Here is a 55,297-nt window from a genome sequence, read left to right as displayed (position 1 = left end):
ATCGCGGCAGAGTCGGCCGCCAGGCCGGGCCACGCCTTCGCGCTGTCGGCGGCGCCCGAGGTGGCTGCCGCGCTGAGCGGGCCCGTGTCGGCCGCGCGCGCGGCCCAGGAGGAACGCTGGGGCCGGCCGCTCGTCGTCGTGGAGCGGCCCGAGGGGGCGGAGGGCTACCGGGTGGTGGATATGCCCTGACCCCGGCGGCCTCGCTCTGGATATCGGATTCGGACCAGATCCACTCGTTTGAACGGTACTCGGAGCGGTTCCATTCAGGCTGTATCCGCTCTAGTCTCCGGTCATGGCTGAAGAAACCCGGATCATTCCCTTTCCCAAGGGGCGGGAAACCAAGCGCGCCTGTCCGCATTGCGGCAAGCCGGCGGTCCCGGACTACAGGCCTTTCTGCTCGCGCCGCTGCCAGCAGGTCGATCTGGGGCACTGGCTGAACGGCAGCTATCGCATTCCCACCGACGAGGCCCCCGCGGATGGCGATACCGGACGCGATGACGAGACTTAGGGCGATCGACCGTGTTCCGCACTGGGCCGTCCAAACCTGCCATTTCGTACTGGTCGTGATCGCCCTGCTGGTCTTTTTGCCCGGCGCGCGCGCCGCGGTCGACGACAGTCTGTTCCGGTCGCTGGTCACCGTGCAGCCGGTTTGGCCGGGCCACGCCCAGGCCGGCGAGTCGGGGCCGCCTTCCGCCTCGGAGCCGGAGGGCACCGCCGTGGCGATCGCCGCCGGCGGCTATCTGGTCACAGCTCTGCACGTGGTGGAGCGGGCCAGCGAGATCTCGATCCGCACCGCCGACGGCCTGGTGATGCCGGCGGCGCTGGTGGCGCGGGACGGGGCCACGGATCTTGCCCTGCTGAAGATCGAGGCCGACCTTCCCGTTCTGCCGCGCGGCCCCGAGCCAGGTCTGGGGGAACCGGTCTGCGCGCTCGGCAACCCCTATGGCACCGGCCTCTCGGTGAGTTGCGGCGTCGTCTCGGGCCTCAATCGCACCGGCATGGGGTTCAACGCGATCGAGGACTTCATTCAGACCGATGCGGCGATCAACCCGGGTATGTCGGGTGGCGCGCTGGTCGATGGCGACGGCCGCCTGGTCGGCGTCGTGCTGGCAATCTTCACCGGCCAGTCGGACAGCGATATCGGGATCAACTTTGCGGCTTCCCTGCCACTTGTAATCCGGGTCGTTGACGATCTCCTCGCCCGAGGCTCGGTCGCATGGAGCCGCCCCGGCTTCGGCGTGATCCCGCTGACGCGGGAGGAACGCCAAACCATCTCCGGCGCGCGGGTGCGCGGGGTCCTGCCGGACGGTCCCGCGGCGGCGGCCGGCCTGCGGCGAGGCGATATCGTCACCCGGATCGGCCAGCGGCGAATCCGCAAGGCGAGCGACGTGACCGCGGCCATACAGTTGGCCAAGCCGGGCTCGAGCCTGACGCTGGCGGTTACCCGGGACAACCGCAGCCTGACCCTGAGCCTGACTCTTCCCTTGCCGGGGTCCTAGAATGGGAGCCCGGGGCCGCGCCCGGCATTGCCTGAGCGTGCCGGCGGATGTAGCGTCTCGCCGAGGCCGATTCGATGGCCGCCGACTCGGTAGCGCTACTCGGTAGCGCGCCAGTCCGGGGCGGGTTCGAGGGCCGAAGTCCTATCGGGCCCTCGCCGGCGGGCGTTATGGCTTTATCAACGGGCGTTTGCTGTCATGTAATGAACGGCGCGCCGAAAGACACGCATTAAGGGCACGATAACGATTACCCCCGGAGTTGGGCGCTATGGAACCATATTTCTTCCTGCCGGGCCGAAGCCCCCTCTTGGTCTCGATGCCGCACATCGGAACCCACGTGCCGACGGCCGTTTCGACAGCCATGACGGACGAGGCGCGGGCGCTGCCGGACACCGACTGGTATCTGGACCGCTTATACAACTTTCTCAATGACTTGGGCGCATCTGTGCTGCAGGCCAACTACTCGCGCTACGTGATCGACCTGAACCGCGACCCGGACAGCAAGCCGCTCTATCCCGAGGCGAGCAATACCGAGCTCTGCCCGACCACGACCTTCGCCCAGGACAACATCTACAAATACCTCTTGATGGTCGAAGACCACGAAGTCTCGAAGCGGCTGATAGAGGTCTGGCGGCCATACCATCAGAAATTGAAGGCGGAGCTCGAGACCATCAAGTCGCGCCACGGCATCGCGGTGCTGTGGGACGCCCATTCGATCCGCAGCGAGGTTCCCCGTTTCTTCGACGGCAAGCTGCCGGACTTCAACATCGGGACGGTCGACGGCACGTCGGCGGCGCGCGACCTGATCGTGCAGCTCAAGCTGGTCGCCAAGCAGGCCGAGGGCTTCAGCTCCGTCGTCGATGGCCGCTTCAAGGGCGGCTACATCACGCGGACCTACGGCGACCCGGAAAACGGCGTCCACGCCGTTCAACTCGAGCTGAGCCAGAGCACCTACATGAACGAGGATCCGCCCTACGGCATGAACATGGACAAGTGTGCCCAGGTTCGCCCGGTGCTCCGTCAGATGCTCGACACGGCGCTCGACTGGGCGCTGGCGAAACTCAGGCCCTAGACAGCGCCTCCCACCGTGGTGACCCCGCCCTTGACCGCCTGGTGGAGGGGATTGAAGCCGATGCGATACGCGAGCTCGGCGGGTTGATCGATATCCCAGATCGCCAGATCGGCGGCTTTGCCCGTCTCCAGCGTCCCGTGTGATTCGCTCAAACCGAGGGCCCGCGCGGCGTGACGGGTGACGCCGGACAGGGCCTCTTCCGCGGTCAGGCGGAACAACGTGCAGGCCATGTTCAGCATCAGGAGCAGGGAGCAGACGGGCGCGCTTCCCGGGTTGGAATCGGTCGCCACGGCCATCGGCACCTCGAAGTCTCGGAGAGCCTGGACCGGCGGCTGCTTGGTCTCCCGCAGGCAGTAGAAAGCGCCGGGCAAGAGGACGGCGACCGTCCCGGCCTCGGCCATGGCGCGCACGCCTTCGAGGCTGGTGTATTCGAGATGATCCGCCGAGAGCGCCCCATGGTGGGCAGCCAGGGCGGCTCCGCCGAGATCGGAGAGCTGGTCCGCATGGAGCTTGACCGGCAGTCCCGCCGCCGCGGCGGCGTCGAACACCGCGGCCGTCTGCTGGCGGCTGAAACCGATACCTTCGCAGAAGGCGTCGACCGCATCAGCCAATCCGGACGTCGCGACCTTCGGAATCATGGCGACCACTTCGGCGATGTAGGCGTCGGGCCGGCCGGCGAACTCCGGCGGCAAGGCGTGGGCGCCCAGGAAGCTGGTGCGGACGGTCACGGGCCTGGCTTCGCCCAGCCGGCGCGCGACCTCGAGTTGCTTCAGTTCGTCTTCAAGGGTGAGCCCGTAGCCGGACTTGATCTCCACCGTCGTGACGCCTTCGGCGATCAAAGCTTGGAGGCGGCGGTCCGCAGTCAGGAAGAGCGCCTCGGGGCTGGACTCGCGGGTCGCGGTCACGGTCGAGAGGATGCCGCCGCCGGCGCGCGCCAGCTCTTCGTAACTGGCCCCCTGCTGGCGGAGCTCGAACTCCTTCGCCCGATCGCCGCCGTAAACCAGATGCGTATGGCAATCGATCAGCCCCGGCGTGACCCAGCGGCCATCAAGCGCCGTGACCTCCCGGGCGAGACGGCCCGGCTCGTCCGGCAGTTTGGCCATGGGGCCGACCCAGGCGATGCGCCCCTCCATGCAGGCGATCGCCGCGTTCTCGATGGCGCCGTAACCGGCGGGGCCGCGCATGGTGGCCAAACGGCCGTCGGTCCAGATCCGGTCCCACACCATGATGATTCCCGCCTTGCTGGGTCCTGCCTCACGCCGGAAGCCTAGATCGGATCATGTTTAGACGGAAGCAGGTCCTGCTTCCGTCTAAACATGTGAATCCGATCCACATCATTCAGTTAGAGCAGATCGGGGTGCATGGGAATCGCCCTCGGTGCATTCACGGGTTTGAAGCCTGCATGCCCGGGCAGTTCGCCCTTTCTCGCGGCGCGGTCCTGTGGAAACATCAGCGCCGTCGCCTCCTGTTCTGGGAAAACATGAGCCAGAGGGCCTACCACGCCGACTTGGCGCTGCTGCCGGAAGGCTGGCGCCGCGACGTTCGCCTGACCGTCGACAGTGACGGATTCTTCCTCGGCGTTGCGCCGGCCGACACCCCGGGGGAGGCGAGCAGGCTCGCCGGGCCGGTCGTGCCGGGTATGCCGAACCTGCACAGCCATGCGTTCCAGCGCGCCATGGCCGGCCTGACGGAACGCGCCGGGCCGGGCGAGGACAGCTTCTGGACCTGGCGCGACGTCATGTATCGCTTCGTCGAGCGGCTGGGGCCGGAACACGTCGGTGCCATCGCCGCGCAGCTCTATGTCGAGATGCTGAAGGCCGGCTACACCGCGGTCGGCGAGTTCCACTATCTGCATCACCGGCCCGACGGCGGGCCCTACGACAATCTGGCGGAGCTGTCGCACCGAGTCCTGGCAGCCGCCCGGCAGACTGGGATCGGCCTCACGCACCTGCCCGTGCTCTACGGTTACGGCGGCTTCGGCGGCGCTGCCGCCGGTCGGGGTCAACGGCGATTTCTCAACGATCCCCAACGTTTCCTGGCTCTTGTTGAGGAGGTTAGAGAGACCGCGGGCTCCGACCCGCAGATTGCCGTCGGCATCGCCCCGCACTCCCTGCGGGCGGTCACCCCCGAAACGCTTCGCGCCGTCCTGGCGGGCCTGGGTGCCGAGGCGGCCCGGGTGCCGGTCCACATCCACGTCGCCGAGCAGACCAGGGAAGTCGAGGAATGCCTCGCCTGGTCGGGGCGCCGCCCGGTCGCTTGGCTGCTGGACGAATGTCCGGTCGGCTCGAGCTGGTGCCTGGTCCACGCGACCCATATCGATGAGGCGGAGGTCGAGGCCCTGGCCCGCTGCGGCGCCGTCGCCGGCCTTTGCCCGACCACCGAGGCCAACCTGGCCGACGGCCTGTTTCCCGCCGGGGCCTTCCTGGACGCGGGAGGCCGCTTCGGGATCGGTTCGGACAGCCACGTCTCGGTCAGTCCTCTGGAAGAGCTGCGCTGGCTCGAGTACGGCCAGCGTCTGACCCATCGGCGCCGCAATCTGCTGGCGGCGGAGCCGGGCAGCTCTCTCGGCCGGCGGCTCTACGAGGGTGCCCTGGCGGGCGGGGCGCAGGCGCTCGGGCGGCCGATCGGCCGCCTTCAGGAAGGCAGCCGGGCCGACCTGCTGGTGCTCGATCCCGATTGCCCGAGCCTGGTCGGCCACGGTCCAAAGACCTTGCTGGATGCGCTGGTCTTCGCGGGCAACCATAACCCGGTCAAGGACGTGATGGTGGGCGGACGCTGGGTCGTCCGCGACGGGCGCCACGATGCCGAGGACGCCGTTCTCGCCGCCTACCGCCGGGCCACGGATCAGCTTGGGGGTGCCTAGGGCGCAATGCAGGAAATCCACTTCACCTACCTGAACGGACCCGACATCGACGGCCTCGCCATGACCGACGACGAGATCCTCGGCGCGGTGGAGGGCGGGCTGGCTGCCCAGGGAAAGGGCGAGACGGTGATCGAGCCGCGGGTCCACCTGCAGCCCGACCCGGCCTTCCGCGGCCACTTCAACGTTCTGCGCGGCTATGTCGCGCCGCTGAACGTGGCCGGGGTCAAGATCGTCGGCGACTACATCGACAACTACAAACGCGGTCTGCCCTCGGAGATGGCGTTCCTCAATCTCTTCGACCCGCGCTGCGGCATGCCGGTGGCCCTGCTCGACGCCTCGGCGATCACCGACATGCGCACAGGCGCCATGACAGCGCTCGGCGCCAAGTACCTGGCGCGGCGAAACTCCAAGGTGCTGGGACACATCGGCGCCCGGGGCTCGTCCTACTGGAACGTGCGCCTGCTCGACCATCTCTTCGACTTCGAGGAGATCCGGGTCCACTCGCGCCGGCCGGAGAGCCGCGAGGCCTTCGCTGCACGGCTGAGCGAAGATCTCGGCAAGACCGTGCGCGCGGTGGACACCTGGGAAGCCTGCCTGAAGGACGCCGACATCCAGGTCGAGGCCTCGCGCCTGGAGAAGCCGGAACCGCACTTCAAGACTGCCTGGGTGAAGCCGGGCAACCTGGTCGTGCCCTACGGCACGATCAGCGCGGTCGAGCTCTCGCTGACCGATGTGATGAACAAGATCCTGGTCGACGACAAGGGTCAGATCCACGCCGGGCGCTTCGGCTCGCTGCGCGCCCACGCCGACGCCGGCAAGCTGGACGACGACAAGCTGCACGGCGAGCTCTGCCAGGTCGTCGCCGGCGGTCTGCCGGGCCGCGAGAGCGAGGAGGAGACGATCCTGTTCTGGCACCGCGGCCTGTCACTCTCGGACATCGCGCTGGGCGCCGCCATGCTGGAGAAGGCGGCCCGTCTGGGGGTCGGCCAGAAGCTGCGCTTCGCGTAGCGTGAACCTGCTCTAAGCTTGCTGGGTCTTGGGTCGCAGCTCGGCGCGCCGGGACTCGAAAGGCGCGCCCAGGCGGGGCCGGGTGTCGAACTTGAACTTGGCGTAGGGTCCTTCCTGGTCGACGAAGTGGAGGAAGACCTGGATCTGCCACTCGTCGGCCAGGGGCTCGCGCCAGTGTCTCCGCTCGGCGCCTCGGTAGACCAGGATGTCGCCCCTCTGCAGCGCGACCGCCACGTCTTCTTCCCGCTTGTTCTGGATGAAGATGGGCCAGGGCTCGCCGCCGCTGTGGTCGATGGTGAGCGTTGCGCTGATCTCGCAGGACGGCCGGTCGAGGTGCGGCGCCAGGACCGCGTCCTTGATGTAGAAGCGGGTGTAGGAATAGGTCGGGAAGAGCGGCCTGCCGACGCCCCGCGAGAGCGGCTCGACGAAACTGTCCAGCAGGCTTTCCGAGATCGGCAGCCCGTAGGCCGCGTAGCCGCGCTCGACCTGGCCGTCGTTGTAGGCCAGGTAGTTGTTCTGCACCAGGATGTGGTAGTTGAGGCTGAGGAAGCGGCAGAGATCCGGCGGCACGAAGCCCCGGAACACCTCGTAGCCTTCCTCGGCGAAACGTCCCACGATACGACCTTTCTTGGCGATTTCGCCCGGCACCTTGCCCCAAGCCGGCCGGCCATGCAATCGGCGCCGGTCAGACCGGGCGCTGGCCCTCCATCACGTCGGGCAGCGGCTCCAGGTTCATGTTCCAGGACGCTGTGATGCGCGGCCTCGGGCCCGTAAAGAGCTTGACGTAGTGCACGGTCTGGCCAGGAAAGATCAGCATGGTGCCGGGTCGGAATTCGGGGCAGAGCGCGTTGGTCACGCGGCCCTCCTCGAAGGGGCAGCAGGCCTGGAGGCGCGGGTCGACGAAGGCGAACTGGCCGCTCTCCGGGTTGTCCGCGTCGGCGCCGCCGTCGTCGAGGCAGTAGACCAGGCTCGCCATGGCGCGCCGGTGGCTGTGCGGGCTGATCGCGGACCATTTCCGGTAGACGTTGGCCCAGCAGGCGTCGGTCGCGACCTTTTCGGTCTTGAGCACCAGGCGGAACAGCGCCTGGGCCCGGGCGTTGAGCAGATCGAACTCGGGCAGACCCCAGAGGTCCGGCCGCCGGATCTTGGAGCACTTCAACTGCGCCCCGACCGAGGGCCGCAAGTGCTTGGCGGCGTCCTCTTCCTGCAAGACCCGCTTAATGATCGGACCGTGGTGCGGGACCAGGTCGTCGAACTGTGTCTGGACGATCGCGGCCTCGATGGCATGGATTGGCTGGCGCTCGGGCCAGAGCGGCAAGTCGAGGGTGATCATGACTTTCCCTTAAGGAACCTAGCCGTCGTAGATATGCGAGACGGGCGCGAGAAGCAAATCGGCGGGGCGGCGGTCACGATCCCAGCGCCGTCCGGATCTCGCCCGAAAGGCGGCCCGAGTCGAGCGCCTCTTGGGCCAGCCGCTCGACCTCTCGCCCGTGGGGGCGGTCCTCGTCCAGCGGCGGGACGAACTTGCGCACCACGGCGAGAGCGGCGGCCGTGCCGCGGCCGAGCGCCTCGGGCTTCGCCAGCTCTGCGGCCTGGGCGGCGACGATCAGCTCACAGGCGGCGACCAGGACCAGGCGGTCGAGGGATTCGGCCAGCTTGCGCGCGGCCAGCGGAGCGTTGGTCAGGTCGTCCTCCACCCCGTCGGCGGCCCAGCGCAGGTCGGCCGGCGCGGGCTGGGCCTTGTGGCGGATCTCCTGGAGCAGGGCCTCGGCGACCTTGAGCAGGGGCGCGAAGCCTGAGCTGGTCGGACCGTGCACCGAGAGGTTCGCCGGCAGCCCGGAAAGACGCTCGATCAGCAGCCGGCAGGTTCGGCTGACCGAGAGCGAAGCGACCTGGGCGACGGCCTGGGAAAGCGTCTCCAGGGCGAGCGCCAGGGCCGGGGTATGGAAGTTGCCGGTCGAGATGATCGCGTCGTCGTCGGCGAGGACCAGGGGGTTGTCGCACGTGCCGTTGAGCTCTGCGGCGACGGCCGGGAGGGCAAAGTCGAGCGCGGCTTTCAGGCTGCCGTGCACCTGGGCGACGCAGCGCAGGCTGATCGGATCCTGCAGGCGCCTGGCGGCGCCGGTCTGGGTGAGCGCGCCGCCGGCCAGGAGCTTCATCAGCTGTTCCGCCGCCCAGGCCTGGCCCGGCGCCGGCCGCGCCGCTGCGGCGCGCGGGTCGAGCGGGCTCAGGTTGGCCCGGAAGCCCTCCATGGAGAGCGCCGCCGAGACCTGCAGGATCTCCAGCAGGTCGTTCGTCCGGGAGATCGCCAGAGCCGCCTGGCCGGTCGTGAAGGCCGAGGCGTTGCAGATCGCCAGCCCGTCCTTGGGGCCGAGCGAGAGCGCCTCGACCCCGGCCTGCGCCAGGGCCTCGGGGGCGGGCAGGGTGCGGCCCTCGACCTCGATCTCGGCCTCCGCGTCGCCGATCAGGGCGAGGCCCAGGTGGGCGAGGACGCAGAGATCGCCGGCGCCAATCGAGCCGATCGAGGGGATCGCGGGATGGAGGCCGCGGTTGAGAAAGAGGGCGAGCTGCTCGGCCACTTCTGGGGCGGCGCCGGAGCCGCCGGCCAGCAGGCCGTTGAGCCGGGCCAGCATGACCGCCCGGACCACGGGGGCGGGCAGGCGGGGCCCGACAGCGTTGGCCCTGCCCCTGACGGTCTGGACCGAGAAGGCGGCAAGCGCCTCGCGCGGCAGGCGATGCGTCACTCGCGACCCCAGGCCGGTGGTCAGGCCGTAGACCGGCTCGTTGCGCGCGAGATGGCCCTCGACGACCGCCCGGGCTGCGGCCATGCGGTTCAGCGCCTCGGGCGCCAGGCCCACGGGGCGACCCGCCTCGGCGACGGCCGCGAGGGAGCTGGGCGCGAGGTCGCGCCCGGTCAGCACCAGGGGCTCGTGGACCACGGCCTCGGGGCTCACACCCAGGGACAGTGGCTGTTAGAGGAGCCGAAGGTCTGGCCCTCCGCGAAGCGCGAGAAGGTGAAGGGCTCCAGCTCCGAGACCTTGTTGTCGCCGGCCAGGAGCCTGGCGACCAGCTTGCCGACGCCGGCCAGCTTGAAGCCGTGGTTCGAGTCCGCGATCACGTAGGCGTTCGGCAGCACCCAGTCGAAGACCGGCACATTGTCGGGCGTGAAGGCGCCGATGCCGCCGTTGCGCCGGTCCCGGAACTTCCGGCGATGGCCTTTGAAACGCGCCATCAGGTGGCCCATGGCCGACGTCATGTAGTCCGGGAACCAGGGGTCGGCCTGGTAGGCGTCGTTGGCGTGACCATAGGGCTCGATCGTCGCGTCGGGCCCGATCTGGATCGGGATCGTGCCGCCCTGAATGCCCGGACGGTCCATGCGCTCCGCGCCGTTCTTCCAGTAGACGTAGAGGTGGTCGTCCATCTCCTTGCCGGTCTGCTCGTTGATCACCGGCGTGTTCATCAGCTCGACGTGGAGCACCGGCGGGTCCTTGTCGTCGGACGTCCGGTAGGGCTGGTCGAAATAGACCTCGCCCTCCAGCAGGCGCCAGTAGGTCCACATGTCCTTCTCGACCGTCTCGCCGTCGGGGTAGGCGCAGTCCAGTTTCATCGGCCGGCCGAGCATCTCCCAGTGCTTGCCGATCCAGGCGCCGACGCAGATCACCGCCACGTCGCAGGTGATCTCGCCCGCGCTGGTCCGTACCTTGCTGATCTGGCCGTTGGTCACCTCATAGCCCTCGACCTCGATGCCCGAGAGCACCCGGACGCCCTGCTCGGCGCATTTCTCGGCCATCCCCGCGACGGCCTGGCGTGTGCCGGCGTAGCCCGAAGGCTGCTCGAAGTGGCAAACGCCGATCTCGCTCACGTTGAAGTCGGGCCAGATCGACTTGAGAAAGCTCCTGGCGTCCTGTCCGACATAGAGCTCCGAGTGGTAGCCGACGGCGTTCTGGTTGGCCACGATGCGCTCGTAGTCAGCCTGCTGGTTCTCTTCTCCCGCGGAGATGTAGCCGACTTGTTGAAAGCCGAGCCGGATCGGGTCGGACATCCAGACGTCCGCGGAATGCCGCATCAGGGCGTGCATCGGTTCCGTCATGTAGAAGTTGCGCACACAGCCGCAGGCGATCCCCGTGGCGCCGGCACCGGGGGCGGTCTTGTCGACCACCACGATATCGCCCCCGGAGCCCTTGCCCCGGTCCTTGAGTTCCATGGCGAGGTGCCAGGCCGTGGAGAGGCCGTGAACGCCGGCGCCGATCACGAGATAGGTCGTCTGTTGCGGAAGCACGCCCATGTCCTCTGTCTCCCCGTCGAGATCTTCGCGTCACGCTATAACAGATGCGCGGCCCGGCGTCAGGGTCGCTCCGCCCGCTTTCAGGCCACCCGTTCAGTCTCGGGCGCTTCGCTGTCGTTGGCGGTGCGCAGCTTGGCGAAGGGAACGGTGTGGTAGTAGGGATGGAGCGGCGGTTCCTTGGCCCGCAGGAAATGGCGGCGGAACACTTCGCCGTAACCCCGGTAGAGGTAGCCGCCGTTGCGCGCCAGGATGCCGTCCCGCTCGGCACGGTAGCGCGCCGGCAACGCGTACCAGGCCAGTGTCGGCGCTGCGTGATGCAGGGCGTGCAAGTTATTGTTCAGAAACAGAAGAGACCAGAAGGGGCCGGCCTCGACGACCACGGTGCGCTGGGCCTCGTCGTCGTGGGCCCGGTGTTCCAGGAACGACCGCAGCATAGTGACGGACGTGCCGGGATAGGCGAAGAACAGCAGATATTCGCCCAGGGGGATGCCGCAGACGCCGATGACCCAGGCCAGAACCAGGGCGACCGAGACGCCGTGGCGCAGCCAGATGTCCACATCGTCGGCGCGGCCTCGTGCCAGCTGCGCCAGACCGCGCCCGGCGACCCTGAGAGCCGCCACCGGCGGACCCAGCAAGAGCCGGCCGAGAAGGGAATTCATGCTCCAGAGCAGGGCGCGGCCCAAGGGTCCGCGCTGCGCCCAATCGGTCGGCGCGAGGTAATAGGACTCCGGATCCATTGCCGGCTCGGTCAGATAGGCGTTGCGGTGATGCTGAAGATGGTCGCGGCGATAGAGCCGGTAGGGCATCCAGAGCCAGAGGCTGGGAAAGACCAGCAGCTCGTTCAGCCATGGCCAGGGTGTCGGGTGGCCATGGACGGTCTCGTGCTGGAGTGAGCCGTGGAGGCAGGTCAGCAAGCCTCCGAGCGGCAGGACGACCCACCAGGGCAGGTCGTGGTAGAACCAAGTCACGGCAGCAAAGGATCCATAGGTGCCGATCAGAAGGCACAGGGTCGGCCACTCGATCCTCTGGTTCTTATCGAAGGCTCCTTCGCTAACTTGCTGACTTTTCATTTCTTATCGCTCCACGCTACCCGACAAGGCTAGCCCAAGAATTCACATCTGACCACGTGGGAATGCGCACAAAATGAAGCAATTGATCACCAAATATACGGTATGTTGACAATCCACATCATATGCTCACAATAGAGAACAGTTGATTGCCGCAAACTGGGGCGGGAACTTGGACAGGAGAGAAACGGTCGAGGTCTTCCGGCGCCGGCTCGCCGAGGTGATCGAGCGCTCGGGGCAGACGCGCTCCGCCTTCGCCGCGAGGATCGGACTGGACCGCTCGACGTTGTCGCAGCTTCTGGCGGCGTCGAACTTGCGCCTGCCCCGGGCCGAGACCATCGCCGCCATTGCGGCGGCCGAGAAGGTCAGCGTCGACTGGCTCCTGGGCCTCAGCCAGGAGGGCCAGGTGGGGACCGACGTGGTCAACCAGGACCTCGAGATCGAGACCGGTGCCGGTTCGCCGGCCGACGAGCGCCTGCGGCGCTGGCACAGCGAGGCGGTGGGCTACAAGATTCGCTACGTGCCGACCACCCTGCCTGACCTCTTGAAGTCCGAGGAGGTGATCGAGTTCGAGTTCATCGGCAAGGGCAGCCGCGTGCCTCAGGCGAGGCTGCAGGAGGCAGAGGAGCGCCTCGCCTACAGCCGGCGTCCGGAGACCGACATGGAGGTATGCAGCTCCTTCCAGTCGATCGAGGGCTTCGCCAGGGGGGAGGGCATCTGGCGCGCCCTGCCGCTGGAGACCCGCCGGTCACAGATCGAGCTCATGGTGGAGCTGCTGCGCGAGCTCTACCCGACGTTCCGCTGGTTCCTCTTCGACGCACTCCGGGAGTACTGTGTGCCGATGACCATCTTTGGTCCGAAGCGCGCGGCGGTCTACGTCGGCAACATGTACTTCGTCTACAACTCCACGGAACACATTCGCGAGCTGACCGAGCATTTCGACAATCTGATCCGCGCGGCCGCGGTGCAGCCGCCGGATGTCGGCGCCTACCTGGAGAGCCTGCTGCCGCAGTGCGAGGCTTCGGCCGTCGCCGGCGCGCCATGAGGCTCGCCAGCCTGCCGATGTATGATCTGGAAGCCCTGCGCCCGGTCACCGACGCTTGGTGGTCGGCGCTGGCAGCCGCCTTTCGTGAGGCGGGGATTTCCGACGTCCCGGAGGCCTTGGTCCGCGGTTCCGCGCTGCACGACCATTGGACCGACCCGCGCCTGCTGTTCAGCCAGACCTGCGGCTATCCCTTGCTCCACGGTCTGAAAGGCGCGGTCACCCTAGTGGCGACGCCAGTTTACCAGGCCCCGGGATGTGAGGGGCCGAACTACCGCAGCCTAATCCTGGTGCGCGAAGGCGAGACGGCGGTGTCATTGGCGGACATGGCGGGACGGATCTGCGGCTACAACGGGCGCGACTCCCAATCGGGCTACAACGCGCTCAGGCATATGGTGGCGCCGCTTGCCCGGGGCGGGCCGTTCTTCGGCGGGACCTTGGAAACCGGTGGCCACCCGGCCTCGCTCGAGGCGCTCCAGAGCGGCCGGGTCGATCTGGTCGCTGTCGATTGCGTGACCCACGCGCTCGCCGCGCGCCACGAGCCGAGCGCGGTCGCCGGCTTGCGGGTTCTGACGGTAAGCGATGCGGCGCCGGCCCTTCCCTTCGTGACCCGGGCCGGCGAGGAAGCGGGGGTGGTCGAGCGCCTGCAGGCGGCCCTGCGGGCGGCCGCGGCGGATCCGGTGCTCGAGGAACTGCGGCGGGCGCTGCTGATCGACGACGTGGTGGTGGTGCCGGAAGAGGCCTATGGCGTGATTCGCCGCATGGAGGAGGAAGCCCGCTCCCTCGGCTATCCCCAACTCGTCTGAGCGACAGCCGAAACCGGGAAAGGGCCGAAACCAGGTTTCGACCCTTTCACCTCGACCCCGGTAAAGCCTGGAGAGGGACAGGCTACGCGGAGTTCTCCCCTTAACTCAAAACTAGCAGTCCCTGCAGTGTCCCGGGAAACTCAACGACTGAAAAACGCCCAGGCCACTCCGCTAATCACGCACTATAAATTGCACAATAATTTCACAATGTCAATATAGAAATATTTATACTACATTTATCAACAATAATACTCAAATCCCCGCTTGTCGACTTCAAAATTGTGAAGGCGTTCAATCGCGTGAATCTGCTCTACCCCTAGGATGTAGAGCGGATTCGGGATCAGGGGTGTTGTGGCGGGGCCGCGCTCAGGCGGTCGGGAAGGCCTCGCGGGCAAGCTGGCTGAGCACGTGCTCGAGATCCTCCGGACCGAGGTACTCGTACTCCTTGACCAGGCTTTCGATGACCTGGTTCGTGTCGTTGGGCTGCCACTTGCCGTCTTTTGTGCCGTTCACCCGTCGGTGGACCTTCACGGCAGCGCGGAACGCGCGATAGAGACCGGGCGGAAGGCCGGCCTGTTCGTAGAGCTCGGAGAAGGGTACGCGGTCGGGGTCGCGGATCTTCCGCCGCGCCTCATCCACGCCGATCCCGGCCCGGTTTGCGACGGCAATCTCGAAGAGGTCCATCTGTCCCAGACAGAGGGAGCGCAGCAAGAGGCTCGCCGTGAGGCCGTCGTGGTCGGCGAGATAGGTCACCACGCCCTTCAGGTTCTCACCGCTAGGATCTTGCTTGGCGGCCTCGATCAGAGTGCCCTCGCGACCGTGCTGCGTAATCCGGTCGGCCAGTTCCTGCGGCAGGCTGTGCCGAACGATCAGCAGGTCTCGGAGCAGGCAGGAAAGCGCGTAGACCGACTCCGCTACGCCGTCCATTGGCGACAGCATCGGATCGACCGACCCCTGGCCGTTCGGGCCCACGTTGCGGTGCGCTGTCCCGCCAGCGCCCTTGGGCTCGTCAATTCTGACCGTGTCGAGTGCCACGGTTTCGACGTCGCGGGCGAGAGTTTGTGCGAGTCCAGGCGGCAGGTAGGGCACGTTCTTCAGGTGGCGGACGAAGGATCTACGCAACAGCGGTGCCACGTCGAAGGGGTCGCGCGGCATGCCTGTTGGCTGCCGCTCCATCCCGGCGTCGGCTTCGCCGGGACTCCGCTTGGGCGTTGCGTGATGTCTCTGTCCGACGTCAGCCATTCGTTGTTTTTACGCCTGCTTGTTCACTTCTACGCGCCGGCCCGTCTCGCAGGGAGAACGCAGGGACTATGGGGCCAGCGCGCAGCATGGATGGCGAATCTGGGCGGTTGACCGTTAACATTCAGTGAAGGGTGCAAGTGTTATCGCATTGAATATAATAACAAAATATAAAATTTGCGTAAGCTTGGACTGGAAAGATCCTTGAAATTAAACGGATTTCTTGGGCAATTTTGAGTAAAATTCACGAAAGATGTTTTTCTTTTTTACGAGTTTTTTACATTTTATTTAATTTCTTTCCGTCATATTCCCGTGTTGATTTTATTTCAGCGCGTTTTGGGGGCTATAGGACCGCAGATTCTCAAGATTAACGGCTTCTTGGGTATTCGGTTCTATGAGTTCGAAATAGCGCAAAGTGATCAGTTAACGGGCAAGGAGCCAATGCGCAAAACGCTAGGTCGAGGCACCGAACAGATCAAGCTCCTCGAACGCTACGGGGCGCAACTGGGTGCGATAGTCGAGCGGCGGCGAGCCGAGTTGGCGCTGACGGCGGCCAAGCAGGAGGCTGAGCGTTCCGCGGGGCTTGCTCGCGACGCGATGACGGAGGCCCAGGCCGCCAACCGTGCGAAAACCGAGTTTTTGGCCAACATGAGCCACGAGCTGCGCACCCCGCTGAACGCGATCATCGGGTTCTCAGAGATGATGATCAAGGGGCTGCTGGCGCCGGACCGGACCGACAAGCACCTGGAGTACGCCCACGGCATCAACGAGGCCGGGCAGCACCTCCTGGAGCTCATCAGCGACATCCTCGACCTTGCCAAGGTCGAGGCCGGGCGCCTGGAGCTCGAGGAGCAGGTGGTCGACTTCAGCAAGATCATCAGTTCCTGCCTGCTTCTGGTCAAGGAGCGGGCCGCGGAGGCCGAGCTCTCGCTGCGCTGCGAGATCCCAAAGACTCTCCCGTGGCTGTTCGTCGATGAACGCAAGATCAAGCAGGTTCTGATCAACCTGCTGTCCAATGCGATCAAGTTCACGCCCAAGGGCGGAACGATTACCCTCAAGGTCGGGCCGGCCGAGGACGGCGGCTTCATGTTCACGCTGACCGATACGGGTATCGGTATCGCCGACAAGGATGTCTGGAAGGCCCTGGCGCCCTTCACCCAGGTCGACCGCGATATCGACTGCGCCTACGAGGGGACGGGTCTCGGCCTGCCGCTGTCCAAGGCGCTGATCGAGCTCCACGACGGCAAGCTGTCGATCCAGAGCAAGGTCGGTACGGGAACCCGCGTGACCGTTCGCCTGCCTCTGGCGCGGATCCGCAAGCCAGCCCAGAAGGGCATCGCCGGTGCGGCGGCGGCTGCCATACAGAAACCAGAAACGCTTCGTGAGATCGGGGTGCAAAGATGACGGGTTCGGAAATCAGAATAGGCCGTGTGGTCAGCGTGACGGGGTCCCAGGTCGTCGTCTTGCTGGAGAAGCCTCAGGAAACCAGCGGCCCGTCCGGCGTGGTGTCACTCCAGATGGGGCAGCTGATAAAGATGCTGACGCCGTCGTCGACCGTCTTCGGCATGGTGACGGGAATGAGCATTCCGCTGCCGTCGCCGAACGAGGGGGATTCGGAAATGAAGATCGTCGAGCTGGAAATGCTCGGCGAGTCGTCGCTCAAGCGTGGCAGCCCCTTCAAGCGCGGCGTTTCCGCCTATCCCGGCCTGGGCGACCCGGTCTATCAGACCACGCTGGAGGATCTCCGGCAGGTCTATGCCCGTCCGGCCGTCTCGACGGTCAGGATCGGGACGATCCACCAGGACCACTCGATTCCGGCGTATGTCGCCATCGACGATCTCCTAGGCAAGCACTTCGCCGTGCTCGGCACGACCGGCTCCGGCAAGTCCTGTGCGGTCACGCTGATCCTGCAGTCGATCCTTAGCAAGCACGAGAACGGACACATCGTCCTGCTCGATCCGCACAACGAGTATTCCCAAGCCTTCGGCGAGTCCGCCCAGGTTCTCTCGCCGGGCAATCTCCGTCTGCCCTATTGGCTGCTGAACTTTGAAGAGATCCTCGAGGTCCTGCTCGAGGGCGGGCCGGAGACCTCGGCTACTCAGCATGCGGCCGAGATCTCGGTCCTGAGCGAGCTCATCCCGGCGGCCAAGCGGAAGTACATGGGCCAGGACGAGGAGAGCAAGTTCGTCACCGTGGACACGCCGGTGCCCTATCAGATCGGCGATTTGGTCGGGTTGATCGACGAGGCCATGGGCCGGCTCGACAATCCGGAGAACTCGGTCCCATACATGCGGATCAAGTCGCGCCTCAACTCGCTCCGGATGGATTCGCGCTTCGCCTTCATGTTCGGCGGCCTCACGGTCCGCGACAACATGACCGAGATCCTGTCGCGCATCTTCCGAATTCCCGTGGCCGGCAAGCCGATCACCATCATGGACCTCTCCGGCGTGCCGTCGGAGATCCTCAACGTCGTGGTTTCCGTGCTCTGCCGCATGACCTTCGACTTCGCGCTGTGGAGCGACCGCGCCGTGCCGGTGACCCTGATTTGCGAGGAAGCTCACCGCTACGCTCCGCGCGACACCAGGCTCGGTTTCGAGCCGACCAAGAAGGCGCTGGCCAGGATCGCCAAGGAGGGCCGGAAGTACGGCGTCTCGCTCGGCATGGTCACGCAGCGTCCCTCGGAGCTGGCGCCGGGCATCCTGTCCCAGTGCAACACGATCTTCGCGCTGCGCATGAGCAATCAGAACGACCAGGACTTCGTGCGCAGCACGCTCTCGGAGTCGGCGGTCGGACTGCTGGACTTCCTGCCCTCGCTTAGGAACGGCGAGGCGATCGGCGTCGGCGAAGGCGTCTCGATCCCGATGCGGCTCGCCTTCGACCGCATTCCCGACGAGCGCCGTCCGATGAGCGGCACGGCCTCCTTCTCGTCGGCCTGGAAGGCCGAGGCCGACAGTCCGGAGTTCCTCGACGAAGTGGTCAAGCGCTGGCGCTATCAGCGCAAGTGATCCTCCCGGCTCCGTCCCGGTCCCGGAAATCAGGGCCGGGCGAGGGGCGAGTGCCCGGGTGATTGCTAACCACACCCGTTAACACATCACCTCCGGAAATCCCATATAATCCCTTGAACCAGCGAAGCTCGGCCTGGCGCCTTGGTTAAGGCGTCGCCTCGGGCCAAAGCAGGGCGGTCAGATGGTTCATCAGGGCTCGGAACGAGCCCAACCGGGATCGGAGTGCGAACGATCAGGAACAACTGGGAAATGCGTCTGCGCGCGGCGTTGGACCGGCTGTCCGGATGGCTCGGTTTGCGGCCCGCTCCTGCGCCCGAGCCTCAGCGGCCCCACCCTTGGGAAGCCTCCTATCCCGATGGGCTCGTTTGGGACATCGACATCACGCCGCGGCCGCTCCCCGAACTGGTCGCCCAGGCGGTCGCGCGCTATGGCGACAAGCCATGCCTGGAGTTCCTGGGCAAGCGCTACAACTACAAGGATTTCGGCAGCCTGGTCGATCGGGCCGCCAAGGGCTTCCAGGAACTGGGCGTCACCAAGGGAACCCGCGTCGGCCTGTTCCTCCCCAACTCGCCCTACTACGTGATCTGCTATCACGCGATCCTCAAGGCGGGTGGGACCGTCGTCAATTTCAACCCGCTCTACGCCGAACGGGAGATAGCCCGGCAGATTAACGATTCCGGCGCCCGCATCCTGGTCACCATGAACCTGAAGCCGCTCTATCGAAAGGTGGAGGGCCGGCTCGAGGACAGCTGCCTCGAGAAGATCGTCGCCTGCCGGATGACCAGCATCCTGCCGTTCCCGGAAAGGGCGCTCTTCGCGCTGATGAAGCGCGGCGAGGTGAGCGCCGTCCCGAAGGACGAGCACCACATCCATTTCGAGAAGCTGGTCGGCAACGACGGTCTCTGCACGCCGGTGGCGATCAATCCCGAGACCGACATCGCTGTACTGCAGTTCACCGGGGGGACGACCGGCGTCCCCATGGGCGCCAAGCTGACCCACGCCAACCTCTTCGCCAATCTTATCCAGACCCGGACCTGGGCGACCGGTGTTCAGCGGGGCGAGGAGCGGATGCTCGCCGTGCTGCCCCTGTTCCACGTCTTCGGCATGACCGCGGTCATGAACGTGGGTCTCGAGGTCGGTGCAGAGATCATTCTGCTGCCGCGCTTCAAGGTCAGCGAAGTGCTGAAGACGATCGACAAGCTGCGGCCGACTGTGTTCATGGGCGTGCCGACCATGTATTCGGCGATCAACGGCCAGAAGGACCTGGAGAGATACGACCTCTCCAGCCTCCAGTACTGCCTCTCGGGCGGCGCTGCGCTGGCCTATCCGATCAAGAAGAAATTCGAGACCCTGACCGGCTGTGTGCTGGTCGAAGGCTATGGCCTGACCGAGGCGGGGCCCGTCTGCACGATCAACCCCTTCGCCGGATTGAACAAGCCGAACTCCATCGGCCTGCCGATCCCCGGTACCACGGTCAAGATCGCGTCGCTGAAGGACCCCGACCGCTTCCTGGGAATCGGCGAGCACGGCGAGATCTGCATCCTCGGCCCCCAGGTGATGGCCGGCTTCGAGAATCAGCCGGAGGCCGACGCGAAGGCGCTGCGCGGCGGGGTCCTCCATACCGGCGACGTCGGCTACATCGACGCGGACGGCTACGTCTTCCTGATCGATCGCATTAAGGACCTGATCATAACCGGCGGTTTCAACGTTTATCCGCGCATGGTCGAGGAGGCTGTGATGCTCCACTCCGCGGTCGAGGAGGTGGTCGTCTGCGGCGTGCCGGACCGCCATCGCGGCGAGATCGTCAAGGCCTACATCAAGCGCCGTCCGGGCGCCGCGCTGACCGCGGCCGAGCTGCGCCAGTTCCTGGCCGACAAGCTGGCCAGCTTCGCCATGCCGCGGCGGGTCGAGTTCCGCGACGAGCTGCCCCGGACGCTGCTCGGCAAGCCCTCGCGCCGCAAGCTGGTAGAGGAGGAATTGGCCAAGCGCGCGGAAGAAGCCGCCGCCGAAAGCTAAGGCAGGCTAACATTCGCGGCGCGGTCTCCATCTCGTGCCCACTTGCACCGGGGCCGCCCTCCCGTCACATAGAACAGTGTCGTAGTAAGACAGAGAGGGAGGCGAGGCCATGCGCTTGGAAGGGCTTTTATCGTTCGTTCTGCTTTCCTTTGTCACCACCGTCTACCTCGGTGCACAGGCCGCAGCGGAGCCGGCGACAAAGGTCGTCACAACCTCCGAGATCGAGTGGGAGCAGCTCAATCCCCTGCGCGGCGACAAAAGTCCGAAAGCCGGGACGCTCTGGGGCAACCGCACAGGTCCCGGGCCGGCGGGCTTTCTGCTCAAGCCGGCGGACGGCTTCAAGTCGCCGCCCCATATCCACAATGTCGCTTACCGCGGCGTGGTGATCAGCGGACTCATTCACAACGATGACCCGGACGCCGAGGAAATGTACATGGCGGCGGGGTCATTCTGGACCCAGCCGGCCGGAGGCGTGCACATAACAGCGGCCAAGGGTGCCGACACACTGGCCTACATCGAGGTCGAGGACGGCTTCGGCGTCCTACCCGCGAAGGAAGCCTTCGACGACGGTGAGAGGCCGATCAACGTGGATGCGTCGAACCTCGTCTGGTTGGATGCAAAGCACACCCACTGGATCGGCCGGTCCGAAATGGCGAGGTCTCAAGATGGACCGCAGGTGGCCTTCCTCTGGGGAAATCCGCGCGACGGGCAGCTGAACGGGACGCTGGTCAGGCTGCCGGCCGGTTTTGCCGGAGAGCTGCAAACCCAGGGTTCGAGCTTCCGCGCCGTGGTGATCCAAGGTCGACCCACGCATGGGTCGTCGACCGAGAGCGGCGTCACCGCCCTGGAGGCGGGCAGCTATTTCGGCTCGGAGGGGAAGGCGAGGCATCGGATTTCCTGCGAAGCCCCGGAGGCGTGCATCCTCTACCTGCGCACGGACGGAGCGTTCAAAGTCCTTCCTTCGTGACAGTACCGCGCGCGGATCTGGCCGACCCCTTCGGCTGGGCCCGCTTACGCGCCCTTGCCCCGCAGGTGCTCCGAAACGGCGACCCGGGCCGGCGAGAAGGCCCGGCGCATCTCCTCGACCGCCTTGAGCGGCTCGGTGTCGCCGCACATGAAGACGTCGAGGGCCGCGTAGGCACGCTCGGGCCAGGTGTGGATGCTGATGTGCGACTCCGCGAGCACGGCGACCCCGGACACGCCCTGGTTCGGGGTGAAGTGATGCAGGTGCACGTGGAGAAGCGTCGCGCCCGCCTGTTCAGCGCATCGTCGCAAGGTCTGGTCGATGTGGGCGAGATCGTCGAGCCGATGCGCGCCCATCAAGTCGATGATCAGGTGCGTACCGGCGTAGGCCACGCCGTCCCGCTCTTTGAAATAGTCCTTGCGATCGGCCGGCGCCGTTTCGGTGCCGTCCTCTAGTGCCTCGTTCTCCGTTTGGGCGGTGCTTGAACCTCGATCCAAGTCCATCCCCAATTGGAAGAGGTGAGCGTCCGACATGCGTCGTCCTCCCCAACCAGCAGATGACCCGGTGCTTTTTCCGGAAGGCCCAGGGTATGGATGCTTACCTATGATTTTGCAAGTTAAACTTCAGAAACCGGACGGTTCTGACGGAGCCCGCGGGGCCCGCCGGCCGGCCGCTCCTGGCCCGGTCGATGACGCTACTGGAGCGGCCCTTGAAGTTTCCCTGAACCAGTGACCAGGGTTCTTGGCGGCCTCAATCCTCGGCCGACGCGCCGCCTTCGGCGATGCGGCGTTCGACGAAGTCGTCGAGTGCCTCGCGGATGCCCGGGTCCATCGGCGGTTCCTGGTAATCGGCCAGCACCTCCTTGTAGATCCTGTGCGCCCGCCAGGTCGCGTCGATCGAACCGGCCTCGGACCAGGTCTCGAAGTTGCGCCAGTCCGAGAGGATCGGGTCGTAGAACGCCGTCTCGTAGCGTTCCAGGGTGTGGGCGGTGCCGAAGTAGTGGCCACCGGGCCCGACGTCGCGGATCGCTTCCAAGCCCAGGGTGGCGTCGTCGATCTCCAGCGGCAGCAGGAACTCGGACATCTCCTGCAGCATCTCGGCGTCGATGATGACCTTCTCGAAGGAGGCGCAGAGCCCGCCCTCGAGCCAGCCGAGCGCGTGCTTGACCATGTTGGTGTGGCCGAGCGCCGTGGCCCATATCGAGTTCATCGACTCGTAGGCCGACTGCACGTCGGGGTGGTTCGAGGCGTTGACGTTGGAGGAGCGGTAGGGCACGCGGTAGCGCCGGGCCAGCTGGCCGCCGACCAGGACCGCTTTGCTGTACTCGGGCGTGCCGAAGGCCGGTGCGCCGGTCTTCATGTCGACGTTCGAGGTGAAGCCGCCATAGATGACCGGGCAGCCGGGATTGACGATCTGGCAGAAGGCGATGCCCGCGAGCGCCTCGGCGTTCTGCTGGGCGAGGGCACCCGCCAGGGTGACCGGCGCCATGGCGCCGGCCAAGGTGAAGGGCGTAACCACGATGGCCTGGTTGGTCCGCGCCATTTCGATCATGCCCCAGAGCATGGGCACGTCGTACTGCAGCGGCGAGTTGGCGTTGATGATGGTGAAGAGGCTGGTCTGCTGCGTCAGCTCTTTCTCGGACAGCCCGCGCACCAGGCGCAGCATCTCGATCACGTCCAGGATGCGCCGGCGCCCCAGCGAGTAGCCGAACATCGCCTTGTCAGAGAGCTTCAGCGCCGTCGAAATGGCCCGGAGGTGGCGCAGGTCGGGCGGGATGTCCGTCGGTTCAACCGGATGGCCGGCGATCAGGTGACAGATGTTGAGGCTTTGGCCGAGGCGCAGCAGGTTGCAGTAGTCCTCGAAATTGCCCTGGCGCCGGCCGCCCTCCAGGTCGGACGCGTTGGGTGGGCTACCGACCATGCAGTAGTTGATCACGTCGCCGCCGATGGTCAGCGAATGGGCCGGGTTACGGGCATGCAGGGTGAAGACCGGCGGCGCGCTTTTGATGCTCTCCTCGATCAGGTCCGGATCGAAGCGCACCCGGGGATCACCCTCGGTGACCTCGGCCCCGGCCCGCTTCAAGATCTCCCGGGCCTCGGGGAGCAGGAAGTTCATGCCCATATCGCGCAGGATCTCGAGCGAGGCCCGGTGTAGCGCTTCGATCTGGTCCGCGGAGGCAATCTCCATCGGCGGGTAAGGGTTGCGGACCTGCCGGAACGGCAGCTGCTTGAGGCCGCCCGAAGGGGCCCGTTCCCGGCGCAGCGCGCCGCGCCCGCGTTCACGTCTCTGTCGTGCCATGGCCGATCCCTCGATTTGTCCTCGATTCCACCCTGGGCCAAGTGCCGGCCAACCTAGCGGCGGCACTCCTGCCGCTTTTGCCCCGGCGCGACCACTAGCGCCACGAAATCGCCCGAGCGCTGGGGCGGGGCCACCTTGACCCCGGTGCTCGGCGGGACCTACAAGGCCGCCATGAGCACGCACGCCAGGCTTTCGCTGCGAATAAGCGGCTGAACCTTTGGCCCGGACTAGCCGCCTGGCCTTCCCGCGTGCTCGTTTCCTTGCCGAATGACGGTCGTTCCAGCTTTGAGGATTGAGCGCGCGCCCTTTGGCGTGTAGCTCAAGGGTGAGAGCAGTCGCCTTAAAAGTGGGAGATCCAGGGTTCGAGTCCCGGCGTCCCAAGATCCCAATTCCCACCGGGAAAACGGCCTTATGACCCTGCTGCCCGACTCCGCGTTCCTCCACCGATCGGCGCCTTGGCGCGCCGAGAGCCGGGCCTTGATCGCCCTGGCCGTGCCGCTGGTGATGACCGGCCTGGCGGCCATGGCGATCACCACGACCGACGTTGTCATGATGGGCTGGCTGGGCCCCGAGGCCTTGGCCGCCGGCTCGCTGGGCGGGCACTTCTACAGCTCGACCTTCTTTTTCGGCATGGGCGTCGTAACCGCCGTGGCGCCCCTGGTCGCGCAGGCCTTGGGCGGCCGCCGTTACCGCCTGGTGCGCCGCTCCGTCCGGCAGGGCTTCTGGGCCGGGGCCGTGCTTTCCGTGCCGCTCTGCTTCGCCATCTGGCATACCGAGACGATCCTCACCCTGCTCGGCCAGAACCCCGAGACCGCGGCGGCCGCCGGCAGCTACCTGCGGGCCCACGTGTGGGGTTTTCCGTCGGCGCTCGGCTTTCTCGTCCTCGCCGAGTTCCTCGCCGCGCATTCGCGGCCCCGGGCCGTGATGGCCGTCTCGGTCTGCGCCGTCGGCATCAACGCGGTGCTCAACTACGGCTTCATGTTCGGCAATTTCGGCTTCCCGCGGCTCGAGCTGGTCGGCGCCGGGGTCAGCAGCGCGATCGTGGACACCCTGATGTTCCTCGCCCTGTTGAGCTTCGTGTACATCGACCGGCGCTTCCGGCGCTACCGCATCCTCGGGCGGATATGGCGAGCGGACTGGCCGCTGTTCCGCGAAGTCTTCCGCATCGGCCTGCCGATCGCCTTCACCGTCTTGGCCGAGACCGGCCTGTTCCTGGCCTCCTCGCTGCTGATCGGCCTGCTGGGGACCGAGCAGCTCGCCGGGCATGCGATCGCCATTCAGCTGGTCGCGCTGGCCTTCATGGTGCCCTACGGGGTCGGGCAGGCGGCCACGGTCCGGGTCGGGCTGGCCTTCGGCTCCGGCGACTGGCCGGGCGTCGAACGGGCCGGCTGGACCGCGCTCTCCTGGGGTTGCGGCTTCGCCGTTCTGCCGGCCGGCCTCTTCTGGTTCGCCGCGCCGGAGCTGGTCGACCTGTTTCTCGACCTCGAGCAGGCCAGAACCGGTCAGGTCGCGGCCTACGCCGCGACCTTCCTGACGGTCGCCGTTGTGTTCCAGTTCGCCGATGCGGCGCAGGTGGTCGCCATGGGCTCCCTGCGGGGCTTGAAGGATACCCGCGTGCCTCTCGGCATCGCGGTGCTCGGCTACTGGGTTTTCGGCATCTCGGTCGCCGTCCTGCTTGGTTTCGCGCTGGAGTTCGGCGGCTCGGGGATCTGGCTGGGTCTCGCCATCGGGCTGACCACGACGGCCGTCCTCTTGATCTGGCGCTTCCGTGTTTTGACGGGGCGGCTCGGACGGCCGCTCGAGCGGCGCTCGGTTGCATGGAAGCGCGCCGGGCTCCAATCCAACGAGTGAAGCCCAGATCAGGTTCTTGGATCTGATTCGCGGTCCGGATCGATTGAGTCCGGCGCCGGGCGCTCGGGGCTAGTGGCTGACGATCAAGGGCGCGAAGCGGACCGGGAGAACCTCCTGAGTCTCGACCTTGCCGGTGGGGCTCTTCTCGACCAGGAGCAGCTGCTGCTGATCCTCCAGGCCCGCGGGTATCACCATGCGCCCGCCGGGCTTGAGCTGTTGCAGCAAGCTGGGCGGCATCAATTCAGGGGCGGCGGCTACGATGATCCGGTCGAAGGGCGCCTCCTCCGGCCAGCCCCACGCGCCGTCTCCGAGACGCAGCTGCAAGCGGTCGTAGCCCGCCCGGCGCAGCCGCCGTTCGCCTTCGTGGGCCAGTTCCTCGACGATCTCGATGGAGAAAACCTGGTCGCAGAGCTCGGCCAGAACCGCCGCCTGATAGCCGAGACCGGTTCCTACCTCCAGCACCTTGTGCCCCTCCTCGAGTTCGAGCAAGTCGACCATCAGGGCAACGATGAAGGGCTGGGAAATCGTCTTGCCGCAGCCGATCGGCAGGGGCGTGTTGGCGTAGGCGAGGGGCTGGAGAGGCGTTGGAACGAACTCGTGGCGGGGCACCTTCGCCATGGCGGCCAGCACCGGGTCACTGAGCCGGTCCCGGTCGATCTCTTCCGCGCTGAGTTCCGTGTAGGCCGCGATGACCGCGACCATTTCAAGACGCATTTTTTCGAAGTCCGGGGCTTCGGACTCGTTCATTTCGCCTGTCCCTCGACTACCCCGTCGAGTAGACCATGAAACCCGGCGCCGCGCGAGTGGTCTTATCGGAGCGCCGCCAGGGCGAATCAAATCGCCCCGCCGAAGATTCGGCGGGGCAACTTGATCAGGGAAGGGGAGGTTGCTGTACAGGGACGCTGGGACGTCCAGGACAAGAACAGCCTGAGCCAACCCGATTAAGGAATGGTAAATTTTCCTAGTCTATTCGCAAAAAATCACAAATTTTTTTCAAATTCGATCTAGGGCTTGTTGACATTCACGGCGCGCTCCTGGCGGGAGCGCATTTGCGCCGGGGCCAGGAGCGGGAGGCGCCGTGGGGTGGGGCCCCACAAGACCTTCCGCGACGCCGCCCCGGCGCAAATGCGTCCCGTCCCGAAGGGATCCGGCGAAATCGGCCTGCTGCCGCGTTGCTCCCAGAGACTGAGACTGGGGTTGAATATGCTCGGCATGTCCTTCCTCCTCGCGCCTAACAGCGGGTCGATTTCACTCGGACCAGGAGCACGCCCTGAATGTCAACAGGCCCTAAGCGGGGCCGATGTTCAGCGTGATCGACGGGGGCCGGGTCAGCGTCTGGTAAACAACGCAGAAACGTTCAGTCAGCTTGCTCAGGGTGGCGATCTCTTCCTCGCTCGCACTCAACTCGATGTCGAAGAACAGCCGGATCTCCATGAAGCCCACGGCCGCCTGCTTGTCGACGCCGAGCGTGCCGCGAAAATCGAGGTCGCCCTCTGCCCGCACCGTCCCGCCCTTGACGTTGATATCCAGGGCTGTGGCCACGGCGCGCAGAGTGACGCCGGCGCAGGCGACCAGGGCTTCGAGCAGCATGTCCCCGGAACAGGCCGAGAGCCCGTCGCCGCCGGTTGCAGGATGAAGGCCCGCCTCAACCAGCGCGCGACCTGTCTCGACGGAGCAGGTCAGGCCCTCGCCGTCGAGGCTGCCGACGGCGCGCAGAGTGACGCAGGCGGCGTCGGGCTCTTCCCGGTAGCGCGCCTTGAACGGTGCCTGCAGTTCCTTCAGCGCGGCGGCATCCATGACCCTTCCTCTCGTTCCTTGGCTGGGAGCCGCTAGTTCAGCAGGCTTTTCCGGCGAGCGAAAGGGCGCCTCGACAGCGGGGTGGTGCAGGAGGGCGGCTTAAGGCTTGTTAAAGGGCTATTACTTAAACTGCATACCGGGTGCATACGTCTCGACCTCGGGACCGGGAGCCGGGTTATGCCGCTTTATGTCTTCGTTTTTGGTGTGCTGCTCTCTTTCAGCGCTTACATACTGCCGCCGCAGTTCGGCTACATAACCCGGACCATCCTCGCCACTGGGGTTGCTTCCGGTGGCGTCTGCCTGTTTCTCGTCGCGGCGCCCGATATCGCCACCACGTCGCTGGGCTTCTAGTCCCGCATCTCTCACACGCTCGGCTCAAGGCCGTGTGCAGTATAGCAGAGGACCGAGACTGACCGCCCGGCGTTTGCTCAGCCGGACCCGGCGCTCGATGTAGCGGGTCGGACGGCTGGGCGACCAACGTCTCGGGTTGGGCAGGACCGCGGCCAGAAGTGCCGCTTCCCGCCGCGTCAGCGTCGCCGCGGACTTGTTGAAGTAGTTTCTGGCAGCGGCCTCGATCCCGTAGATCCCCGGACCCCATTCGACGATGTTGAGGTAGACCTCCAGGATGCGGCGCTTGCTCCAGAAGGCCTCCAGCATCATGGTCAGGGGCGCCTCGATGATTTTGCGAAGCACGCTGCGCCCGGGCCAGAGGAAGAGGTTCTTCGAGGTCTGCATGGTGATGGTGCTGGCGCCGCGCAGCGAATCGCCCCGGAAGTAGTCGGACAGCGCGGCCATCAGCTCGGCCCAGTCGACACCGGCATGGCGGCAGAAGTTGTTGTCTTCCAACGCCAGCACGGAACGCGCGACGTGGCGTGACATCTCGGAAAGCGGGACCCACCGCTTCTCGAGTCCCTCGCCTTCGGTCAGGCGAATCAGCATCAGCGGGGTGATCGGCGGCGGCAGTTCTCGGTACAGCAGAATCAGCAGGGCCGGGATCAGGACGAGCAGAGCGGCCACGATCAGCAGCAGGTCACGGATCTGGGCGAACAGACTGCGGCGCCGGCGAGGCATGGCTGAGCTCGGTGACGGTCCTGTTTCTCTTCGTTGCCGATCAAGCCGACTCGGCCGTCACGCGCCGCGCCTGCTGTCGCAGCTACGCGCTTCAGGGTAAAGGCCCCCGAAAGAACTACTACACCAAATCTTAAGCGTTTCTTGTTGACCTGTCGGCGACTGTAAATGATGACTGCCGTCATCATCCATGGCCAGTCAAGACCTGGCGATACCCTGCCCCTGTTAATCACTTTGCTGGAGTTTGACGATGAAGCCCCTGCCCAAAAGCCGTAAGGCGTCCCTGGTTCTCCGGAGCATGAGCGCCGCCATCGTTGCAGCGACGCTTTCCCTCGGCCTCTTCGCGGCCCAGCCGGCGTTGGCGGGTTCGGTCGTGATCCGCGACTTCGTTCTGACCCACGGCATCACGGATCGCGAGCCGATGGGAGTCACCGAGCAGTTCAATATGACCGATCAGCGCGGATTCGCCTTCGCGCGCCTCAACAACGACGGCGATCCGACCAACGTCTCGTTCGTCTGGGAGATCGACAATCAGGTTCACGCCTCGATCGACATGAGCGTCGGCACTTCGCCGGGCTGGCGCACCTGGTCCAGCGTCAACCTGCGGCCGGGCACCTGGCGCGTGAAGCTGGTGGACTCCGACGGCTTGATGCTGGCCGAGAAGACTTTCACGGTCCAGTAGCATACTTTCAGGCGGTCCCCTACCGACCGCCTTGCCGCCTAAATGATCCCGGCGCCCCGCTGGCGCCGGGATCATTGCGTTCTGCGCCGCGCCGCATTTCGCGCGGAAGATGAATCGAACCACCGACTCCACTCTTTTCTCGTCCACCGGCAACACGGTATCCTTCGCTGCGACGTCACACGTGCCGCTCCTCCAAGGGGTGCAGGATTGGTGGACAAAATACGGTCCTTGTCGAACGTGACGGCCGAAGGCGACCGGCGCCAATCGGCCGGTCAAACGCGCGCCGATCTGGCGGCGATCCTCCAAGCCCACGAAGACTGGCTGGATAGTCGCGGCAAGGACGGCGAGCAGGCGGATCTGGAAGAGGGCCGGCTGCGCCAGGCGAATCTGTCGCGCGCCCGCCTGCGCTCCGCCAATGTCCGCGGCGCGCATATGAGCGGCGCCAATCTCGACGGCAGCGACTTCACCGGCGCGGACCTCTACCGGGCCGAACTCGACGACGCGAGCCTGGTCGGGGCGGATTTCACGCGATCACGGCTGAGCGGCGTCGACCTGCGCGCGGCCAACCTCAAGGATGCCCGACTGTGGGACGCGGACCTCGTTGACGCTGACCTTTCCGACGCCAGCGGTCTGATGGCGGCCAGCCTGTCCGGCGCCGACTTGACCAACGCCCGCCTGCCCGACGCTGTCCCGGCGCCGGAGGCCTTGTCGAACGTCAACACAGCGGCGCGCACCGCGCGGCGCCTTCTGGTCGTCAGCACGCTCATGGTCGTCTACGCGTGGCTCATCTTGGCGATGACGACGGATGTCGCCTTGTTGACCGGCACGCATTCGCCGTTGCCGATCGTGGGCACCGGGGCGCCCTTCGTCTGGATCTATTGGTTCGTGCCGGTCCTGCTGCTCGGGCTCTACCTCTACACCCATGTCTCTCTGCAGCAGCTCTGGCGCGGCCTCGCCGCCTTGCCCGCCGTCTTCCCCGACGGCCGCCGTCTCGACGAGAGGGTCGATCCCTGGCCGGTCACCGGGCTGGCCTCGGCCCACCTTTACCGGCTCGCCCTGTCGCGCCCGGCGCTCGGCAGGCTGCAGAACGCGCTGGCGGTGATCCTGGCCTGGTGGCTGGTGCCGCTGACCCTGTTCGCTTTCTGGGCCCGCTACCTCGTGCGCCAGGACTGGGTCGGCTCCGGACTCCAGGCCGTTGTGTTCGTTACGGCGCTCAGCTTCGGGCTCTATTCCTACCTGATCGCGCGGCGCACCTTGCGGCACCGCGACAAGCCCTTTGTCTGGGCCCGGGCCTGGAGGGACGGGCGCAGCTACGCCGCCACGGTCTCGGCTGCCGCCGTCATCCTGCTGACGACGATGACCTTCGGCGCGGTCGAGGGGGTGCGCACGGCGAGCAGCACGGCCGATCCCAGAAGCTGGGTGCCGCGCCTGCTGAGCAACGCCGGCCTCGCGGCCTTCGCCGACCTCCGGCAGGCGGAGGTCTCTCAGCGCGACGAGGATTTCTGGCTGGTCGCGCCGGAGCAGCGCGTCAACGTGGTCCGCGGCGCGGATCTGGCGGGCCGCTCGCTTCGATTCGCCGATGCGGCACAGGCCTTCCTCGCCCTGGCCGACCTCAAGGGCGCCGACCTCAAGGGCGCCGATCTCAAGGCGGCCAACCTCGAGTCGGCGGATCTGAGCTTCGCAAGCCTGCAGAACGCCGATCTGGCCCGGGCCGCGCTCTACTCCACCAAGCTCGCCGGCGCCGACCTGCGGGGCGCCAACTTCGAGGGCGCCGCGCTGGAGGGCAGCAGCCTGCAGAAGGCCGTGCTGTTCGGCGCGCGCGGCCTGACCTGCCGACAGCTGGAGCGAGCCAGCCGTTGGGAGGAGGCCCTGCGCGACGAATCGCTGGCCTGCGGCAAGCCGATTCCAGCGCCGCCCCCCGGTCTCGGTTCCGACCCGAAGTTCTAGTCTAATCGACGGCTAGCCGCTTCGGCGGGCGCGCGCCTCTTCGGTCCAGTCGTCGTCGACGTAGAAGGGGCCCGGCCGTTCCCGGAGCGCCTCATAGCGGCAGATCTCCGGCTCCGGCCCGAGCGGCGCGGACCTGCCGTCGCGGAAGGCCCATTCGCCGCGCTCCGGCGAGTCTTCCGCCCTGACGTAGCTGTTGATCATGAAGCGGCGGTCGCGCGCCGTCCGGTTCGGCCCCGAGCCGTGGACCGTGTAGAGCGTCCAGAGCAGCAGGTCGCCCGGGTCCAGTTCACAGACCACGGCGGCGCCCGGGTCGAGCCCGGCCCGGCGCAGTTCGTCCTCCTGGGTCTCACCGACCATGATTGGCCCGTCGTCCGACAGGCCCAGATAGCCCAGCTTGTGGCTGCCGGGGAAGACCTCCAGCGCGCCGTTCTCCGCGTCCTGCCGGTCGATTGCCAGACCGGTCGTGACGTAGCCGCCCAGCAGGTCGCGGTAGAGTTCCGGGCGCTCCCGGAAGCGCAGGTCCTGGTGGAAGCGGTAGCGCGTGTACTTGGCGCCCGGCGGCTTCCAGTGAATCTGGTTGGCGATCTGCTTGATGTCGCGGCCGAGCAGCGGTTCCAGGACCGCCAGGTAGCGGGGGTGCCGGCGCAGGGCCTCCAGGACCGGATTGATCCAGGCGAACCAGTGGGCCTGGAGGACCACCTTCCGGCCGGCCTCGGGATCGTCGAGGATCTCGAAGTAGAGATTGCGGTCTCGGTAGCTGGCCCGGTGCCGCAGGGCTTCGGCTTCGACCCTTTCGACCTCGGCGCGAAGCGCGGCGACTTCGTCGGGCGGCAGGAAACCGCGCAGGATCGCGTAGCCCTGTTCGTTCAGCCGCGCGACGTGGGTTGCCGTCATGCCGTCCGCTCCGCTTCGCGCCAGATTACCGGGAAGGACGGATGGTCCATGGGGGCGCCGGGCTCGAGGTGCACCTCGGGGTAGGGCGGGGAGGTCTTCCAGGGCCGCGGCGCGAAGCGCGCGTCGTCGCCGAGCCAGCGGCTCGAGAAGCCGCGCCGCCGGGTTGTCAGCTCCGTGGTGGCCGGCGCGCCGTGGAGCGTGCGCATGTGGAAGGCGATGCAGTCGCCAGGCGTCATATCCCACGAGAGGATCTCGTGCCGGCCGCGCTCGGCGTCGATGTCGGGAACGCTGGCGTAGTCCTCGGCCCCCGCGCCGTAGTTCCGGTGGTCGATGAACTTGCGCGGATAGAACAGCTTCTCCCAGCGATGGGAGCCGGCGACGAATTCGGGGCAGGCGCGGCGGGGCACCGGATCCAGCGGCAGCCAGATCGAGCACAGCTGGCTACCGTCGACGCCGTAGTAGGTCAGGTCGTGGTGCCAGGGCGTCACCTCGCGGGTGCCCGGCTCCTTGACCAGCACGTGCTCGTGATAGATTCGCGCCCGGCGCGACCGGGTCAGGCGCGCGGCGATCTCCGCCGCCGGCGAGCGGCGGACGAAGTTCTCGTACTCGGGGATCCGCCGCCAGTTGCAATAGTCGTCGTAGAAGCCGCCGGGTGCGCCCTCCGGGGTATAGACCGTCGCATCCGGCCCCGGCGCCCGGAAGTTCTTCTCCACCCCCGCCGCCAGGCTTTCGAGCCAATGGCCGTCGAACAGGCCGCGCAGGCAGACCGCGCCGTCGCGCTCGAAGGCGCGGATCTCCTCCTCGCGGACCGGGCTCATGACTCCGAGCCTCGGCCGGGTATCGCGAAGCGGGCCTCGGGGTCGAGGAAGCGGTCGAGCACGTTCTTGAGGATGCGCGAAATGCTGTTGTCGTAGTTGCCGTGCGACAGGCTGCCGCAGAAGGTGATCGATCCGGTCGAGAAGACGGCGCCGCCGGCCGGCGTCTCGAAGAAGGTCATGTCGGCCCGGATCAGCGAGTCCAGGGGCTCTCCGGGCCAGGTCGCGACGTGGGTCAGGTGCTCCTCCGGCACCAGAACGAAGGAGGGGCCGTGCCCCTCCGAGCTGGCCAGCACGAGGGCGTGGTCCGGCGAGCCGAGCCGGCGGTCGACCCGGTCGAGCTCGTAGCCCGCCGCGCCGCCGCCGCAGACGCCGAAGTCACCCAGGATCTCGTCCTCGACCCCATCGAAGATCCACGCCGCCCGGGGGTCGCCGGACTCCGGGCGGCGCCGGTAGTACGAACCCTCGAAGATGCCCTGGGCGGAGAAACCGACGCCGGCGATGCGCTGTGGCGGCCGTCCGTTGCGCCGCCAGAGGCCGCCGTAGGCCCCGTCGAAGGCGTTGTAGTACTCGCCGGGCTCGGCCGCCCAGGCCCGGATGCCGCCTTCGCCGCGCCGGATCTCCAGAACGCCGGGCAGTTCCTGGTGGAGCGCGACCCGCCAGTAGAACCCGTTGCCGCCCAGATAGCAGAATCGGCCGCCGCCGTCGCGATAGCCCTCCAGGGCGTCGAGGGTCTCCTTGGTGTGATACTCCGGGTGCGACGCGGTCAGCACGCAGCGGTAGCCGGCCAGCGCCTCGACCCCCTCGTCGTGAACCTCCTGGTCGGTCAGCAGGTCGTAGTCGTAGCCCCGGTTCTCCAGCCAGTCGAGCAGGTGGGTATCGGCCTGAAAATGGCGCAGTCCCGAGCCCCGGTCCTCGGCAATCGAGATGTAGCCGGAGCGCAGGGTCAGCATGGGACGCAAGCGCGAGGCGTGGCAGATCCCGCTGCCGTCGCCGTGGAAGTCGTAGGTCGAGAGGCCGTACTCGGTGTGGTCGGCGGGGTTGTGCGGATAGGCGTGCCAGGCCTGGGCCCGCTCGCGCCAGTGGGGGCCGAAGTCGAGCCGCCGGTGGTTGCCGTAGATCACGTAGGTGAAGGTCGGCACGATGACACAGAGATCGGACTTTCGGCTGCCCTTTGGCGGGCAGACGAAGAAGGGGATCGTGTCCTCGTGCCCGCCGCAGCGAAGCCGCGCCGCGTAGGCGCCGCTCGGCAGGTCTTCGGGGACCGTGTAGCTGAAGTCGGTCTCCCAGCCGCAGTCGTAGAGGTCGTCGTCGTGGAAGTGGATCGCGCCGTACTCTTCGGGGGCGTGGCGCCAGCACATCTCCCGACCGCTCCAGTTCGATCCCTTCATGCCGCGGGCCGGCAGGTTGACCAGCGCACCGTCGATGCCGTGCGGCCCGAGATCATCGATCCGGGTCGTCTCGATGCCGCGGGCAAAGTCCCAGTGGGCCAAGCGGCCGGCCACCTCCCCGCCACGCGCCGCGGCCTCGACCTCCTCGGCGCCGAGCGCGCGGTCGAAGACCTGGGGCCGTTCGATCTTGCCGTTGAAGTGGCCCGTCACCGGCCGGCCGCCCAGCGCGCCGATGTGGAAAGCCGCCGGCGTGGCCGGAACGGCTTGCGCCTCGGCCTGCGCCATATCCGGCGTGTCGCCGTAGAGCGCCGGGTCGAGCGGCGCCTGGCCCAGCGTCAGCCGTCCCGCCGTCCCGTCGTAGCTGACCCAGAGCCGGAACCAGCGCCGCTCGGCAAGCGGCGCTGCCAGCGACAGGTGCAGCGGCTCGGCGTCGCCCCGGCCGAGGACCGCGTAGGCCGCGCCGTTCTCGCCGAGGCCGAGGGCGGCGCCGCTGCCGGTTTCGGGATCGAAGCAGGAGAGCACCGCCTGCACGCCCCGGCGCGGCAGGGTCGGCCAGACCGTGGCCAGCAGGGTGAAGTTGCCGAGCGCCGGCAGCCGGTTGGGCGCGTCGACACGGGCGTAGGAGCCGCGGTGGATCGCCTGGCGCCGCGAAGGATAGGAGCCGGCGAAGGTGGCCTGGACCGGCTCCTCGCGCCGGCCGGGCCCGTCGGGGTTGGGATCGGCGCAGGCGATGCGCACCAGCTCTGCGCTGTAGGGGTCGGGGCCGGTGCTGCTGACCTTGAACTCGATGGTCTCGCCGGGCCGGAGCGAGAGCCGGTCGGCATAGCCGGTCAAGGGGATCATGGCTGGACTCCTGAGCGGGGGCGCCTCGCGGGCTGTCCGGGAAAGGCTTGCATAGGCCGTGACGGCCCGCAATCGTCCCGTGATGGACTGGCTGGCGGAAAGTCTCGGGCTGTCGATGGCGCAGCTTGCGGTAGGGCTCCTGATCGCGACGCTCGGCGCCGTGGTGAAGGGGCTCGCCGGGTTCGGCGCCTCGATGATCTGGGCCGCGGGCCTCGCCCTGGTCCTGCCGCCGCGCGCGGTCGTGCCCTTGGTGCTGATCTTCGAGGTGGCCAGCAGCCTTCACCTGCTCCCCAGGATCTGGCGCCAGGTGGACTGGCGGTCCCTGCGCCTGCTCCTGGTCGCGACCTGGCTGGCGACGCCCTTCGGCATCATGCTGCTGGCGACGTTGCCGGCCGACCCTCTTCGCCTCGCCCTGGCGGCCGCGGTTCTGACCGCGGCGGTCCTGATCGGCCGCGGCTTCGCGCTCCGCGCTGTGCCCGGCACCGCGGCCACCCTGACGGTCGGCGCCAGCGCCGGCGTGCTGAACGGCAGCATGGCCATCGTCGGGCCGCCGGTCATCCTGTTCTACTTCTCGTCGCCGCTCGGCCTGCGCGCGGGGCGGGCCTCACTGGTTGCCTTCTTTCTCGGCACCGACACGGTGGGGACCGCCATGTTGGCCGCCCAGGGCCTGATAACGGGCGAGACACTTGCCCGCGCCGCGCTCTTTCTGCCGCTGGTCCTGCTCGGCACCGCGCTGGGCAATCTGGGCTTCACCCGGGCGTCCGAGGCCGCCTTCAGGCGCGCGGTGCTGGGCCTCCTGGTCGCGCTGGCGCTCGCCCTGGCCTCCCAGGTTGTCTGGAGCCACCGTGCGTTCTTTTTCTAGATAATTGGCGCGTCCGGCGCCGGGCCGCAGCTATTCCTCGAGGAACTTCACGCCGACCTTGTCATGGGCTCGCCAGCAGACCCGGCATTCCTCTACGTCGCCCGACGGCATGCGCAGCTTCAGGTACTTCGGCGGCTCCTTCATGTGGCGCGGCAGACGGATGCTGGCGCCGCCGTCCGAAAGGTTGAGGATCATGCAGGGCAGCGGCTTGCCGTCGTCGGCGATGATTTCGGCGGCGACCAGGGCCTTGCTCCGCGCCCGCGGCGGCGGCGCCTCGCGCCCGGCTTTGCCGTTCGAGGCCGCCGGCGCATCGTCGGGCAGGGGCGTCAGGGTGAGGATGTCGTCGAGCTCCTCCGGCAGCGCGTGCTCGGCGGTCAGCTCGAGCGTGGCCTCCAGCGAGGCCGGCACCTCCTCGGGCGCTTCGGTCGTGGGCGCGGTCAGTATGGCGACCATGGCCTCGATCAGCTCGAGATGGCCGTAGGGCTTCGCCAGCATGCCGTCCGCGCCGAAGGCCATGACGTCGTCCCGGCGGTCCTCGCCGATGATGCCGGACTGCACGAGGACCGGGGTCTCGCAGCCGGCCTCGGCGAGCACGGCCATCACCTCGAAGCCGTCGAGATCGGGCAGCCCGACGTCCAGGACGACCAGGTCATAGGCGCCGGTCTTGGCCAGTTCGGCCGCCGGCACGCCCCTGTTGACGATGACGCAGTCGTGGCCGCTCTTGGCGAGCATCTCCTCGACGCTGCTCGCCCAGGCCAGATCATCCTCAACCAAAAGAACCCGCATGGCCCTCGTTGCTCCAGGCCTCTGAAAACACTCCTAAAAAATAACCGCCCGGAAGTCCTTTATGCTTAACCGAAACATTTTAACAAAAGATGGCCGGTCGGCTCATTTTGGCGGCTTGGCGGTAAAGAGCGCCTTGCATTTCTGTGCTTTCCTTGTGTCTTCGCGGTGCGGGTAACTTCTGATCCATACTCCTGTGGTGTGATCGGCACTTAACCATTGGAGCGAGAGGACCTTCGTGCCCCTATCGGAAGTCAGGACCGGGACGCGACGCTACGCCGGCATCGAGGCACGACCCCACGCCTCGAGACGCGCCGGCGGTGGCGCGGCCAGGTTCTTCGCCCTGCTGCAGATTCCGCTCTCGCTGGCCGCGCTGGGCCTGTTCGCGGCCCTGATCCTGCGCGGGCCGGACTCCCTGCTGGTTCTGCACGGCTTCCTCACCGGCGAGGGCGCGCGTCTTTCCTCCGCCGCGCCCAAGGCTGTCCTGGCCGACGCCGAGGGTGAGCCGGGCACCGGCGAAGGCGCACCGGAAGCTGGGTTCGCCGCGCCCGAAGAGGGCGGTGCCCAAGTTGACGCTTCGGCGGAGAGCGCGGCGGAGGCCGCACAACTGCCATTACCGGGCAGTCTGGACGGGGCGGTCAGCGGCGCGACGCTAAAGGATTTCGACCGGCGCTGGCGCGAGGACCGCCGCAGCGCCGTGCGCGAAGAGGTGGCCGAGCATCCCCCCGTCGTCGCCGCGCAGATCGCCGTCCGGCGCCCGCGCCTGATGGTGATCTCGGCGCACGGCGGCGTCCCCAGGGCTGTCTACACGCCCGCAGCGGGGCCCGGCACCCAAGACTACGGGGCCTTCCTCGAAGGCAAGCTGCGCGAGACCGGCACCATCGTCGTCGAGGTCAAGTCGCGCGAGCCCAGCGTGATCTTCGCGACCGCGACCCGGGCGGTCGACTGGCGCTTCGTCTTCGCCGAGGACGCCGAGGTTCTGGCGGTGCACGTCGAGGGCGCCCTTGCGCCGACCGTGACCGGCGTGCCGCGCGACGTGCCGCTCACCGTGCGCAGCCGCGCCTACGGCGACCGCGACTCCGCCGGTCGGGTCAGAGAGATCGCCGCCGGCGAGCCCGACGATGCGAACACCCGAGAAATCCGCGCCAATCTGGCCCGCTTCCAGGCGAGCTACCCCGGGCTGCCCATGACCATCTTCGAGCAGCACACCCTGGAACGCGTGACCCTGATCGACGAGGGCGCCGAGACCAAGAGCGCCGGTCTCGACGAGAACTGATCGGGGTTAGGACCGCTAAGCCCGGCGCCTTGCGGCGTCATACCAGCGCGCACCCGCGGGCGCCGGGCCCTCGCTGGGCTTGCAACTCTCTCTGACCATCGTTCCCCGTCGGCACGGGCTGCTCGATCTGCAGTGTGCCGGGAAGACGCGCGTCGAGGGCGTCCAGGCAATCGCCCGCCAGGATTTGGGATCTGGCCTCCGCACCGCCCGGCGTTGCGCGCGCTTCTCCCGTTGTCCCAACGTCCGGGACCGCCACAAGGAGTCCCGCGAGTACAAGGCTCTGTAGCATGGCGTAAGCTCCATTCGAGGATTGATGCGATCAACCGACGCCGCACTGCCGGGGAAACGTCACACGGCGATATCCAGGAACCTGCCGCGCGTTCGGTCGGCGGGCTTGCCGCCGGTCTCGCGCTTCTGCGGCTCTGCAGCTCCGGGCTCGGCGATCCGCGTGACAGGCGCGGCGCGATCGGGGGTGCTGCGTCTGGGCAGGCGGACGAGGCGGTCGGCCTCTAGCGGGGCGAAAGTCTGCATAGCGATCCTCCTCGCACAGTATGTGTGAATTGGACGTGGGGGGCGGTCGACGATCCGGGAACCTGGTAGGAAGACCGGTTCTGATAGAATTCCTCTATGTTCAGCGGTCGTTGATCGGAGAATTCTATTACGGCGCCGGTGAATTCCATTGGCAGCCCTTCGGCGCGTAGCCAAGTCAAACATGGCAAAACCAGCGCGACGGGGAGGGGGCGGATCGATGCGGCGTTTCAAGAATATCCTGGTGCTCTACCAAGGAAGCGTGGGCAACGAGCAGGCCTTGACCCGGGCCGTGGATCTGGCGAAGTCGAACGGCGGCAGACTGACGGTCGCGGAAGTCCTGCCTAAGCTTCCCAGCGATGCGATGGCGACGCTGGGCCCGTTCACCGTCAGCGAAAACCAGGCCCAAAAATGCTTTCTCGAAGAACGTGAGGCTCACCTAGACCGGCTGACCGACTCGATCCGGCGCGAAGGGATCGAGACGAAGGTCGCGGTGATGATCGGCAAGCCGTTTCTGGAGGTGATCCGCGCGGTGCTGCGCGAGCACTACGACCTCGTGGTTATGACGGCGGACATCTGGAAGGGACTGCATCAGATCACCTTCGGCAGCACTTCCATGCACCTGATGCGCAAGTGCCCTTGCCCGGTCTGGGTCATGCACCCCAGGGCCGGGCCTCGATTTCGCAGGATCCTGGCGGCGGTCGACCCGAGCGTGACCGATCCCTCGGTCGATCCGCTGACCCTCAAGATCATGCAGCTGGCAAGCTCCTTGGCCCGCATCGAAGACTGCCACCTGGACATTGTGCACGCCTGGGACTTGCAGGGCGCCGATCTCGACACCAGCCAGTCGGAGATATCGGACGAGATCATGACGCGGCTCGTCGACCGGAACCACGACAGCCACCGATCCAGCGTGCAACGGCTGGTCGACCAGAGCGATCTGCACGGTCTCGATTTCGAGGTCCACCTGCCGAAGGGGGAGGCTGCGCGGCTTGTCCCGCAGTTCGCCCGCGATCAGGGGAGCGATCTGATCGTGATGGGCACGATCGCGCGATCCGGGATATCGGGTTTTCTGATCGGTGACACGGCGGAGCTGGTGCTCCGCCAGGTCGAGTGCTCGGTGCTGGCGGTCAAGCCGGACGGTTTCGTCACGCCGGTGATAGCAAGCGACTAGCGATCTTCGGTCCAGTCACTCCATCACCGTCACTTCCGGCACGTTCTGCTTCAATACCTTGCGGATTAAATCCGCGAGCGTGTGGAACTCGTCCTGGCGGGCCGAATGCCGTCGCCAGACCATGCCGATCATGCGGAACGGGGAGCGCGGCTGGAGGCGTTTGGCCACGACCTGCGTATCCTGCATGACCTCGGCGCGCACATAGAGCGCGGGCAGGAAGGTCAGCCCCATGCCCATGCCCACCATCTGGCGAAGCGTGTCGAGGCTCGTGCCCTCGTAGTCGTGAGACAGCGTAGCGCCGAATTGATCGCAGAGATCGCGCACCTGATCGTGCAGCCGGTGGCCCAGTTCCAGCGTCAGCACGTTCTCGCCCTTGAGGTCCGAACGCGCCGCGTCCTCGCGCCCCGCGAGCGGGTGCTCGACCGGCGCCACGACCCACAGGGGCTCGCGGAACAGCCGAACGCTCTCCAGCTCGGCGGCCTTGACGGGAAGCGGAAACAGCAGCAGGTCGAGCGTGCCTTCGTCCAAGCCGGTCAGCAGGGTCCGCGGCATGCCCTCGCGTACGTAGAGCTTGAGGTCCGGATAGGCCTCGTGCAGCTCCGGCAGGATGTGAGGCAGCAGATAGGGACCCAGGGATTGAAGCACCCCGAGCCGGACCGTTCCGCCGAGGACGCTCTGTCCGTGCTTGGCCAGGTCGACGATCGCCTGCACCTCGCGAAGAACGGTTCGCGCGCGGCCCGCGATCGTGCTGCCGATCGGCGTGAGCAGCACGCGGGATCGGCTCCGTTCGACCAATTGCACGCCGAGCTTGTCTTCGAGCTCGCGGAGCTGCCCGCTCAGGGTCGGCTGCGTGACGTTTGTCGTTTCCGCCGCCCGGCGGAAATGAAGCGTCTCCGCGACGGCGACGAGGTAACGCAGTTGCTGCAAGGTCGGCATGCGTCCATTCCACGAAGCGGTTGGGCGCCTTGTTAGAGAAGATCTATCAAAACGCCGTTTCGTATCGATTGGTTCAATTAGTGTGTTGGGCCCATACTTCAAGACGTGGCGGCTTGCGGTGCGCGAGGCCGCATCCTTGGAGGTTTCGGATACATGCACAGGTTCCGCGACATTCTGCTCGTTTGCGACGAGCACAAGATCGACGACTCCCTTCGCGACCGCGCCATATGGCTGGCGAAGACCAACGGCGCGCGGATCACCTTGATCGATGTCCTGGACGCCGCGCCTGGAGAGCTTTCCAAGCTGTTCGCCGCGCTTCCCGGTCACAGGGCGAAGGACTTCGAGTTCGAGTTCCTTGAATTCCGACGGGCCCGGCTGGCGGACGTTGCCGCGCCGCTCAAGGCGGCGGGGATCGAAACGAGAGAGCTGGTCGCCCAGGGAATTCCCTTCATAGAGGTGATCCGCGCCGTCCTGCGCGGCGGCCACGACCTGGTCATGAAGGCGGCGTCCGGCGGTGCGGACGGCAAATCGCCGTTCTTCGCCAGCACCGACCTTCATCTCCTGCGGAAATGCCCCTGTCCCGTCTGGGTGACCAAGAGGAGCGGGCGCCGACCCTACGCGAAGATCCTCGCGGCCGTGAACCCCGATCCCGACGACCCGGTGAAGAGCGGGCTCAACAAGCTCACCATGGAGTTGGCCGCTTCCTTGTCCGCGATGGAAGAGAGCGAGCTTCACGTCGTTAACGTGTGGCGGCTCGAGGAAGAGGAGACCCTGCGCCTCAGCGGATTCACAATGATGTCCCAGGCGGAGGTCGACCTGCTGGTTGAGTCGAGGCGGGGGTCGAGCGAGAAAGCGCTGAAAGATCTCATGCACCGCCACCTGGGGCCCGACCGGAGCAGAACGGCCCATCTGATCAAGGGCGTGCCCCGGGAAGAGATCCCTCAGCTGGCGAGCCGCGAGCAGGTCGACCTGATCGTCATGGGCACCGTCGGCCGCGTCGGCGTCCGCGGGCTCTTCATCGGCAATACCGCCGAGGCGATCTTGAACCGTGCGGAGTGCTCCGTGCTGGCGGTAAAGCCGCCAGGGTTCGAAACGCCGGTCAGGCTCGAGACAGCGGAGTCCGCGCCCGCACAGGCCCGGTCCCTGGTTGGCCAGGTGTGACTTTGCCCGGCTGGCCGGCTCCCCAGACCGTCAACCGCGGGTGATCGCCCGTTCCTATCAAATGAGCAGGGACTACGAACTTTGTCGATCAACGACGAACGCCACATCATCCACAAGGGGGCGCCATGCGGCGTCACCGAGCGAACCGAGGCTTCATCAGAGGGAGATCTGCAGATGTACGTTGAGAACCGGTATGATGCTCTTGTCGAAAAGCACCGGCGGATCGAAGCGAAACTGGCGGCCGAAATGAAGCGGCCGCTTCCCGATGCCTTTTCGCTTCAGCGGCTGAAGCGAGAGAAGCTGCTCGTGAAGGACGAACTGGAGTCCTGGGAGCGTCTCATGAGCGCCATCCGCCTGAAGCCGGTCTCACGCACAGCGGCGGCACTTCCCCACTAGCACCACCGGCCGGCGCCCGGCACGGCGCCGCCGGCCTGACTCGTCACCGAACCAGCGGCCCCGCCTGAGCGGCGGGGCCGTTCTATTTTGATCTCAGCCCGGCGATCGGGCTTTGAGCTTGTCCTTGTTCGCTTAACGCGAATCCGACAGCGCCGCCGCTTCGGCGCTGCAGTCGCGCGAGGGGGGCGATCCACCCGCCATCGCCGTTCGGACCTCGTCCTTTGCCGCATCGAGATCCGATAGGAACTCGGGGTCGGCACGAAGGCGTGCCACGGTCGCGGCGCCGATTACGCGCCCGGCGGAGACGTCCGTTCCCCAGTGAACGTTGCAGACGATGCGGCTATCGCCGTAGGCCAAGCCGCGGGCCAGGATCGCATCCGTCCGACTGGGCGCGATTTCGGTCAGGATCAATGCCCACGCCCACCCAATCGCGGTGTGGCCGGACGGATAGGAGCCGTTGCCGCGAAGCGCCTCCTCATAGGCCGGTGTGCAGGTCGCAGCCTTGTTGGCCATGAAGGGGCGAGGCCGCTGGTAGTGGTTCTTCGCGGCATAGGTCGCGAGCCCTGCATCGGTCAGGGACCGCCGCAGTAGGAGGTAGAGGCGCGGGGTACGCTCTTCGGAGATCGCGAACCCGAGGGCGCACGCGAAGATTCCGGCAGCAGCCGGAAAGGTGAGATCGGCATCGCTGCGCGCCAGGTCGAACCGTTCAGTATCCTGCAGCGCGAGGCTCGCCGCGCTCCTGGCCTCGTCCGCGGCCATCGCTGCGGAGCCCTCGACCGGCGGCGGCGGCAGCAGAGCCAGGCTGTTCGGCAGTTCATCTCTCGCCAGGTAGCCCTCCGCCAGTCCCCGGGCCAACTCCTCTGTATCCTCGGCCAGCGCGTCGCTCGAAAGCACCGTTGTCGCCGCGAGGACGGCCGAAACCAGGCAGAGGTGCACCCGGCCTGACAGCGACGAAAAGGTTCCTTTGCGCATATCTTTCGATCTCCGGCCCGGTTCCCGTGCTTCACCGCCGCCCGAGTTCTTATCGGCGCCGCGGGGTGCTGGATCCAGCCCAATTCTGTCGAAAACCTGGTGCCCCGAGCAGGACTTGAACCCGCAACCCCCTGATTACAAATCAGGTGCTCTACCAGTTGAGCTATCGGGGCTTTTGGTGGCGGGAAGATAGTCCGCCGCCCGCCGGCCCGCAAGGGAGGGCCGTCTCTGCGACATCTAGATGGCGCCGGCCAGCCTCGGTCCGGCCCTTTGCCTGGAAAGGGTTCCGTCCCTGGCATAGAATAAGCAAGAACGGTTTTGATTCAGGGGGTTGCATCGTGAAGGCGAGGCTTCTCGCGCGTTCTGTATCGGGGTTTCGCGGTCGCGGCCTGCGCCCGTGCGCGAGTGCCCAACCATGATCCGCCGTTCGCGCAGTCCCGGCCTACTCGCCGCCCTCGGCCTGGTCCTGGCTCTCGCCGCCTGCGCCCAGACCTCGTCAGTCGGCATGAGCGTCCGCAACGAGCGGCTCGGCCACCTCGGCCCCTTCGACAGCGTCATGATCGTGGTCCGCGAGCTGCCGCCGGAGGAGCGGGAACTGGTCGAGCGGCGGCTGGTCGCCGGGCTGCGGGATCTGGAGGTCGAGGCCGTGGTGGCCAGCGAGCTCGCCGACCTCGACGACGCGGAGATCGTCCGCACCTTTACGGAGCGCTTCGGCGAAGAGCAGCCCGACACGGTCCTGGTGGTGGAGCGGGACTCGACCCACGTGCGCCGGCGCTACGTGCCGCCCCAGTATATTCCCGGCTACTCCTATCCGATCTACTCCGGCAGATTCATGACCTGGATCCACGTGCCCGCCACCACGATACCGGGCCGCTGGGCCGAGGAGGAGGAGGGCGTCTATCTGGCCGCCCTGCTGCACGTCGAGCGGGACGAGCCGCTCTGGGCCGCCGTGGTCGGCGCCGAGGGCGACGACAGGGCCGAGTGGCGCGACGTGACCGACGAGGCCGTCACGGAGATCATCGAGCGCCTCGTCGCCGACGGCGCTTTCGACCCCAGCGTCACCTGATCTTCCCGCATCGCCCGCGCGGCAATTTGCGAACCTCGCGTGGGTGACAAATGTCACAGAATCAACGTGGTAATGACCACAGACGTATGTCTGCGAATGAGAGAGTGTTGCCGCCTTTAACGCAACTCTCATTCGGAGGGCTCTTGTTATGGGAAAGCCCGATCAGGAAACGCCGAGTTTTGAAGAGACCTATTCAAAGCATGAATTTTCCGAACTGGTTCGACTGGGGATCGCGTTAGCCGTCCTCCGGCGTCGTCGGGCAGCGCGGCGCCGCTCCAAGCCGGCGATCGCGAAGCATCAGCCCGCCCGGCAACCGCGCTTCTTCTCCCGGCCGCGGTTCGGCCGGCCGGTCCACTGAGGCGACAGTACATGAGGTCGCTCGCCGCCTTCCTGTTCTTCCTGAACCCGATCCTCTGGGCCTCCTACTTCGCGGTCACCCGGGAGGCCCTGGATCGCTATGAACCGGCGGTCTTCGCCACCCTGGACATGATGGCCGCCCTGCCGTTCGGACTGGCCATTCTCGCTTTGACCTGGAAGCGGCTGAACCGCGAGGCGCTCTTCGCGGGCTTCGTCCTGGGCTGCTTCCATGCCTCCGAGACCCTGCTCGAGATGTACGCGCTCGACCACACCACGGCGACCAACACCGGCGTGGTCGCGAACCTCCAGGGAGTCGTCGCCATCTTCATCGCCGTGGTAATCCTGGGCCGCCGGATCGGCCCGCCGACCTGGTTCGCCGCCCTCCTTTCCCTGGCCGGAGTCGCGATCCTGATGCTGGAATCGGCGGAAGCGGGCGGCCATTGGTACGGCGACGTCCTGGCCATACTGGCCATGGTGCTCTTCACGATCCACATCTTCGCGATCGACCATTTCACCGCCGACACGAAGCTCAGCATCGTCTGCTGCCTCGGTGTCGAGCAGGTGGTCGCCGCCCTGGTGACGGGCGCGGGCTCTAGCGTGCTGGCCGACTGGTCGACCTTCGCCATGCCCGGGCAGAGCGACATGCTGATCATCTTCTACATCGCCGTCTTCACCGGGCTGCTGCCCTCGGCGATCGCCCTATTCTTCCAGCCTTACGTGTCGCCGGTCTTCGTCGTCTTCGTCTACCTGATCGAGCCGCTCTGGGTCGCGCTCATCGCTTTTCTCTACATCGGCGAGACCCTCACCCCGATCGGCTACATGGGCGGCGGCCTGGTCATCCTCGGCGCCCTGATCAACACCCTGTTCGACAAGTCCGAGGGCAGCCGGGAGGCGGCCCCGGCGGGGGCAGGGGCTTGACCGGCCGCTCGGGTCTTTCGATTCCGCCGGCGAACGCCTATCTCTTTCGAAGCCCGAAGGGCGGTCGCGGAAGAGACAGGAGGGAAAGGCCCATGGAGTATCTGCACACGATGGTGCGCGTGAAGGACATCGACGCGTCGCTCGACTTCTACTGCAACAAGCTGGGTCTGGTGGAGACCCGTCGTTACGACAGCGAGAAGGGCCGCTTCACCCTGATCTTCCTGGCCGCCCCCAACGACGTGGAGCGCGCCAAGGAGAGCAAGGCGCCCCTGGTCGAGCTGACCTACAACTGGGATCCGGAGGAATACGGCGGCGGCCGCAACTTCGGGCACCTGGCCTACCGGGTCGACGACATCTACGAGACCTGCCAGCGGCTGATGGACGGCGGCGTCACCATCAATCGGCCGCCGCGCGACGGCCACATGGCCTTCGTCCGCTCGCCCGACAACATCTCGATCGAGCTGCTCCAGGCCGGCGAGGCCCTGCCGCCCCAGGAGCCCTGGGCCTCGATGCAGAACACCGGCGAGTGGTGACGCGGAACTAAACCGCCCCTTCGTCATGGCCGGGCTTGACCCGGCCCTCCAGTGGTTGGTGACTGTCGCGCCTGGAGCCCTTGATCACGGTCATCCTTCGACACGCTCAGGATGAGGGTATGTGCTCGAAGCATTTCGCCCTCACCCTGAGCTCGTCGAAGGGTGATGGTTCCGACTGAGCACTTTTCCAGCAGCTCGCTAGACCTCTTCGTCCCGTCAAAGGCGCATGGAGAAAAAACCGGCGCTTCCCGTCTGGCGCCGGTTTCTCTGCCTGTGGCAAGCTCCCGGTCTTTGCTTCAGGCAGGGGGAGGGGATGCACGGGCCGACGCGGGACCAGGTGGACTGGGCGCAGCCCTTTCCGCACGAGGAGTATGTCGCGCGGCAGGATGTCGTGCGCCGGGCGCTCGAAGCCCAGGACTGCTCGGGCATGCTGGTCACCAGCCCGGCCGACCTTAACTATCTCTTGGGCTACGACCAGATCTGGTTCGCTCTCGACGCCCTCTGTTCCTGCTTCCTGCCGGTCGACGGCGACCCCCTCTTTTTCGACAACGACGGCCACGAGGTGCTGGTCTCGGTCACTCCCGAGATCGCCGCGGTCCACTACTTCGACCGCGGCCCGGTGCGCGACCACATCTCGTCGCTGGCGGACGAGGTCGCGCGGCGCGGCTGGGCGCGCGGCAAGATCGCGCTGCAGCCGCGCTGCTACGGCCCCCATCCTGACCATGTCCGGGCGGTCGGGCGCCGCTGGGAGGAGGCCGGCGCCGAGATAGCCGACGCCTCCGACCTGATCGAGGACGTCCGGCTGATCAAGTCGCCACGCGAGATCGCCGTGGTCCGCCAGGCCGCGGAGATCGCCACGGCCGCCATGGCGCTCGCCCGCGACTCGATCCGGGCCGGCATGACCGAGACCGAGCTCGAGGGGATCATCGTCGGCGAGATGATGAAGCGCGGCGGCGGCTATCCGGGCATCCGCACCATGATCGGCGGCGGTCCCCGGGCCGGCTGCCACCACGAGCCGCCGTCGCACCGCAGGTTTCGCGCAGGCGACGTGATCCACATCGATTTCTGCGCCAGCCTGCACCGCTACCACGTGAACGTCTGCCGCAGCTTCGCCCTGGGCGCGGTCGACCCGCGCTGGACCGCGCTCTTCGAGCGCAACGAGCCGATGATGGACCTCCTGGTCCGCGAGGTCCGCCCCGGCGATCCCATGTCGAGAATGCACGAGATCGCGATGGGCTTCGCGGAGGCCCACGACCTGGCGCGCTTCGAGTGGCTTATCGGCGGCTACACGCTCGGTATCGCCCTGCCGCCCGACTGGGTCGGGCGCCACCGCCCCAAGCCGCGCGAAACCATCCCGCCGCCCGCCCTGGCGCCCGGCCTGGTGATGAACTTCGAGAACCAGTACGACAGCTACCGGGAGAACTGGTCGAGCGCGCCCGGCGCCGGCCTGATCGACACGCTCCTCATGGGAGAGTCGGGATTCGGAATTGTGACGCCTCTGTCGCGCCGGCTGGAACAGGTCGGGTGAGGGCCCGGCCCTCTTTGCCGCGGCCGGGCCCCCGTCCGTAGCAGCCTTACGGCAGCGTGAAGGTCAGCTTGGGCAGGTTCAGCAGGCCGACGGCGGACTCTGTCACCTTGCCGCTGTCGAGGTAGACGGTGATCTCGCTGAAGGCGGTGCGCGCATTCAGTGGGCTGCTGCCCTCGATGCCCTGGAATTTGCCGGTGCCGGCGGTCAGCGTAAATTCGCCCTGGCACCCGAGGAAGCTCTTGCCCTCACAAGTCCAGTTGGCGAAGACGTTGTCCTCGTCCCGGTCGGTGATGATGCACTTGCCTTCGCCTTCCTGAGCGCCGCTCTTGAGGTCGATGACGAAGTCGCCGGGGCAGACCAGCGCGACGGTGTCGAGCTTGCCCTCGGCGTTCTTGACGAAGAGATTGCCGGCGAAGACACCGATGAAGAGCCCCTCGTTCTCGCCGGTCTTGAAGTATCGGCCCTGGCTGATCCAGGGCGAGGTCGCTTCGACCGTCCTCTCTTCCTCGGCGGTCGCCGTCTGCACGCCGCCGATCGTTAGAATTGCCGCGGCGAGCGCGATGCCTTTCACAAATCTATTCATTCCCTGTCTCCCTTTCTGTTCAATGCGGCGCCGTCAGTCAGTGCCGTGGTTGACGTCATTACGCTTCTTCCGGCAAATCGGATGGCTCTTCCTATTCCGGAGAAGGGCAGAGTAGCCCTTCCAAGTCGTCCTTTGGGCACCCTTTATTGTTGCCCGCGAATAAGTAAAGCCGGCCTGGGCGCTGCGGTATTGAAAGCGATCAGAGCGGCGAGGCACGCGGAGGCGACACGGCGGCGAACGACGATCTCCAGCCGCGCCAGTCGGTCCGCCTGCTGGCCAGCCCCCATTTCCTGACCGAAAGCGGCCTAGTACCCGTAGGTGTCGCGCGCTTGCGCCGCCTTCCGCGCTGAAGGCGGGCCGATTCCTCCGAAGCTTTGTCAGGGGCCGCCGGCACCCTGAGGCTTTGCCGTCCGGGAGGCTAGATTGAGAACATTCGCGAGTGGTCGCGGTCCAATCGCGTTTAGGCCGGCGCGAGTGATTTTTCCATGAATACCCTCACGTGCGGATCGCGCCCATGCGTTGGTGGACCGCGCCGAATAATCCGGAAGCCGTGCCGTTCGTACAGGCGAAGGAGATCGGTCATCATCTCCGCGGTATCCAAGTGCAATGTCTTGAATCCTGCGGCGACAGCGTCCTTTTGAAGGTGATTTAGGAGCACGCTGCCGATGCCTCTGCCTTGCTGCTCCGGCGCGACGGCAATCTGCTCGATCGTTCGTGACAGGGAGTCGTCATTGAAGATCGCCACGCCAACGATGCGGCCGCCAAGGTGCCCACAAAGCACGCGCTGCTCGGCAATCGCATCCGGTAACCAATCATATGCGTTCTCAGATTGACTGCGGCCTAGTTTTTGAACGTAGACACCAAAGGCGCTGCGAAGTATGGCCTCGCAATGCTTTGCTTCGGAAGGCGTGACCGGTCTCAACTCGATCATATCCAGCGCCAAAGATCGTCGTTACTTCAATCCCTGCCGTCGAGGGTCAGAAGCGGGGCGTAGAGGTCCGGCCGGCGGTCGCGGAACAGGCCCCAGGAGGCCCGCTGGGCGCGGATCTCCTCCAGGTCGAAGCCGGCGGTGATGACCGCCTGCTGGTCGCCCGCCTCGGCCACCTTCTCGCCGGTCTGGTCCGCGATGAAGGAGCCGCCATAGAAGGTCATCGCAAAGCTATCGCCCTGCTCCGTGCCGATCCGGTTCGAGGCGATCAGCGGGGTGAGGTTGGCCGCGGCGTGGCCCTGCATGGTGCGCTGCCAGTGAGCCTTGCTGTTCAGCTCCGGGGCCTGGGGCTCGCTGCCGATTGCCGTCGGGTAGAACAGCAGCTCGGCGCCCTGGAGCGCCATGGCCCGGGCCGCCTCGGGGAACCACTGGTCCCAGCAAACCGCCGCGCCGATCGCGGCGTAGCGGGTCCGCCAGACCCGGAACCCCGTGTCGCCAGGATTGAAGTAGAACTTCTCCTGGTAACCGGGGCCGTCCGGGATGTGGCTCTTGCGGTAGAGGCCGAGGTTGCTCCCGTCGGCGTCGAGCACCACCAGCGAATTGTAGTAGGCGTTGTTGGCCCGCTCGAAGAAGCTGACCGGCAGGACGACCGCGAGCTCGGCGGCGAGCGCGCTCATGCGCTTGATCGCCGGGTTGTCTGCGACCGGGGTCGCCAGGGCGAAAAGCTCCTGCTTCTGGTCCTTGCAGAAGTAGGGGGTCTCGAAGAGCTCCTGGATCAGGACGATCCGGGCGCCCTTGCCGGCCGCCTCGCGCACCAGCGCTTCGGCCCGGGCCAGGTTCTCTTCCTTGTCCCAGGTGCAGGCCATCTGCGTGGCGGCAACGGTGACGCTGGTCATGGCAATTGGACCCAGTAGTTAGCCATTCAAGTACATTGTCATTGCCGGGCTTGACCCGGCAATCCAGGAGCGGCCGGCAACCCTGGATGCCCGGGTCGAGCCCGGGCATGACAAGAGCGGTTTGCCGCGGAAGCCTCACTCATTCCTTCCAACGGCATCGCATATCTACAGCATGTCCAAATCCCGCGCCGTCTGGTCGATCGCCTTCTTGGCGCGCTCGACCAGGAGGTCGATCTCCTGGCGCGAAATTGAGAGCGGCGGCGAGAACACCAGGCTGTCGCGCACGGCGCGCATGACCAGGTTCTCGGCCAGGCAATGGTCGCGGGCCCTGATGCCGACCTCGCCGAGCGGTTCGAAATGCGCCCGCGTCGCCTTGTCGCTGACCAGCTCGACGGCGCCGAACATGCCCATGCCGCGCACTTCGCCGACCAGCGGGTGGTCCTCCAGCGCCTGGCGCAGGCTCGACTGGATGTAAGGCCCGGTGTCGTCGCGGACCCGTTCGACCAGGCCCTCCTCCTCCATCAGGCGGATGTTCTCCAGGGCGACGGCGCAGGGCACCGGGTGGCCCGAGTAGGTGAAGCCGTGGAAGAACTCGCCGCCTTCCTCGGTCAGGGCGCCGGCGACCCGCTCGCCGACCATAAGCGCGGAGAGCGGCAGGTAGCCCGAGGTGATGCCCTTGGCCAACGTCATGAAGTCGGCCTCGATGGCCAAGGGCTCGCTGGCGAACCAGTGGCCGGTGCGCCCGAAGCCGCAGATCACCTCGTCGGCGACCAGCAGGACGTCGTGCTTCTTGCAGATCCGCTGGATCTCGGGCCAGTAGCTCTCGGGCGGGACGATGACCCCGCCCGCGCCCATGATCGGCTCGCCGATGAAGGCCGCGACCTTGTCGGCGCCGAGCTCGAGGATCTTTTCCTCGACCGCCTGGGCCGCGACCTTGCCGAAGGCCTCGGGGTCGAGGTCGCCGCCGTGATCATACCAGTAGGGCGGCATGACGTGGACGAAGCCGGGCAGGGGCAGGTCCGCCTGGCCGTGCATGGCCGCCATGCCGCCGAGGCTGGCCGAGGCCATGGTGCTGCCGTGATAGGCGTGCTCGCGGCTGATGATGACCTTCTTCTCGGTCTTGCCCATCAGGTTCCAGTAGTGCCGGACCATGCGGACCAGGGTGTCGTTGGCCTCGGAACCAGAGGAGGCGTAGAAGACCTGGTTGTAGCCCTCGGGCGTGAGCTCGGCGAGTTTCTCGGAGAGCTCGATCGGCGGCGGCGTCGCGGTCTTGAAGAAGGTGTTGTAGTAGGGCAGCTCCAGCATCTGGCGGTGCGCCGCTTCGGCCAGCTCGTGGCGGCCGTAGCCGATGTTGACGCACCACAGGCCGGCCATGCCGTCGAGCACCCGGTTGCCCTCGGAATCCTCGAGCCAGACCCCGTCGGCCTTGGTGATAATGCGGGCGCCGCCTTCTTCGGCCAGGCCCTTGGTGTCGGTGAAAGGGTGCAGGTGGTGGCGGATGTCGGTCTGGCGCCACCGGACCGTGGTGTTGCGAAGCGGCTGGCTGTTCATCGTCTGGGCTCCTGAAGCGGCTCTGGGTCTGCGGCGAAAAAGGGAAGGCACCTTGCCTTCCGGCACTATACGGCCGCCTAGGGATTGAAGCCGAGCCGGGCGCAGAGGATCAGCAGCTCGGCTTGGCGGGTCCGCCGCGACGCTTGCGCGGCGTCGGTTCCGGGCCGTCCTGTCGAGTGCTCCGTCATTCGCCGGTTCCTTGCCGAACGCCTTTCCGGCCGGAGCGGGGCGCGACCTTAATGGATCGCAGAGGGGAACCCGCTCCAGCGGGCGTGCCGGCCTGAGACACTACCTCTATACATTTAGCAAAAGGTGCTCGCGCTCCCAAGAAGAGATGACCTGCTGGTAGGCCAGCAGCTCGGTGTCCTTCACGATGGTGACGGCATCGACGAACTTCTCGCCGAGACAGCCCTTGACCGGCTTGCTCGCGTTGAACCGGGTCAGCGCGTCATAGAGCGTCCGCGGCAGGGTATGGGCCAGGCGGTAGGCGCTGCCCTCGATCGGCGCGCGGGGGCTCAGCTTCTCGACCATGCCGAGGTAGCCGCAGGCGAGCGAGGCGGCGATGCAGAGGTAGGGGTTGGCGTCGGCGCCGGCCACCCGGTTCTCGACCCGGCGGGCGGCGGCCTCGGAATGGGGCACCCTGAGGCCCACGGTGCGGTTGTCGTAGCCCCAGTGGGTGTTGATCGGAGCGTCTGAGTAGGGCGTCAGCCGCCGGTAGGAGTTCACGTTGGGGGCGAGCAGGGGCATGACGTGCGGCAGGTACTTCTGCAGCCCGGCGACGTGCGCGAGGAACAGCTCCGTGTCCTTGCCGCTGCGCTGCGCGAAGAGGTTCTTGCCGGTCTTGCTGTCGACCACGCTCTGGTGCAGGTGCATGGAGGAGCCGGGCTCGCCCTGCATCGGCTTCGCCATGAAGGTCGCGTAGACCTTGTGGCGCAGCCCGGCCTCGCGCACCGTGCGCTTGAACAAGAAGGCCTGGTCGGCCAGGTCCATCGGCTTGCCGTGGTTGAAGTTCATCTCGATCTGGGCGGCGCCGGCCTCGTGGGTCAGGGTATCGACGTCGATCTCCTGGGACTCGCAGAAGTCGTAGACCTCCTCGAACAGCGGATCGAACTCGTTGACCGCGTCCAGACCGTAGGCCTGGCGCGAGGTCTCCCGCCGTCCCGAGCGGCCGACTGGCGGCTCGAGGGGGTAGTCCGGGTCGGTGTTGATGTCGACCAGGTAGAATTCCAGTTCCGGTGCGACGATCGCCTTCCAGCCGGCCTCGGCGTAGAGCGACAGGACCCGCTGGAGCACCTGGCGGGTCGCGATGCCGACCGGGCTGGCGTCGAAGTAGTAGGGGTCGCAGATGACCTGGGCGGTCGGTTCCTCGTACCAGGGCACGACCCGGATCGTCGCCGGGTCGGGCTTGAGGTAGACGTCCTGGGTCGCCGGGCTGATGACCCCGCCCTCTTCCTCGGGGTAGTGGCCGGTCACGGTCTGCACGAAGATCGCCTCGGGGATGCGCAGCCCGTTCGTCTTCATCCCCTTGAGGAACTTGTCGGCCGGCAGGATCTTGCCCCGGGCGATGCCCGCCATATCGGGCACCAGGCACTCGACTTCCTCGATTTTGTGTTCCTGAAGAAAGGCTTCGATGGCTTTCATGCGCGGGATCCGTCTGGCGGCGGCGCGGGGTCTCGGCGGGTCGTCGGCTAGAGGCAAGGCGCTAGCACGGGTCCTTGACGCTGGCAAGCAGCTTGACCCGGCGGCTTGGACACGCTGGGCGGGCGGGTGGTCAGGGGGCCGCGAGGCCGAGCAACTCGTGGAGCCTGACGGCGGCGCTGGAGACGTTGAGGTGGCCGGTCGGACCCTGGGTCGGCAGGCGGACCAGGAGATCGCAGCGCTCACGGGTCAGCCGGCGCAGGCGTGGGCCTTCTTTGCCCCGTCGACGAGCGACCTTGCCCGAGCGGTCAAAGGAGAAGAAGCTCTTGGTCGGACACAGGGTTGTCCGGGGAGTTTCGGATGCGCATGGACCAGATCGTCGATCTTGAATGCTACCCTCTGGACCGCCTCGAAGGCGCTGCCTGTCGCGACCTTGTCGAGCGTTGCAGGGCGGAACTGGAGGAGACCGGCTGCTGCCTCTTGCCCGGGTTTCTCACGCCCGAAGCAATCGCCGCCGCGCTCGCCGACGCGGACGCGGCCCTGCCGCGGGCCCATCAGGTCGACTTCATCACGACCTATGACGAAGGCTGTCCCAACCCCCACGGCGAACCTCTCGATTCGCTTCCTGCCGACCATCCGCGCCGCCATCCGAGCCCGACCTATATCCGGTTTATCGCCAAGGACCTGATCCGCGACGGCGACCCGGTCAAGGATCTCTTCCACTGGCCTAACATGATCGAATTCGCAGGCGGCATCCTCGGCATGTCCGCCATCTATCCCTTTGCCTGCCCGATGGCGGGCTGCATCTTTACCGTCGCGGAAGAGGGGGAACTGCAGGACTGGCATTTCGACGCCAACGATTTCATCGTGACCATCATGCTGGAAGACGCCGAGAAGGGCGGAGATTTCGAGTACGTCCCGGGCCTGCGGACGCCGGATGCGAACGACGATTTCGAAGGCGTGGGCCGCGTTTTCGACGGCAAGCACCCCGGTGTCATCCGTCCCGGCATCGAGCCCGGCACGCTGACGATCTTCAAGGGACGCTACAACCTGCATCGCGCCTCGCCGGTGGAAGGCGAGGGGCGGCGGGTCATGGCGGTCCTGAGCTATGAGGACACGCCGGACCGGGTCGGGGTGCCGAAGTTGCAGAAGCAATTCTATGGGCGCACCTCGGACGAGCTTCGCTAATCGGACGCCCTTGCTTGAAGGCCAATTCGTTTCTCGCGCGCCGATCTCGCTTCATTCGGTACGGCTCCCGGTTCCCAGCAGCTCGTAGAGCGACACCGCGGCGGCGTTGGAGACGTTGAGGTGGTCGATTGGCCCTTGGGTCGGCAGGCGCACCAGCAGGTCGCAGCGTTCCCGGGTCAGGCGGCGCAGGCCGGCGCCCTCCGCGCCCAGCACCAGCACCAGGCGGGCCGGGCGCGCCACCGCATAGATCGGCATCTCGGCCTCGGCGGCCAGCCCGATGGCGAGGTAGTCCGCCTCCCGCAGCCGGTCCAGCGAGCGGGCCAGGTTGGTCTCCTGGACGTAGGGCAGGTGCTCGAAGGCGCCCGAGGCCGCTTTAACCAGCGCGCCCGACTCGACGGCGGCGCGGCGCTCCGTGGTCAGCACGGCGGCCACGCCGAAGGCGCAGGCCGAGCGCAGGATGGCCCCGACGTTCTGGGGGTCGGTCACCTGGTCGAGCGCCAGGACGACCGCGGGGCGTTCCGGCCGGGGCCCGGCGGCCGCGATGACCGCGTCCAGGTCGGGCTGGTCGAGCGGGGCGACCTGGAGCGCCAGGCCCTGGTGCACCGCGCCCTCGGGGAGCACCTGGGCGAGGTCATGAGCCGCCGCCCGGGCGGCGGGAAGGGCTGCGTCACGGCCGGCCTTCAGCTCGGCGAGCGGCTGTTCGAGACGCTTGGCCGCCTCGTCGGTGATCAGCAGCCGCCGGATCCGGCGCCGTGGATTGGCCAGGGCGGCGAGCACGGCGTGGCTGCCGTAGAGCCAGAGCTCGCCCCCGCCTGGCGCGCCGCCGGGAGCGCCGGCGGGCCGGCGCGGCCGGCGCCGGCGCCCGGGCTCGGGCGATCCGTCGGGCCTGGACGGGCGGCGGGCCGTCTGCTTGGGCTTGCGCTTCACCATCTGCGCCCCTACTATGGCCATGGAGCAATCATGCTCCGCAAGAGCCTTCGCCGATTGGACGCGATCGAAACGGCGAGGGCGATTTGTCGTGTTTGAAGTTGACAGGCCGCAGTAAATCACCATAGTTCGCGTTTTCGTCCTGCCGGTGTGTGATTCGGCGAAGGAGGGGTGCCCGAGTGGTTAAAGGGGACGGGCTGTAAACCCGTTGGCTTAGCCTACGTTGGTTCGAATCCAACCCCCTCCACCAGCATCGCTCGGATCGCCGTGGCTCGGGTCAGGACGGACTATCAACGGTTCGCCGGCTTTGGGATCAGCGGTCAGAGGTAAAAAGGAGAGTCCCACGGGGCTTTCATGAGACCGGACCGTCGTCGCGGGTGTAGCTCAGTGGTAGAGCCCCAGCCTTCCAAGCTGGTTACGCGGGTTCGATTCCCGCCACCCGCTCCAGGCCGGGACGGGGTCGAGAGATCGGGTTTTCACGAGCGGGCTCGCGGCACCGGCGCCGGGTCGGGCCCATGACAGGAAGCAAGACACGATGGCAAAGGCAAAGTTTGAGCGTACGAAGCCGCACTGCAACGTCGGTACGATCGGGCACGTTGACCATGGCAAGACGACGCTGACGGCGGCGATCACGAAGGTTCTGGCCG

52 protein-coding genes and 3 tRNA genes (1 of these 55 cut by a window edge) are annotated in these 55,297 nt (G+C 66.7%); 29 read left to right on the top strand and 26 right to left on the bottom strand.

The features are described from left to right. From QNJ67_01865 to hutG, 4 genes are all read left to right on the top strand, one after another. Positions 1-189 carry the 3' portion of a ribonuclease E/G gene (locus QNJ67_01865; protein ID MDJ0607696.1) on the top strand. Its footprint begins 1,014 nt before the window's first position, so 189 of the gene's 1,203 nt are visible here — the last part of the coding sequence; its start codon lies off the left edge, out of view; the stop codon is at positions 187-189. 103 nt (positions 190-292) lie between these two features. Beyond that, complete coding sequence (gene yacG, locus QNJ67_01860) at positions 293-508, top strand: DNA gyrase inhibitor YacG (protein MDJ0607695.1); 216 nt, start codon at positions 293-295, stop codon at positions 506-508. After that, positions 495-1,499, top strand: a complete 1,005-nt coding sequence (locus tag QNJ67_01855) for a trypsin-like peptidase domain-containing protein (GenBank protein ID MDJ0607694.1) — start codon at positions 495-497, stop codon at positions 1,497-1,499. Before yacG ends, QNJ67_01855 begins: the two co-directional genes overlap by 14 nt. 265 nt (positions 1,500-1,764) lie before the next feature. Continuing rightward, positions 1,765-2,568 carry an N-formylglutamate deformylase gene (gene hutG / locus QNJ67_01850; protein MDJ0607693.1) on the top strand — a complete coding sequence of 268 codons (804 nt, stop codon included), beginning with the start codon at positions 1,765-1,767 and terminating at the stop codon, positions 2,566-2,568. On the opposite strand, the gene hutI is transcribed toward hutG, so the two are convergent. Continuing rightward, positions 2,565-3,794 (bottom strand): imidazolonepropionase, encoded by a 1,230-nt coding sequence (gene hutI, locus QNJ67_01845; protein ID MDJ0607692.1) that lies wholly within the window; start codon positions 3,792-3,794, stop codon positions 2,565-2,567. The two genes, hutG and hutI, sit on opposite strands and share 4 nt — an antisense overlap. A gap of 254 nt (positions 3,795-4,048) precedes the next feature. On the opposite strand from hutI, the gene QNJ67_01840 reads away from it, so the two are divergent. Both QNJ67_01840 and QNJ67_01835 read left to right on the top strand, forming a co-directional pair. Continuing rightward, the gene (locus QNJ67_01840; GenBank protein MDJ0607691.1) at positions 4,049-5,431 is read left to right on the top strand and encodes a formimidoylglutamate deiminase; all 1,383 of its coding nucleotides are present in this window, start codon (positions 4,049-4,051) and stop codon (positions 5,429-5,431) included. A gap of 6 nt (positions 5,432-5,437) precedes the next feature. Continuing rightward, positions 5,438-6,439 (top strand): ornithine cyclodeaminase family protein, encoded by a 1,002-nt coding sequence (locus tag QNJ67_01835; protein ID MDJ0607690.1) that lies wholly within the window; start codon positions 5,438-5,440, stop codon positions 6,437-6,439. Between the two features lie 12 nt (positions 6,440-6,451). Here the strand turns inward: QNJ67_01835 and QNJ67_01830 are convergent, their stop codons facing one another. The 5 genes from QNJ67_01830 to QNJ67_01810 form a co-directional block, all read right to left on the bottom strand. Next, complete coding sequence (locus tag QNJ67_01830) at positions 6,452-7,054, bottom strand: hypothetical protein (GenBank protein ID MDJ0607689.1); 603 nt, start codon at positions 7,052-7,054, stop codon at positions 6,452-6,454. 70 nt (positions 7,055-7,124) lie between these two features. Further along, positions 7,125-7,772 carry a putative 2OG-Fe(II) oxygenase gene (locus tag QNJ67_01825; protein MDJ0607688.1) on the bottom strand — a complete coding sequence of 216 codons (648 nt, stop codon included), beginning with the start codon at positions 7,770-7,772 and terminating at the stop codon, positions 7,125-7,127. Between the two features lie 73 nt (positions 7,773-7,845). Further along, positions 7,846-9,393 carry an aromatic amino acid ammonia-lyase gene (locus tag QNJ67_01820; GenBank protein ID MDJ0607687.1) on the bottom strand — a complete coding sequence of 516 codons (1,548 nt, stop codon included), beginning with the start codon at positions 9,391-9,393 and terminating at the stop codon, positions 7,846-7,848. Next, on the bottom strand, positions 9,390-10,724 hold the full coding sequence (locus QNJ67_01815) for an FAD-binding oxidoreductase (protein MDJ0607686.1): 1,335 nt from the start codon (positions 10,722-10,724) through the stop codon (positions 9,390-9,392). Before QNJ67_01815 ends, QNJ67_01820 begins: the two co-directional genes overlap by 4 nt. Before the next feature lie 80 nt (positions 10,725-10,804). After that, positions 10,805-11,794, bottom strand: a complete 990-nt coding sequence (locus tag QNJ67_01810) for a fatty acid desaturase (protein ID MDJ0607685.1) — start codon at positions 11,792-11,794, stop codon at positions 10,805-10,807. Between the two features lie 169 nt (positions 11,795-11,963). On the opposite strand from QNJ67_01810, the gene QNJ67_01805 reads away from it, so the two are divergent. Together QNJ67_01805 and QNJ67_01800 are read left to right on the top strand one after the other, a co-directional pair. After that, entirely contained in the window at positions 11,964-12,836 is an 873-nt protein-coding gene (locus QNJ67_01805) for a helix-turn-helix domain-containing protein (GenBank protein ID MDJ0607684.1), read from the top strand. Next, positions 12,833-13,639 (top strand): PhnD/SsuA/transferrin family substrate-binding protein, encoded by an 807-nt coding sequence (locus tag QNJ67_01800; GenBank protein ID MDJ0607683.1) that lies wholly within the window; start codon positions 12,833-12,835, stop codon positions 13,637-13,639. Before QNJ67_01805 ends, QNJ67_01800 begins: the two co-directional genes overlap by 4 nt. Before the next feature lie 366 nt (positions 13,640-14,005). Here QNJ67_01800 and QNJ67_01795 read toward each other — a convergent pair whose 3' ends face one another. Next, positions 14,006-14,881: a DUF2336 domain-containing protein gene (locus tag QNJ67_01795; protein MDJ0607682.1), complete on the bottom strand. Its 876-nt coding sequence runs from the start codon at positions 14,879-14,881 to the stop codon at positions 14,006-14,008. A gap of 438 nt (positions 14,882-15,319) precedes the next feature. Here QNJ67_01795 and QNJ67_01790 point away from each other — a divergent pair, with 438 nt between their 5' ends. The 4 genes from QNJ67_01790 (at position 15,320) to QNJ67_01775 (ending at position 20,866) form a co-directional block, all read left to right on the top strand. Further along, complete coding sequence (locus QNJ67_01790; protein MDJ0607681.1) at positions 15,320-16,282, top strand: ATP-binding protein; 963 nt, start codon at positions 15,320-15,322, stop codon at positions 16,280-16,282. Further along, positions 16,279-17,883 carry a DUF87 domain-containing protein gene (locus QNJ67_01785; GenBank protein ID MDJ0607680.1) on the top strand — a complete coding sequence of 535 codons (1,605 nt, stop codon included), beginning with the start codon at positions 16,279-16,281 and terminating at the stop codon, positions 17,881-17,883. Before QNJ67_01790 ends, QNJ67_01785 begins: the two co-directional genes overlap by 4 nt. A 249-nt stretch (positions 17,884-18,132) precedes the next feature. Further along, on the top strand, positions 18,133-19,899 hold the full coding sequence (locus tag QNJ67_01780) for a long-chain fatty acid--CoA ligase (protein ID MDJ0607679.1): 1,767 nt from the start codon (positions 18,133-18,135) through the stop codon (positions 19,897-19,899). Positions 19,900-20,008: 109 nt separating this feature from the next. Then, a complete protein-coding gene (locus tag QNJ67_01775) occupies positions 20,009-20,866 on the top strand; it encodes a DUF4437 domain-containing protein (protein MDJ0607678.1) in 858 nt (285 codons plus the stop codon). 44 nt (positions 20,867-20,910) lie between these two features. Here QNJ67_01775 and speD read toward each other — a convergent pair whose 3' ends face one another. Both speD and QNJ67_01765 read right to left on the bottom strand, forming a co-directional pair. Beyond that, on the bottom strand, positions 20,911-21,396 hold the full coding sequence (speD, locus tag QNJ67_01770; protein ID MDJ0607677.1) for an adenosylmethionine decarboxylase: 486 nt from the start codon (positions 21,394-21,396) through the stop codon (positions 20,911-20,913). 217 nt (positions 21,397-21,613) lie between these two features. Continuing rightward, positions 21,614-23,161 (bottom strand): trimethylamine methyltransferase family protein, encoded by a 1,548-nt coding sequence (locus QNJ67_01765; GenBank protein MDJ0607676.1) that lies wholly within the window; start codon positions 23,159-23,161, stop codon positions 21,614-21,616. Between the two features lie 411 nt (positions 23,162-23,572). On the opposite strand from QNJ67_01765, the gene QNJ67_01760 reads away from it, so the two are divergent. Beyond that, positions 23,573-25,012: an MATE family efflux transporter gene (locus QNJ67_01760; GenBank protein ID MDJ0607675.1), complete on the top strand. Its 1,440-nt coding sequence runs from the start codon at positions 23,573-23,575 to the stop codon at positions 25,010-25,012. Between the two features lie 69 nt (positions 25,013-25,081). Here the strand turns inward: QNJ67_01760 and QNJ67_01755 are convergent, their stop codons facing one another. After that, entirely contained in the window at positions 25,082-25,759 is a 678-nt protein-coding gene (locus QNJ67_01755) for a protein-L-isoaspartate(D-aspartate) O-methyltransferase (protein ID MDJ0607674.1), read from the bottom strand. Positions 25,760-26,299: 540 nt separating this feature from the next. Beyond that, positions 26,300-26,809, bottom strand: coding sequence for an OsmC family protein (locus QNJ67_01750; protein MDJ0607673.1), 510 nt, complete (start codon positions 26,807-26,809; stop codon positions 26,300-26,302). Between the two features lie 177 nt (positions 26,810-26,986). Here QNJ67_01750 and QNJ67_01745 point away from each other — a divergent pair, with 177 nt between their 5' ends. Beyond that, positions 26,987-27,160 (top strand): hypothetical protein, encoded by a 174-nt coding sequence (locus tag QNJ67_01745; protein MDJ0607672.1) that lies wholly within the window; start codon positions 26,987-26,989, stop codon positions 27,158-27,160. Between the two features lie 24 nt (positions 27,161-27,184). Here QNJ67_01745 and mtgA read toward each other — a convergent pair whose 3' ends face one another. Next, positions 27,185-27,880: a monofunctional biosynthetic peptidoglycan transglycosylase gene (gene mtgA, locus QNJ67_01740; protein ID MDJ0607671.1), complete on the bottom strand. Its 696-nt coding sequence runs from the start codon at positions 27,878-27,880 to the stop codon at positions 27,185-27,187. A gap of 247 nt (positions 27,881-28,127) precedes the next feature. Here mtgA and QNJ67_01735 point away from each other — a divergent pair, with 247 nt between their 5' ends. After that, on the top strand, positions 28,128-28,559 hold the full coding sequence (locus tag QNJ67_01735; GenBank protein ID MDJ0607670.1) for a DUF2914 domain-containing protein: 432 nt from the start codon (positions 28,128-28,130) through the stop codon (positions 28,557-28,559). A 210-nt stretch (positions 28,560-28,769) separates the two neighbouring features. Beyond that, complete coding sequence (locus QNJ67_01730; GenBank protein MDJ0607669.1) at positions 28,770-30,506, top strand: pentapeptide repeat-containing protein; 1,737 nt, start codon at positions 28,770-28,772, stop codon at positions 30,504-30,506. A gap of 12 nt (positions 30,507-30,518) precedes the next feature. On the opposite strand, the gene QNJ67_01725 is transcribed toward QNJ67_01730, so the two are convergent. The 3 genes from QNJ67_01725 to QNJ67_01715 are packed head-to-tail and all read right to left on the bottom strand — an operon-like array spanning position 30,519 to position 34,449. Continuing rightward, entirely contained in the window at positions 30,519-31,400 is an 882-nt protein-coding gene (locus tag QNJ67_01725; GenBank protein MDJ0607668.1) for a phytanoyl-CoA dioxygenase family protein, read from the bottom strand. After that, on the bottom strand, positions 31,397-32,218 hold the full coding sequence (locus QNJ67_01720; GenBank protein MDJ0607667.1) for a phytanoyl-CoA dioxygenase family protein: 822 nt from the start codon (positions 32,216-32,218) through the stop codon (positions 31,397-31,399). Before QNJ67_01720 ends, QNJ67_01725 begins: the two co-directional genes overlap by 4 nt. Then, positions 32,215-34,449 (bottom strand): N,N-dimethylformamidase large subunit, encoded by a 2,235-nt coding sequence (locus QNJ67_01715; protein MDJ0607666.1) that lies wholly within the window; start codon positions 34,447-34,449, stop codon positions 32,215-32,217. The genes QNJ67_01720 and QNJ67_01715 overlap by 4 nt, the downstream gene beginning before the upstream one ends. Positions 34,450-34,507: 58 nt before the next feature. Between QNJ67_01715 and QNJ67_01710 the strand changes: the two genes are divergently transcribed. After that, positions 34,508-35,311, top strand: a complete 804-nt coding sequence (locus tag QNJ67_01710) for a sulfite exporter TauE/SafE family protein (GenBank protein MDJ0607665.1) — start codon at positions 34,508-34,510, stop codon at positions 35,309-35,311. A 30-nt stretch (positions 35,312-35,341) separates the two neighbouring features. Here QNJ67_01710 and QNJ67_01705 read toward each other — a convergent pair whose 3' ends face one another. After that, positions 35,342-36,097, bottom strand: a complete 756-nt coding sequence (locus QNJ67_01705; protein MDJ0607664.1) for a response regulator — start codon at positions 36,095-36,097, stop codon at positions 35,342-35,344. 235 nt (positions 36,098-36,332) lie between these two features. Between QNJ67_01705 and QNJ67_01700 the strand changes: the two genes are divergently transcribed. Further along, entirely contained in the window at positions 36,333-37,370 is a 1,038-nt protein-coding gene (locus tag QNJ67_01700; protein MDJ0607663.1) for a hypothetical protein, read from the top strand. Positions 37,371-37,718: 348 nt separating this feature from the next. Here QNJ67_01700 and QNJ67_01695 read toward each other — a convergent pair whose 3' ends face one another. Beyond that, on the bottom strand, positions 37,719-37,901 hold the full coding sequence (locus QNJ67_01695; GenBank protein MDJ0607662.1) for a hypothetical protein: 183 nt from the start codon (positions 37,899-37,901) through the stop codon (positions 37,719-37,721). Between the two features lie 217 nt (positions 37,902-38,118). Between QNJ67_01695 and QNJ67_01690 the strand changes: the two genes are divergently transcribed. Then, the gene (locus QNJ67_01690; protein ID MDJ0607661.1) at positions 38,119-39,072 is read left to right on the top strand and encodes a universal stress protein; all 954 of its coding nucleotides are present in this window, start codon (positions 38,119-38,121) and stop codon (positions 39,070-39,072) included. 15 nt (positions 39,073-39,087) lie between these two features. Here the strand turns inward: QNJ67_01690 and QNJ67_01685 are convergent, their stop codons facing one another. After that, positions 39,088-40,008 carry a LysR substrate-binding domain-containing protein gene (locus QNJ67_01685; protein MDJ0607660.1) on the bottom strand — a complete coding sequence of 307 codons (921 nt, stop codon included), beginning with the start codon at positions 40,006-40,008 and terminating at the stop codon, positions 39,088-39,090. A gap of 153 nt (positions 40,009-40,161) precedes the next feature. Here QNJ67_01685 and QNJ67_01680 point away from each other — a divergent pair, with 153 nt between their 5' ends. Both QNJ67_01680 and QNJ67_01675 read left to right on the top strand, forming a co-directional pair. Then, a complete protein-coding gene (locus QNJ67_01680; GenBank protein ID MDJ0607659.1) occupies positions 40,162-41,169 on the top strand; it encodes a universal stress protein in 1,008 nt (335 codons plus the stop codon). An 81-nt stretch (positions 41,170-41,250) separates the two neighbouring features. Beyond that, a complete protein-coding gene (locus tag QNJ67_01675; GenBank protein MDJ0607658.1) occupies positions 41,251-41,565 on the top strand; it encodes a YdcH family protein in 315 nt (104 codons plus the stop codon). Positions 41,566-41,697: 132 nt separating this feature from the next. Here the strand turns inward: QNJ67_01675 and QNJ67_01670 are convergent, their stop codons facing one another. Continuing rightward, positions 41,698-42,537 (bottom strand): phosphatase PAP2 family protein, encoded by an 840-nt coding sequence (locus tag QNJ67_01670; protein MDJ0607657.1) that lies wholly within the window; start codon positions 42,535-42,537, stop codon positions 41,698-41,700. 97 nt (positions 42,538-42,634) lie between these two features. Beyond that, positions 42,635-42,710, bottom strand: a tRNA-Thr gene (locus QNJ67_01665). Between the two features lie 242 nt (positions 42,711-42,952). On the opposite strand from QNJ67_01665, the gene QNJ67_01660 reads away from it, so the two are divergent. The 4 genes from QNJ67_01660 to QNJ67_01645 all read left to right on the top strand — a co-directional run bounded on the left by QNJ67_01660 (position 42,953) and on the right by QNJ67_01645 (position 46,939). Beyond that, positions 42,953-43,603, top strand: a complete 651-nt coding sequence (locus QNJ67_01660) for a hypothetical protein (protein MDJ0607656.1) — start codon at positions 42,953-42,955, stop codon at positions 43,601-43,603. A gap of 369 nt (positions 43,604-43,972) precedes the next feature. Continuing rightward, positions 43,973-44,878, top strand: a complete 906-nt coding sequence (locus QNJ67_01655) for a DMT family transporter (GenBank protein ID MDJ0607655.1) — start codon at positions 43,973-43,975, stop codon at positions 44,876-44,878. Between the two features lie 92 nt (positions 44,879-44,970). Further along, complete coding sequence (locus QNJ67_01650; protein MDJ0607654.1) at positions 44,971-45,411, top strand: VOC family protein; 441 nt, start codon at positions 44,971-44,973, stop codon at positions 45,409-45,411. Between the two features lie 313 nt (positions 45,412-45,724). Further along, positions 45,725-46,939 (top strand): Xaa-Pro peptidase family protein, encoded by a 1,215-nt coding sequence (locus QNJ67_01645; GenBank protein MDJ0607653.1) that lies wholly within the window; start codon positions 45,725-45,727, stop codon positions 46,937-46,939. A gap of 46 nt (positions 46,940-46,985) precedes the next feature. Here QNJ67_01645 and QNJ67_01640 read toward each other — a convergent pair whose 3' ends face one another. From QNJ67_01640 to QNJ67_01620, 5 genes are all read right to left on the bottom strand, one after another. Beyond that, positions 46,986-47,522: a hypothetical protein gene (locus QNJ67_01640; GenBank protein ID MDJ0607652.1), complete on the bottom strand. Its 537-nt coding sequence runs from the start codon at positions 47,520-47,522 to the stop codon at positions 46,986-46,988. Between the two features lie 460 nt (positions 47,523-47,982). Next, complete coding sequence (locus QNJ67_01635; protein ID MDJ0607651.1) at positions 47,983-48,465, bottom strand: GNAT family N-acetyltransferase; 483 nt, start codon at positions 48,463-48,465, stop codon at positions 47,983-47,985. A gap of 14 nt (positions 48,466-48,479) precedes the next feature. Further along, positions 48,480-49,346, bottom strand: a complete 867-nt coding sequence (gene aguB / locus QNJ67_01630; protein MDJ0607650.1) for an N-carbamoylputrescine amidase — start codon at positions 49,344-49,346, stop codon at positions 48,480-48,482. Between the two features lie 165 nt (positions 49,347-49,511). Continuing rightward, the gene (locus QNJ67_01625) at positions 49,512-50,897 is read right to left on the bottom strand and encodes an aspartate aminotransferase family protein (GenBank protein MDJ0607649.1); all 1,386 of its coding nucleotides are present in this window, start codon (positions 50,895-50,897) and stop codon (positions 49,512-49,514) included. Positions 50,898-51,191: 294 nt separating this feature from the next. Beyond that, the gene (locus QNJ67_01620; protein ID MDJ0607648.1) at positions 51,192-52,538 is read right to left on the bottom strand and encodes a glutamine synthetase family protein; all 1,347 of its coding nucleotides are present in this window, start codon (positions 52,536-52,538) and stop codon (positions 51,192-51,194) included. A gap of 357 nt (positions 52,539-52,895) precedes the next feature. Here QNJ67_01620 and QNJ67_01615 point away from each other — a divergent pair, with 357 nt between their 5' ends. Then, positions 52,896-53,723 carry a hypothetical protein gene (locus QNJ67_01615; GenBank protein ID MDJ0607647.1) on the top strand — a complete coding sequence of 276 codons (828 nt, stop codon included), beginning with the start codon at positions 52,896-52,898 and terminating at the stop codon, positions 53,721-53,723. 51 nt (positions 53,724-53,774) lie between these two features. On the opposite strand, the gene rlmB is transcribed toward QNJ67_01615, so the two are convergent. Beyond that, complete coding sequence (gene rlmB / locus QNJ67_01610) at positions 53,775-54,674, bottom strand: 23S rRNA (guanosine(2251)-2'-O)-methyltransferase RlmB (GenBank protein MDJ0607646.1); 900 nt, start codon at positions 54,672-54,674, stop codon at positions 53,775-53,777. Positions 54,675-54,815: 141 nt separating this feature from the next. On the opposite strand from rlmB, the gene QNJ67_01605 reads away from it, so the two are divergent. The 3 genes from QNJ67_01605 to QNJ67_01595 form a co-directional block, all read left to right on the top strand. Then, positions 54,816-54,900 (top strand) — tRNA-Tyr (locus QNJ67_01605). A gap of 123 nt (positions 54,901-55,023) precedes the next feature. Then, positions 55,024-55,097, top strand: a tRNA-Gly gene (locus QNJ67_01600). An 88-nt stretch (positions 55,098-55,185) separates the two neighbouring features. After that, positions 55,186-55,297 (top strand): GTP-binding protein (locus QNJ67_01595; GenBank protein MDJ0607645.1); only part of this gene is annotated, 112 nt, incomplete at its 3' end.

Source organism: Kiloniellales bacterium, assembly GCA_030064845.1.
Classification (GTDB): Bacteria; Pseudomonadota; Alphaproteobacteria; order Kiloniellales; family JAKSDN01; genus JASJEC01.
The sequence above is the reverse complement of the archived record's forward strand: the minus strand, read 5'-3'. Positions and strand labels throughout refer to the sequence as shown.

What these genes read in the sequence shown, in the direction of transcription:
- QNJ67_01645 (MDJ0607653.1), top strand. Translation starts at nt 45,725, where the DNA reads ATGCACGGGCCGACGCGGGACCAGGTGGACTGGGCGCAGCCCTTTCCG.
- QNJ67_01755 (MDJ0607674.1), bottom strand. Translation starts at nt 25,759, where the DNA reads ATGAACGAGTCCGAAGCCCCGGACTTCGAAAAAATGCGTCTTGAAATG.
- QNJ67_01795 (MDJ0607682.1), bottom strand. Translation starts at nt 14,881, where the DNA reads ATGGCTGACGTCGGACAGAGACATCACGCAACGCCCAAGCGGAGTCCC.
- QNJ67_01685 (MDJ0607660.1), bottom strand. Translation starts at nt 40,008, where the DNA reads ATGCCGACCTTGCAGCAACTGCGTTACCTCGTCGCCGTCGCGGAGACG.
- QNJ67_01815 (MDJ0607686.1), bottom strand. Translation starts at nt 10,724, where the DNA reads ATGGGCGTGCTTCCGCAACAGACGACCTATCTCGTGATCGGCGCCGGC.
- QNJ67_01780 (MDJ0607679.1), top strand. Translation starts at nt 18,133, where the DNA reads ATGCGTCTGCGCGCGGCGTTGGACCGGCTGTCCGGATGGCTCGGTTTG.
- QNJ67_01705 (MDJ0607664.1), bottom strand. Translation starts at nt 36,097, where the DNA reads ATGCGGGTTCTTTTGGTTGAGGATGATCTGGCCTGGGCGAGCAGCGTC.
- hutI (MDJ0607692.1), bottom strand. Translation starts at nt 3,794, where the DNA reads ATGGTGTGGGACCGGATCTGGACCGACGGCCGTTTGGCCACCATGCGC.
- QNJ67_01785 (MDJ0607680.1), top strand. Translation starts at nt 16,279, where the DNA reads ATGACGGGTTCGGAAATCAGAATAGGCCGTGTGGTCAGCGTGACGGGG.
- aguB (MDJ0607650.1), bottom strand. Translation starts at nt 49,346, where the DNA reads ATGACCAGCGTCACCGTTGCCGCCACGCAGATGGCCTGCACCTGGGAC.
- QNJ67_01750 (MDJ0607673.1), bottom strand. Translation starts at nt 26,809, where the DNA reads ATGGATGCCGCCGCGCTGAAGGAACTGCAGGCACCGTTCAAGGCGCGC.
- QNJ67_01765 (MDJ0607676.1), bottom strand. Translation starts at nt 23,161, where the DNA reads ATGGCACGACAGAGACGTGAACGCGGGCGCGGCGCGCTGCGCCGGGAA.
- QNJ67_01625 (MDJ0607649.1), bottom strand. Translation starts at nt 50,897, where the DNA reads ATGAACAGCCAGCCGCTTCGCAACACCACGGTCCGGTGGCGCCAGACC.
- hutG (MDJ0607693.1), top strand. Translation starts at nt 1,765, where the DNA reads ATGGAACCATATTTCTTCCTGCCGGGCCGAAGCCCCCTCTTGGTCTCG.
- QNJ67_01620 (MDJ0607648.1), bottom strand. Translation starts at nt 52,538, where the DNA reads ATGAAAGCCATCGAAGCCTTTCTTCAGGAACACAAAATCGAGGAAGTC.
- QNJ67_01840 (MDJ0607691.1), top strand. Translation starts at nt 4,049, where the DNA reads ATGAGCCAGAGGGCCTACCACGCCGACTTGGCGCTGCTGCCGGAAGGC.
- QNJ67_01800 (MDJ0607683.1), top strand. Translation starts at nt 12,833, where the DNA reads ATGAGGCTCGCCAGCCTGCCGATGTATGATCTGGAAGCCCTGCGCCCG.
- QNJ67_01615 (MDJ0607647.1), top strand. Translation starts at nt 52,896, where the DNA reads ATGCGCATGGACCAGATCGTCGATCTTGAATGCTACCCTCTGGACCGC.
- QNJ67_01775 (MDJ0607678.1), top strand. Translation starts at nt 20,009, where the DNA reads ATGCGCTTGGAAGGGCTTTTATCGTTCGTTCTGCTTTCCTTTGTCACC.
- speD (MDJ0607677.1), bottom strand. Translation starts at nt 21,396, where the DNA reads ATGTCGGACGCTCACCTCTTCCAATTGGGGATGGACTTGGATCGAGGT.
- QNJ67_01655 (MDJ0607655.1), top strand. Translation starts at nt 43,973, where the DNA reads ATGAGGTCGCTCGCCGCCTTCCTGTTCTTCCTGAACCCGATCCTCTGG.
- QNJ67_01810 (MDJ0607685.1), bottom strand. Translation starts at nt 11,794, where the DNA reads ATGAAAAGTCAGCAAGTTAGCGAAGGAGCCTTCGATAAGAACCAGAGG.
- mtgA (MDJ0607671.1), bottom strand. Translation starts at nt 27,880, where the DNA reads ATGCCTCGCCGGCGCCGCAGTCTGTTCGCCCAGATCCGTGACCTGCTG.
- QNJ67_01720 (MDJ0607667.1), bottom strand. Translation starts at nt 32,218, where the DNA reads ATGAGCCCGGTCCGCGAGGAGGAGATCCGCGCCTTCGAGCGCGACGGC.
- QNJ67_01650 (MDJ0607654.1), top strand. Translation starts at nt 44,971, where the DNA reads ATGGAGTATCTGCACACGATGGTGCGCGTGAAGGACATCGACGCGTCG.
- QNJ67_01640 (MDJ0607652.1), bottom strand. Translation starts at nt 47,522, where the DNA reads ATGAATAGATTTGTGAAAGGCATCGCGCTCGCCGCGGCAATTCTAACG.
- QNJ67_01690 (MDJ0607661.1), top strand. Translation starts at nt 38,119, where the DNA reads ATGCGGCGTTTCAAGAATATCCTGGTGCTCTACCAAGGAAGCGTGGGC.
- yacG (MDJ0607695.1), top strand. Translation starts at nt 293, where the DNA reads ATGGCTGAAGAAACCCGGATCATTCCCTTTCCCAAGGGGCGGGAAACC.
- QNJ67_01835 (MDJ0607690.1), top strand. Translation starts at nt 5,438, where the DNA reads ATGCAGGAAATCCACTTCACCTACCTGAACGGACCCGACATCGACGGC.
- QNJ67_01735 (MDJ0607670.1), top strand. Translation starts at nt 28,128, where the DNA reads ATGAAGCCCCTGCCCAAAAGCCGTAAGGCGTCCCTGGTTCTCCGGAGC.
- QNJ67_01680 (MDJ0607659.1), top strand. Translation starts at nt 40,162, where the DNA reads ATGCACAGGTTCCGCGACATTCTGCTCGTTTGCGACGAGCACAAGATC.
- QNJ67_01660 (MDJ0607656.1), top strand. Translation starts at nt 42,953, where the DNA reads ATGATCCGCCGTTCGCGCAGTCCCGGCCTACTCGCCGCCCTCGGCCTG.
- QNJ67_01670 (MDJ0607657.1), bottom strand. Translation starts at nt 42,537, where the DNA reads ATGCGCAAAGGAACCTTTTCGTCGCTGTCAGGCCGGGTGCACCTCTGC.
- QNJ67_01715 (MDJ0607666.1), bottom strand. Translation starts at nt 34,449, where the DNA reads ATGATCCCCTTGACCGGCTATGCCGACCGGCTCTCGCTCCGGCCCGGC.
- QNJ67_01825 (MDJ0607688.1), bottom strand. Translation starts at nt 7,772, where the DNA reads ATGATCACCCTCGACTTGCCGCTCTGGCCCGAGCGCCAGCCAATCCAT.
- rlmB (MDJ0607646.1), bottom strand. Translation starts at nt 54,674, where the DNA reads ATGGCCATAGTAGGGGCGCAGATGGTGAAGCGCAAGCCCAAGCAGACG.
- QNJ67_01855 (MDJ0607694.1), top strand. Translation starts at nt 495, where the DNA reads ATGACGAGACTTAGGGCGATCGACCGTGTTCCGCACTGGGCCGTCCAA.
- QNJ67_01745 (MDJ0607672.1), top strand. Translation starts at nt 26,987, where the DNA reads ATGCCGCTTTATGTCTTCGTTTTTGGTGTGCTGCTCTCTTTCAGCGCT.
- QNJ67_01760 (MDJ0607675.1), top strand. Translation starts at nt 23,573, where the DNA reads ATGACCCTGCTGCCCGACTCCGCGTTCCTCCACCGATCGGCGCCTTGG.
- QNJ67_01790 (MDJ0607681.1), top strand. Translation starts at nt 15,320, where the DNA reads ATGCGCAAAACGCTAGGTCGAGGCACCGAACAGATCAAGCTCCTCGAA.
- QNJ67_01695 (MDJ0607662.1), bottom strand. Translation starts at nt 37,901, where the DNA reads ATGCAGACTTTCGCCCCGCTAGAGGCCGACCGCCTCGTCCGCCTGCCC.
- QNJ67_01725 (MDJ0607668.1), bottom strand. Translation starts at nt 31,400, where the DNA reads ATGACGGCAACCCACGTCGCGCGGCTGAACGAACAGGGCTACGCGATC.